The 55,727-nt window shown below is 69.2% G+C and carries 55 protein-coding genes and 1 tRNA gene (1 of these 56 running past the window's edge); 38 read left to right on the top strand and 18 right to left on the bottom strand.

Annotated elements, in window-relative coordinates; translation table 11 throughout:
- Both DW306_RS02795 and DW306_RS02790 read left to right on the top strand, forming a co-directional pair.
- Positions 1–849, top strand: partial view of a sugar phosphate isomerase/epimerase family protein gene (locus DW306_RS02795; protein WP_136054124.1) — the 3' portion only. 168 nt of this gene lie to the left of the window's left edge; 849 of the gene's 1,017 nt are visible here — the last part of the coding sequence; the start codon falls outside the window, past its left edge; it ends in the stop codon at positions 847–849.
- Complete coding sequence (locus DW306_RS02790) at positions 849–1,718, top strand: ThuA domain-containing protein (RefSeq protein ID WP_136054123.1); 870 nt, start codon at positions 849–851, stop codon at positions 1,716–1,718. The genes DW306_RS02795 and DW306_RS02790 overlap by 1 nt, the downstream gene beginning before the upstream one ends.
- A 43-nt stretch (positions 1,719–1,761) precedes the next feature.
- Here the strand turns inward: DW306_RS02790 and DW306_RS02785 are convergent, their stop codons facing one another.
- The 4 genes from DW306_RS02785 to DW306_RS02770 all read right to left on the bottom strand — a co-directional run bounded on the left by DW306_RS02785 (position 1,762) and on the right by DW306_RS02770 (position 5,005).
- Positions 1,762–2,145 (bottom strand): cupin domain-containing protein, encoded by a 384-nt coding sequence (locus DW306_RS02785; protein ID WP_136054122.1) that lies wholly within the window; start codon positions 2,143–2,145, stop codon positions 1,762–1,764.
- Between the two features lie 7 nt (positions 2,146–2,152).
- A complete protein-coding gene (locus DW306_RS02780; protein WP_136054121.1) occupies positions 2,153–3,169 on the bottom strand; it encodes a restriction endonuclease subunit R in 1,017 nt (338 codons plus the stop codon).
- 14 nt (positions 3,170–3,183) lie between these two features.
- Complete coding sequence (locus DW306_RS02775) at positions 3,184–3,594, bottom strand: hypothetical protein (protein ID WP_136054120.1); 411 nt, start codon at positions 3,592–3,594, stop codon at positions 3,184–3,186.
- 139 nt (positions 3,595–3,733) lie between these two features.
- A complete protein-coding gene (locus DW306_RS02770) occupies positions 3,734–5,005 on the bottom strand; it encodes an ROK family protein (protein ID WP_136054119.1) in 1,272 nt (423 codons plus the stop codon).
- Between the two features lie 131 nt (positions 5,006–5,136).
- Here DW306_RS02770 and DW306_RS02765 point away from each other — a divergent pair, with 131 nt between their 5' ends.
- The 10 genes from DW306_RS02765 (at position 5,137) to DW306_RS02720 (ending at position 16,493) form a co-directional block, all read left to right on the top strand.
- The gene (locus DW306_RS02765; protein WP_136054118.1) at positions 5,137–6,177 is read left to right on the top strand and encodes a Gfo/Idh/MocA family oxidoreductase; all 1,041 of its coding nucleotides are present in this window, start codon (positions 5,137–5,139) and stop codon (positions 6,175–6,177) included.
- A complete protein-coding gene (locus DW306_RS02760; RefSeq protein ID WP_136054117.1) occupies positions 6,174–6,938 on the top strand; it encodes a hypothetical protein in 765 nt (254 codons plus the stop codon). Before DW306_RS02765 ends, DW306_RS02760 begins: the two co-directional genes overlap by 4 nt.
- A gap of 105 nt (positions 6,939–7,043) precedes the next feature.
- Complete coding sequence (locus tag DW306_RS02755) at positions 7,044–8,063, top strand: VOC family protein (RefSeq protein ID WP_136054116.1); 1,020 nt, start codon at positions 7,044–7,046, stop codon at positions 8,061–8,063.
- A 77-nt stretch (positions 8,064–8,140) separates the two neighbouring features.
- On the top strand, positions 8,141–9,115 hold the full coding sequence (locus DW306_RS02750) for a fumarylacetoacetate hydrolase family protein (RefSeq protein ID WP_136054115.1): 975 nt from the start codon (positions 8,141–8,143) through the stop codon (positions 9,113–9,115).
- Positions 9,112–10,110, top strand: coding sequence for a cyclase family protein (locus DW306_RS02745; protein WP_136054114.1), 999 nt, complete (start codon positions 9,112–9,114; stop codon positions 10,108–10,110). The genes DW306_RS02750 and DW306_RS02745 overlap by 4 nt, the downstream gene beginning before the upstream one ends.
- A gap of 40 nt (positions 10,111–10,150) precedes the next feature.
- Positions 10,151–11,287, top strand: a complete 1,137-nt coding sequence (locus tag DW306_RS02740) for an FAD-dependent monooxygenase (protein ID WP_136054113.1) — start codon at positions 10,151–10,153, stop codon at positions 11,285–11,287.
- Positions 11,284–12,288 (top strand): amidohydrolase family protein, encoded by a 1,005-nt coding sequence (locus tag DW306_RS02735; RefSeq protein WP_136054112.1) that lies wholly within the window; start codon positions 11,284–11,286, stop codon positions 12,286–12,288. Before DW306_RS02740 ends, DW306_RS02735 begins: the two co-directional genes overlap by 4 nt.
- The gene (locus tag DW306_RS02730; RefSeq protein WP_136054111.1) at positions 12,285–13,262 is read left to right on the top strand and encodes a fumarylacetoacetate hydrolase family protein; all 978 of its coding nucleotides are present in this window, start codon (positions 12,285–12,287) and stop codon (positions 13,260–13,262) included. Before DW306_RS02735 ends, DW306_RS02730 begins: the two co-directional genes overlap by 4 nt.
- Before the next feature lie 129 nt (positions 13,263–13,391).
- The gene (locus DW306_RS02725; protein ID WP_136054110.1) at positions 13,392–14,882 is read left to right on the top strand and encodes an MFS transporter; all 1,491 of its coding nucleotides are present in this window, start codon (positions 13,392–13,394) and stop codon (positions 14,880–14,882) included.
- Positions 14,883–14,909: 27 nt separating this feature from the next.
- Entirely contained in the window at positions 14,910–16,493 is a 1,584-nt protein-coding gene (locus DW306_RS02720; RefSeq protein ID WP_136054109.1) for a GMC oxidoreductase, read from the top strand.
- 64 nt (positions 16,494–16,557) lie between these two features.
- On the opposite strand, the gene DW306_RS02715 is transcribed toward DW306_RS02720, so the two are convergent.
- From DW306_RS02715 to DW306_RS02705, 3 genes are all read right to left on the bottom strand, one after another.
- Positions 16,558–16,842 carry a hypothetical protein gene (locus DW306_RS02715; RefSeq protein ID WP_136054108.1) on the bottom strand — a complete coding sequence of 95 codons (285 nt, stop codon included), beginning with the start codon at positions 16,840–16,842 and terminating at the stop codon, positions 16,558–16,560.
- Between the two features lie 191 nt (positions 16,843–17,033).
- Positions 17,034–17,894, bottom strand: a complete 861-nt coding sequence (locus DW306_RS02710) for an ADP/ATP-dependent (S)-NAD(P)H-hydrate dehydratase (RefSeq protein ID WP_136054107.1) — start codon at positions 17,892–17,894, stop codon at positions 17,034–17,036.
- Positions 17,878–18,606: a histidine phosphatase family protein gene (locus DW306_RS02705; protein WP_136054106.1), complete on the bottom strand. Its 729-nt coding sequence runs from the start codon at positions 18,604–18,606 to the stop codon at positions 17,878–17,880. Before DW306_RS02705 ends, DW306_RS02710 begins: the two co-directional genes overlap by 17 nt.
- 136 nt (positions 18,607–18,742) lie before the next feature.
- On the opposite strand from DW306_RS02705, the gene DW306_RS02700 reads away from it, so the two are divergent.
- On the top strand, positions 18,743–19,639 hold the full coding sequence (locus tag DW306_RS02700; protein WP_136054105.1) for an alpha/beta hydrolase: 897 nt from the start codon (positions 18,743–18,745) through the stop codon (positions 19,637–19,639).
- A 139-nt stretch (positions 19,640–19,778) separates the two neighbouring features.
- On the top strand, positions 19,779–21,344 hold the full coding sequence (locus tag DW306_RS02695; protein ID WP_136054104.1) for a CoA-acylating methylmalonate-semialdehyde dehydrogenase: 1,566 nt from the start codon (positions 19,779–19,781) through the stop codon (positions 21,342–21,344).
- A gap of 115 nt (positions 21,345–21,459) precedes the next feature.
- Here the strand turns inward: DW306_RS02695 and DW306_RS02690 are convergent, their stop codons facing one another.
- Positions 21,460–22,986: a PucR family transcriptional regulator ligand-binding domain-containing protein gene (locus DW306_RS02690; RefSeq protein WP_136054103.1), complete on the bottom strand. Its 1,527-nt coding sequence runs from the start codon at positions 22,984–22,986 to the stop codon at positions 21,460–21,462.
- A gap of 126 nt (positions 22,987–23,112) precedes the next feature.
- On the opposite strand from DW306_RS02690, the gene DW306_RS02685 reads away from it, so the two are divergent.
- Entirely contained in the window at positions 23,113–24,444 is a 1,332-nt protein-coding gene (locus DW306_RS02685) for an aspartate aminotransferase family protein (RefSeq protein WP_136054102.1), read from the top strand.
- Positions 24,445–24,451: 7 nt separating this feature from the next.
- Here DW306_RS02685 and DW306_RS02680 read toward each other — a convergent pair whose 3' ends face one another.
- Positions 24,452–24,961: a hypothetical protein gene (locus DW306_RS02680; protein ID WP_136054101.1), complete on the bottom strand. Its 510-nt coding sequence runs from the start codon at positions 24,959–24,961 to the stop codon at positions 24,452–24,454.
- Positions 24,962–25,144: 183 nt separating this feature from the next.
- On the opposite strand from DW306_RS02680, the gene DW306_RS02675 reads away from it, so the two are divergent.
- The 3 genes from DW306_RS02675 to DW306_RS02665 all read left to right on the top strand — a co-directional run bounded on the left by DW306_RS02675 (position 25,145) and on the right by DW306_RS02665 (position 27,558).
- Entirely contained in the window at positions 25,145–26,008 is an 864-nt protein-coding gene (locus DW306_RS02675; RefSeq protein WP_136054142.1) for an AraC family transcriptional regulator, read from the top strand.
- A 92-nt stretch (positions 26,009–26,100) separates the two neighbouring features.
- Positions 26,101–26,748 (top strand): GyrI-like domain-containing protein, encoded by a 648-nt coding sequence (locus DW306_RS02670; RefSeq protein ID WP_136054100.1) that lies wholly within the window; start codon positions 26,101–26,103, stop codon positions 26,746–26,748.
- A gap of 9 nt (positions 26,749–26,757) precedes the next feature.
- Positions 26,758–27,558 (top strand): DUF1206 domain-containing protein, encoded by an 801-nt coding sequence (locus tag DW306_RS02665; RefSeq protein ID WP_136054099.1) that lies wholly within the window; start codon positions 26,758–26,760, stop codon positions 27,556–27,558.
- 22 nt (positions 27,559–27,580) lie between these two features.
- Here DW306_RS02665 and DW306_RS02660 read toward each other — a convergent pair whose 3' ends face one another.
- Positions 27,581–28,228: a LysE family translocator gene (locus DW306_RS02660; protein ID WP_136054098.1), complete on the bottom strand. Its 648-nt coding sequence runs from the start codon at positions 28,226–28,228 to the stop codon at positions 27,581–27,583.
- Positions 28,229–28,297: 69 nt separating this feature from the next.
- Here DW306_RS02660 and DW306_RS02655 point away from each other — a divergent pair, with 69 nt between their 5' ends.
- The 7 genes from DW306_RS02655 (at position 28,298) to DW306_RS02625 (ending at position 33,677) form a co-directional block, all read left to right on the top strand.
- Positions 28,298–29,605, top strand: coding sequence for a cysteine desulfurase (locus tag DW306_RS02655; RefSeq protein ID WP_136054097.1), 1,308 nt, complete (start codon positions 28,298–28,300; stop codon positions 29,603–29,605).
- Entirely contained in the window at positions 29,602–30,036 is a 435-nt protein-coding gene (sufU, locus tag DW306_RS02650) for a Fe-S cluster assembly sulfur transfer protein SufU (RefSeq protein WP_136054096.1), read from the top strand. The genes DW306_RS02655 and sufU overlap by 4 nt, the downstream gene beginning before the upstream one ends.
- Before the next feature lie 33 nt (positions 30,037–30,069).
- Entirely contained in the window at positions 30,070–31,008 is a 939-nt protein-coding gene (locus DW306_RS02645; protein ID WP_136054095.1) for a GNAT family N-acetyltransferase, read from the top strand.
- Between the two features lie 58 nt (positions 31,009–31,066).
- Complete coding sequence (locus tag DW306_RS02640) at positions 31,067–31,705, top strand: NAD(P)-binding domain-containing protein (protein ID WP_136054094.1); 639 nt, start codon at positions 31,067–31,069, stop codon at positions 31,703–31,705.
- Between the two features lie 91 nt (positions 31,706–31,796).
- Positions 31,797–32,456, top strand: coding sequence for a GntR family transcriptional regulator (locus DW306_RS02635; RefSeq protein WP_136054093.1), 660 nt, complete (start codon positions 31,797–31,799; stop codon positions 32,454–32,456).
- Positions 32,457–32,562: 106 nt separating this feature from the next.
- A complete protein-coding gene (locus tag DW306_RS02630; RefSeq protein ID WP_136054092.1) occupies positions 32,563–32,808 on the top strand; it encodes a hypothetical protein in 246 nt (81 codons plus the stop codon).
- Positions 32,805–33,677, top strand: a complete 873-nt coding sequence (locus DW306_RS02625) for a hypothetical protein (protein WP_240747026.1) — start codon at positions 32,805–32,807, stop codon at positions 33,675–33,677. Before DW306_RS02630 ends, DW306_RS02625 begins: the two co-directional genes overlap by 4 nt.
- 15 nt (positions 33,678–33,692) lie before the next feature.
- On the opposite strand, the gene DW306_RS02620 is transcribed toward DW306_RS02625, so the two are convergent.
- Positions 33,693–34,532 (bottom strand): SDR family oxidoreductase, encoded by an 840-nt coding sequence (locus DW306_RS02620; RefSeq protein WP_136054091.1) that lies wholly within the window; start codon positions 34,530–34,532, stop codon positions 33,693–33,695.
- 131 nt (positions 34,533–34,663) lie between these two features.
- Between DW306_RS02620 and DW306_RS02615 the strand changes: the two genes are divergently transcribed.
- Entirely contained in the window at positions 34,664–35,248 is a 585-nt protein-coding gene (locus tag DW306_RS02615) for an asparagine synthase (RefSeq protein ID WP_136054090.1), read from the top strand.
- Positions 35,249–35,324: 76 nt separating this feature from the next.
- Positions 35,325–35,397: transfer RNA gene (locus DW306_RS02610), tRNA-Arg, on the top strand.
- Between the two features lie 170 nt (positions 35,398–35,567).
- On the opposite strand, the gene DW306_RS02605 is transcribed toward DW306_RS02610, so the two are convergent.
- Positions 35,568–36,497 (bottom strand): LysR family transcriptional regulator, encoded by a 930-nt coding sequence (locus DW306_RS02605; protein WP_168429207.1) that lies wholly within the window; start codon positions 36,495–36,497, stop codon positions 35,568–35,570.
- Between the two features lie 77 nt (positions 36,498–36,574).
- Between DW306_RS02605 and DW306_RS02600 the strand changes: the two genes are divergently transcribed.
- On the top strand, positions 36,575–38,305 hold the full coding sequence (locus DW306_RS02600) for an FAD-binding protein (protein WP_136054088.1): 1,731 nt from the start codon (positions 36,575–36,577) through the stop codon (positions 38,303–38,305).
- A gap of 120 nt (positions 38,306–38,425) precedes the next feature.
- Here DW306_RS02600 and DW306_RS21460 read toward each other — a convergent pair whose 3' ends face one another.
- Positions 38,426–38,791 (bottom strand): hypothetical protein, encoded by a 366-nt coding sequence (locus DW306_RS21460; protein WP_205814083.1) that lies wholly within the window; start codon positions 38,789–38,791, stop codon positions 38,426–38,428.
- 149 nt (positions 38,792–38,940) lie between these two features.
- On the opposite strand from DW306_RS21460, the gene DW306_RS02590 reads away from it, so the two are divergent.
- Positions 38,941–40,446 (top strand): L-serine ammonia-lyase, iron-sulfur-dependent, subunit alpha, encoded by a 1,506-nt coding sequence (locus DW306_RS02590; protein ID WP_136054087.1) that lies wholly within the window; start codon positions 38,941–38,943, stop codon positions 40,444–40,446.
- A gap of 37 nt (positions 40,447–40,483) precedes the next feature.
- Here the strand turns inward: DW306_RS02590 and DW306_RS02585 are convergent, their stop codons facing one another.
- Positions 40,484–41,437, bottom strand: a complete 954-nt coding sequence (locus tag DW306_RS02585; RefSeq protein WP_136054086.1) for an L-lactate dehydrogenase — start codon at positions 41,435–41,437, stop codon at positions 40,484–40,486.
- Positions 41,438–41,552: 115 nt separating this feature from the next.
- Here DW306_RS02585 and DW306_RS02580 point away from each other — a divergent pair, with 115 nt between their 5' ends.
- Genes DW306_RS02580 through DW306_RS02565 form a run of 4 tightly spaced genes read left to right on the top strand, consistent with a single transcriptional unit; the run spans position 41,553 to position 44,502 of the window.
- Complete coding sequence (locus DW306_RS02580) at positions 41,553–42,311, top strand: AAA family ATPase (protein ID WP_136054085.1); 759 nt, start codon at positions 41,553–41,555, stop codon at positions 42,309–42,311.
- 23 nt (positions 42,312–42,334) lie between these two features.
- The gene (locus DW306_RS02575; RefSeq protein WP_136054084.1) at positions 42,335–42,931 is read left to right on the top strand and encodes a TetR family transcriptional regulator; all 597 of its coding nucleotides are present in this window, start codon (positions 42,335–42,337) and stop codon (positions 42,929–42,931) included.
- Positions 42,932–42,988: 57 nt separating this feature from the next.
- Entirely contained in the window at positions 42,989–43,771 is a 783-nt protein-coding gene (locus DW306_RS02570; protein WP_136054083.1) for an ABC transporter ATP-binding protein, read from the top strand.
- On the top strand, positions 43,768–44,502 hold the full coding sequence (locus tag DW306_RS02565; protein WP_136054082.1) for an ABC transporter permease: 735 nt from the start codon (positions 43,768–43,770) through the stop codon (positions 44,500–44,502). The genes DW306_RS02570 and DW306_RS02565 overlap by 4 nt, the downstream gene beginning before the upstream one ends.
- A 9-nt stretch (positions 44,503–44,511) precedes the next feature.
- Here DW306_RS02565 and hrpB read toward each other — a convergent pair whose 3' ends face one another.
- The 3 genes from hrpB to DW306_RS02550 form a co-directional block, all read right to left on the bottom strand.
- Positions 44,512–47,064, bottom strand: coding sequence for an ATP-dependent helicase HrpB (gene hrpB, locus DW306_RS02560; protein ID WP_136054081.1), 2,553 nt, complete (start codon positions 47,062–47,064; stop codon positions 44,512–44,514).
- 79 nt (positions 47,065–47,143) lie between these two features.
- Positions 47,144–48,739 carry an SPFH domain-containing protein gene (locus DW306_RS02555; RefSeq protein ID WP_136054080.1) on the bottom strand — a complete coding sequence of 532 codons (1,596 nt, stop codon included), beginning with the start codon at positions 48,737–48,739 and terminating at the stop codon, positions 47,144–47,146.
- A gap of 85 nt (positions 48,740–48,824) precedes the next feature.
- The gene (locus tag DW306_RS02550; RefSeq protein WP_136054079.1) at positions 48,825–49,253 is read right to left on the bottom strand and encodes a MarR family transcriptional regulator; all 429 of its coding nucleotides are present in this window, start codon (positions 49,251–49,253) and stop codon (positions 48,825–48,827) included.
- Positions 49,254–49,696: 443 nt separating this feature from the next.
- On the opposite strand from DW306_RS02550, the gene DW306_RS02545 reads away from it, so the two are divergent.
- The 5 genes from DW306_RS02545 (at position 49,697) to DW306_RS02525 (ending at position 55,437) form a co-directional block, all read left to right on the top strand.
- Positions 49,697–50,434 (top strand): TnsA-like heteromeric transposase endonuclease subunit, encoded by a 738-nt coding sequence (locus DW306_RS02545; RefSeq protein ID WP_136054078.1) that lies wholly within the window; start codon positions 49,697–49,699, stop codon positions 50,432–50,434.
- On the top strand, positions 50,434–52,437 hold the full coding sequence (locus DW306_RS02540) for a Mu transposase C-terminal domain-containing protein (protein WP_136054077.1): 2,004 nt from the start codon (positions 50,434–50,436) through the stop codon (positions 52,435–52,437). The genes DW306_RS02545 and DW306_RS02540 overlap by 1 nt, the downstream gene beginning before the upstream one ends.
- Entirely contained in the window at positions 52,434–53,462 is a 1,029-nt protein-coding gene (locus DW306_RS02535; RefSeq protein WP_136054076.1) for an ATP-binding protein, read from the top strand. The genes DW306_RS02540 and DW306_RS02535 overlap by 4 nt, the downstream gene beginning before the upstream one ends.
- Before the next feature lie 485 nt (positions 53,463–53,947).
- Positions 53,948–54,370, top strand: a complete 423-nt coding sequence (locus DW306_RS02530) for a hypothetical protein (protein ID WP_136054075.1) — start codon at positions 53,948–53,950, stop codon at positions 54,368–54,370.
- A 389-nt stretch (positions 54,371–54,759) separates the two neighbouring features.
- A complete protein-coding gene (locus DW306_RS02525; RefSeq protein WP_136054074.1) occupies positions 54,760–55,437 on the top strand; it encodes a hypothetical protein in 678 nt (225 codons plus the stop codon).
- Here the strand turns inward: DW306_RS02525 and DW306_RS02520 are convergent.
- Complete coding sequence (locus DW306_RS02520) at positions 55,387–55,671, bottom strand: helix-turn-helix transcriptional regulator (RefSeq protein ID WP_136054073.1); 285 nt, start codon at positions 55,669–55,671, stop codon at positions 55,387–55,389. The two genes, DW306_RS02525 and DW306_RS02520, sit on opposite strands and share 51 nt — an antisense overlap.
- Positions 55,672–55,727 lie beyond the last annotated feature (56 nt).

Raw genomic sequence — 55,727 nt, 5'->3', positions numbered from 1 at the left:
GACATCCTGGAGCGCAACGGCCTGCAGGTGTGGGCGATCTCGAACCACCTCACCGGGCAGGCGGTCTGTGACGATCCGATCGACGTGCGCCACCGCGACATCCTGTCGGACCGGGTGTGGGGCGACGGCGACCCCGAGGGCGTGCGTCAGCGGGCCGCGGAAGACCTGAAGGACACGGCGCGGTTCGCCGCGAAGCTCGGTGTCACGACGGTGAACGGGTTCACGGGCTCGAGCATCTGGAAGGCCGTGGCGATGTTCCCGCCGGCATCCGACGAGTTCATCGCCGCCGGCTATCAGGACTTCGCCGACCGGTGGAACCCGATCCTCGACGTGTTCGAGGAGGTCGGAGTGCGGTTCGCGCTCGAGGTGCATCCGTCCGAGATCGCCTACGACTACTGGACCGCGAAGGCCACGCTTGATGCGATCGGCCACCGCGAGAGCTTCGGATTCAACTTCGATCCCTCGCACTTCGTCTGGCAGCAGCTGGATTCGATCGCGTTCGTCCTCGACTTCGCGGACCACATCTTCCATGTGCACGTGAAGGAGTCGATCACGAACCTCGACGGCCGCAACGGGGTGCTCGGCTCGCACCTCCCGTGGGCGAATCCGCGTCGCGGGTGGACGTTCGTGTCGACCGGGCACGGAGCGGTGAAGTGGGAGCCGCTGTTCCGGGCTCTGAACGCGATCGGCTACGACGGTCCGACGAGTGTGGAGTGGGAGGACGCCGGCATGGATCGCCTGCACGGTGCACCCGAGGCCCTCGCCTTCGTGCGGAAGCTCGCCGCCATCACCCCGCCGGATGCCGCGTTCGATTCGGCCTTCTCCACCAAGACGGACGAGAGCGCCTGATGTCGGACCGGCTCGACGTGCTCATCCTCTCGGGACACATGACCATCGAGCACGACAACGAGCACCGCAGCTTCCGCGCCCACAACCAGTGGCTGACGACGCTGCTCGAGGACACTGGCCGCTTCCGCGTGCGCGTGATCGAGGATCCGCGCGGCCTCGGCGCCGAGATCATCGACAAGTACGACGTGATCATCGTCGTCTTCGAGGGGCGCGACGGCTATCACGACAAGGCGGTCGGGTTCGGAGCGGAGACGGATGCCGCGCTGCTGCGCTTCGTGCACGACGAGGGCAAAGGCATCGTGTGGTTCCACGGATCCGCCGTGCAGGAGGACGACTGGGGATACCCCGAGGAGTACAACGTCATGCGCGGCGCGAAGCTGAGCGTGCCCACCGGCGTCCGTCCCCGCCCGTGGGGCGAGGCGCTGCTGCGCACCGTCGAGCCGCGCCACGCGATCACCGAGGGCATCAACGAGACGTGGACCGTGACGGGTGACGACATCCTCGTCGGGGTCGAGCTCTACGACGGTGCGCAGGTGCTGCTGACGACCTTCGACGACCTCGAGTCGTACGAGAGGGCGCCGGTCTGGCCGATGTCGCACTACCCGGTCGCCATCCCGCCCGCGGGCATCGCCGCGCTGCCCGGCATGAACACGGATCAGCCGATCGCGTGGATCAACGAGTACGGCGCCGGCCGATCGTTCACGATCACCATCGGCCACGACATCGACACGTTCCGGCGCATCGAGTTCATCCGCCTGTTCCCGCGGGGCGTCGAGTGGGCGGCGACGGGGGAGATCACTCTGCACGGACCCGATCGACGCGGCGAGCGTCGCTTCCTGCCCTGGCCGTACTACAACCGCGAGGGCTGAGCGCCGGGCGACCTGCGGGGGGCGGCGGGCCGAGCCCCGCAGCTCAGCGGAAGTCGCCGACCTGCGTGTCGAGCGGCACGGTGCGCTCGGTGATCACATCGCCGGTGTGGGCGGTCGTGACAGTCTCGATCAGCACGATCTCGACCTCCTCCTCAGCGATCGGGTTGTGCTGCACGCCTCGCGGCACGACGTAGAACTGACCCGGGGTGAGCACCACCTCCTCATCGTCGGGGAGCTGGATGCGGAGACGGCCGGAGACGACCAGGAACATCTCGTCCTCGGCGTCGTGCGCGTGCCAGACCAGTTCGCCCAGCAGTCTGGCGACCTTGATGTACTGGTCGTTCACCCGCCCGACGACCCGCGGGGTCCAGTGCGCCGTGACCTGTCGAAGCTCGGCAGCGACGTCGATCCCGTGAAGAAGAGTCATGCATCCATCATGCGTGAAAGAGACGCTCCGGGCGTGCCGCGCCTGCCCCGAGCGCCCCACGCGCCAGCGCGAGATGCGCGCGCGTCATCTCGGCGGCATCGTCGTCGAGCCACTCGAGTCCGCCCCACTCGCTCGTGAACGTGCCGCGGAAGTCCGTCCCGGCGAGTTCAGCGGCCAGCGCGGCGATCGGAGCGGACACCCGGGAGTCGCTGTCGTCGAGGTCCCAGAACTTCAGGTGGAAGGCGCCGACCAGGGGCAGGATGCCGCGCAGCTCCGCGGCATCCGATCGTCCGAACCGCACCAGCATGTCCATGTACAGCGTGTGCACGGATCCGGGCACGCCTCCCGAGCGGAGGAGGGCCATCACCGCATCGTGCGTCGCCGGATCGCGCCACTCGTCGGTGAGTCGCGACAGGAGCTCGGGAGGGACGCCACCGGCCCGAAGCTGCTCGAGGTAGGTCGGCGGCAGGGCCGGCATGAGCATGCTGATGTCGATCAGCAGCCGCACGTGCGGGTCGTCGAGCTCGGCGATGGCGTCGTACTCCGCGGCCTGCGCGGTCGGGGTCTGACGCCCCTGCGCCTCTTCGAACAGCACGAGATCGAGGTCGTGCAGATGGGGGAGGAGGTCGTTCAGAAGCGCGGGCCCGGCCTGGCCGATCGGCAGACGCACTCCCGTCGCACCCAGCCGATGCGCGGCGTGCAACTGGGGCAGCAGGAACGCGAGTCGCTCCGCATCGTCGCGACGTCGCGCCGGGAGCTCCCAGTCGTCGATGCTCGCGCCGACGATGCTCACCCGTCCGCCGACGGCGGCGAGTGCCTCGCGCAGGGCCTCGGCCTCGGCATCCGTCGGCACCGGGAAGGAGCGCCACAGCTGGCCGAGCTCCACCTCGATGACCGAGGCGATGCCGTCGGCGACGATGCCCACGGCGATGTCGGGTGCGCTGCGCTCGGCGCGCACGATCTCGGAGGACCAGTTGAACGCGCTCGCCGAGAGGGTCCAGCCGGCGGGGATGTCGGTCGTCATGGATGCGCTCCGGATCAGGCGACGTCGCGCGTGATGCCCACGGCGGAGACCGGAGCGCCGGCGACGAGGTCGCGTTCGAAGAGGAAGGGAAGGATCAGGGGGCCGTCCGGACCGACCTGCAAGTAGGGGACGGCGAGGTGGAACGAGAGCCGCACGGCGTGGGAGTCGGCATCGACGGCGCGACCGAGCCGGAGGGCGAGCCGATCCTGCACGAACCACCAACCCGGCTCCACGCCGAGGTCGTCGACCGCGACCATACGGTCTCCGAGGATCGCGCGAGGCGAGGGGATCCGCGCTCCGTCGATCCACACCTCGACATCGCGCACCGCCGCGACGGGCAGGGAGCGGATCCAGGGGAGCGAGATGCGGAGGACCGCGTCGGCTCCGTCATCGACGAGGGCGTCAGCGCCCAGCGCGTCAAGCACGGCGGGGCTCTCCGGCTCGCGGACCGGCATGCAGTTCGGGCAGTGTCTCGCGCATCATCCTCGACGCCTCTCCTTCGACTTCAGTCCAGACAATACATTCTTATGTCTGATTTAGGAAGAAGGGGCGACGGTGTGCGGATCACTCCGTCGAACGGATGCGGGCCACGGTCGGCGCACCGTCGGCGAACCACCGCGGGAAGGTCTCGTCGAAGAGCTCTTCCCGAGCGAGGGCGGCGCCGCCGCGCAGCGGCTCGCGCTGATCGTTCAGGGAATTCACGATCGACAGGTCGCGGGTGGCGAGGGGGAGCGAGAGTTCGTAGACGCGTTGCCGGATCTCAGCGAGGAAGAGCTCACCCGCCGCGGCGACCGCGCCGCCGATGACGATGATGCTCGGGTTGAAGACGTTGACCAGAGTCGCGATCGATTCGCCGGCCACGCGCGCCGACTTCCGGATCAGCGAGATCGACAGCGCATCGCCGCCTTCCGCGGCCCGCGCGATCGCCTCGGGGGTGAGGGGTTCGCCGTCGGCCACGTGCTGCGCGAGGCGTCCCGCGCCTCCTTCGGACAGAGCACGTTCGGCGTCGCGCACGAGCGCCCAGCCGCCGGCCACCGCCTCGAGGCAGCCGACCTTGCCGCACCGGCACAGCTCCTCCGAATCGCGCACGCGTACGTGCCCGATATCGCCGGCCGCGCCGTTCGCACCGCGGTGCACGCGGCCGCGCGAGAGCAGGCCGGCGCCGATCCCCGAGCCGATCTTGCAGTAGATCAGATCGATGCCGTCGTTCTCGCGGCGCTCGCGCTCGCTGAACGCCAGGATGTTGACGTCATTGTCGACCCAGGTCGGCGCATCGAACCGCTCTTCGAAGCGGGTGCGGATGTCGAAGCCGTTCCATCCGGGCATGATCGGCGGCGCCACGGGGCGGCCCGAGGCGAAGTCCACAGGCCCCGGCACGCCGACGGTGATCGCCCAGACGGGGGTGTCGGGAACGTCGTCCTTCTCGAGGAGCCCGTCGATCATCGACATCGCCTCGTCGAGCGTCTCCTCCGGCCCGCGGGCGATGTCCCACGCGCGGTGCGAATCGGCCAGGATCACGCCGTCGAGGTCGGCGATGCCCACATGGATGTGCAGGGCGCCGAGCGCACAGATGATCACGCGGCCGCGTTCGGCGCGGAAGCGCAGGGTGCGCGGTGCGCGTCCTCCGGACGAGGGGGCGAACTCGCCGTCCTGGAGGAATCCGACCTCGATCGCGTGGTCGACGCGCTGCGCCACGACGCCGCGCCCGAGTCCGGTGAGGCGACCGATGTCGGGGCGCGTCACGGCTTCGCCTGTGCGGACGAGGTTGACGATGCGCAGCAGGCTCGTCATCTCATCGGTCTGCGCACCGAAACGGAGGGTGGACTCACTGGCCATACCCGATCTTCACACAGGAATCGGCGAAATCCGCGGACATCGCCCGATCTATTGTCGCAGCAGAGCGAACTTAGGTAGAGTTCCAACAAAAGCCGATGGGGGCTCCCTGCTTCCGCGAGAGGAGCAGACTCATGCCATACGGCGTCGGCGTGATCGGAGCCGGTCCAGGGGTGTCCGCGCTGCACCTGCCGACGCTCGACCGGATGCCTGAGCTGTTCCGTGTCGTGCACGTCGCCGACAGCGGGAGCGGGAGGGCCGAAGCCCTCGCCGCGCGGACGGACGCGCGCTGGTCGTCCGGGATCGACGAGCTGCTCGGCGATCCCGCCGTCGACATCGTGGCCATCTGCTCGCCGCCGGAGCGCCATGCCGCGCAGATCCTCGCCGCCGTCGAGGCGGGCGCGCGCACGATCATGTGCGAGAAGCCGATCGCGCTCACCCACGACGATGCGAGAGCCGTCATCGACGCCTGCCGGCGCTCGGGGGCGGCGCTCGTGGTGGGGACGAACCACCTCTTCGATCCGGCCTGGGGAAGGGCCCGGCACCACATCGCCGCAGAGCAGGCGCCGGTTCGCTCTGTGTCGGTCACGGTCTCGTTGCCTCCGAACGGGCGGTATCACGACGTGGTGACGGAGTCGCTGCCGGGTGCGGCGCCGGCCCGCCCGGCTCCGGACTGGAACGATCCCGACTTCTCCGCCGCCGTCGTCCGCCAGCTGATCCTCGGCCTCGGCATCCACGATCTCCCGCTGCTGCGCGACCTCGCGCCTCGTCTCGACAGAGTGCTGTTCGCCCGTCCGATCGCCCCGATCGGCTACGGCGTCGGATTCGTCGCCGGCGACGTCCTCATACGTCTCACCGCGGTGATGCTCCCGGCGGGGGCCGAGGCGCTGTGGCGTCTGTCGGTCTCGACCGGGCGCGACCTCGTCGACATCGAGTTCCCTCCGGCCTTCGTCCACGACGGCAGTGCGCGAGCGCGCGTCCGTCATGTCGACGGGCGCGTGTCGGAGTACCCGCCTCTTCCCGATGACGGATATCTGGCCGAATGGCGGGTGGTGGCGGCGCTCGCCGCCGGGGTCGAGACCGTGGAGTACGACGAGATCCTGGCCGACGCCTCCTACGCGATCGACCTGGCGGATGCCGCGGCTGCCGCGGTCCGTGACGGGATGCCGCGATGATCGGCGTCAACGGTGCAACGGGGCACTATCGGACGGCGGTCGCGGAGCTGCCGCTGCGCGCGCAAGCGGTCGAAGAGACTTTGGGCGCGATCGTCGTCGTCGATGGGTCGCGAGGATGGCCGCAGCGTTCTCTGGTCGCCGTGCGGGCGGGCGCCGCGGCGCTGCTCATCGCGGATCCGATCACGGTCGACGACGAGGAGATCGCTGCTCTCGAGACGGCGGGCGGTCGGACGCCGATCCTGCTCGATCGGCCGTGGCTTCGCGTCGACGTGGTGGCGGATGCCGCCGTGCCGGAGGATTCCCGGCATGTGATGGCGGATGCCGTCGCGACCCTCTCGGACCTGAACGCCGTGGTGCGCGACGCCGTCGGCTGGCTCCGCGTGCTGGCGGGAGGCGAACTGGAACTCCGTGCCGCGGCATCGCTCCCGCACGGGGTGCTCGCTCTGCTCGAGGAGCCGCACTCGCGGAGTGCCGCGACGGTGACGGCATCCGCTCTGATGGGCCGAGGGGGAGCGCGGCTGCGCGCGCATGCCCTCGGTGAGACGCGCGTCGAGGTCGATCTCGACGCCGCCACCGGTCTCCGGAGCGTGGAGGTGAGCACCGCCGAAGGCCGGCTGCTGCGCCCGCGTCGGCATGAGGCAGGCGAGCGGGTGGCTCTGCGGCGTGCGATCGATGCGGTCGAGGAGAGGGCCATTCCCTCTGATCTGGGAGCGTTCCGGCATGATTCGGCGCTCGCGACGAGGATGCTGGCGTCGAGATAAACGAGGCTGATCCCCCGCATAGCCACATCGGGATTCCTGAATAGTCAGGATCCGACCAAAGTAGAGCGCGGGGCAGTTCCCAGAGCCCCCACGAAAGGATCGAAGATGATCAAGCTGCTCTCCCACCTCTCCTACGTGGCGATCACCACCCCCGACGTCGAAGCGTCGGTGAAGTTCTACGAGGACCAGGTCGGACTCACCGTCGTGGACCGCGTGGACGGTGCCGTGTACCTGCGCTGCTGGGGCGACTACTACGCGTATTCGCTCGTGGTGATCCCGGGCGACGAGCCCTCCCTCGCCACGATGGCCTGGCGCACCTCCAGCGCCGAGGCGCTCGACGAAGCCGCCCAGCGCATCGAAGCCGCCGGCATCGACGGCGAGTGGCTCGACGACGTGCCGCACATCGGCCGCGCCTACCGCTTCACCGGACCCTGGGGGCACTCGATGACCCTGCACTGGGACGTCACGCGTCACCAGGCGAGCGGCGCCACGGCGTCGATCTACCCCGACCGCCCCGAGAAGCGCTCCAGTGTCGCCGGTGCGCCGCGCCAGCTCGACCACGTCACCATCGCGACCAGCAGCGTCGACGACTTCGCCGCCTGGTACAACGAGGTGCTCGGGTTCCGGATCATGGCCAAGACGATCCTCGACGAGGCGCCCATCTCGGTCTTCTCCGTGCTCACCACCAACGAGAAGTCGCACGACCTCGGTGTCGTGCTCGACGGCTCGACCCGCGCCGGGCGCATCAACCACTACGCGTTCTGGGTCGACACCCGTGAGGAGCTGCTGATCGCCGCCGACACCCTCATGGAAAACGGCATCCCGATCGAGTACGGCCCGAACATCCACGGCATCGGCGAGCAGACGTTCCTCTACTACCGCGAGCCGTCGTCGCTGCGCATCGAGCTGAACACCGGCGGCTACCGCAACTACGTGCCCGACTGGGAGCCGAACACCTGGAAGCCGTCGCTGGGCTCGAACAACTTCTACCGCAACGGCGCCATGCCGATGTCGATGACGGAATCGTTCCCCGCGGCGGACGGCCCCAGCGCGACCGAAGAGGGCGTGCCCGACGAGATCAAGGAAGCACTCTTCAACCCGTACGCCAAGCACGGCCAGGGTTGAGCACCTCTCCGGGGCGGACGCCGTCGTCCGCCCCGGAATCCACGAGGCCATACTGAACGACAGAGGATCGACCGACGATGACGACGACAGCACCCGACGCCCCCTTCGCCCTGGCGCGCTACCGCGAGGAGGGACGTGTGCGCCTCGGTCTCGCAGCGGGCGAGCGCATCCGCCCGCTCTCCTCCGAGGATCTGGGCGCGGACGGCTTGAACGCCTTCCTCGCCGCTCCTGACTGGGATCGTCTGCAGGCGCTCGCCGACGCGGACGGTCCGTGGGTCTCTCTCGCCGACGTCACCCTCACCGCTCCGGTCGAGCCGCGCCAGGTGCTGCAGACCGGCGCCAACTACCGTGAGCACGTGATCGAGCTCGTCGCGGCCGGCCTGACGCAGAACTCCGACCGCACACCGGAGCAGGCGCGGGAGTTCGCCGCCGCCATGATGGACGATCGCAAGGCGAACGGCGAGCCGTACTTCTTCATCGGATTGCCCGCGGCCGTGGTCGGCGACGACGTTCCGCTGGTGCTCCCGGCCTACAGCGAGGTGCACGACTGGGAGCTCGAGCTCGCCCTGGTCATCGGCCGCGAGGCCTTCCAGGTCTCCCGTGAGGACGCTTGGGAGCACATCGCCGGCTACACGATCGTCAACGACGTCACGACCCGCGACCTCGTGTTCCGCAAGGACATGAAGGAGATCGGCACCGACTGGTACCGCGCCAAGAACGCGCCCGGCTTCCTGCCGACCGGTCCGTTCCTGGTCCCGGCGCCCTTCGTCTCGGCGGAGGAGGCCGCGGTGCGCCTCGACCTCAACGGGCAGACGATGCAGGACGCCTCGACGAGCGACCTGCTCTTCGACATCCCCGCTCTCCTCTCCGCCGCATCGCAGACGCACCCGCTCTATCCCGGTGATCTGCTGCTCACGGGCAGCCCGGCCGGCAACGGTCAGCACTGGCGGCGCTTCCTCCGCGACGGCGACGTGATGACCGGCACGATCGCGAATCTCGGCACGCAGGTCGTGCGCTGCGTCTCGCCGGCCTCGGACGGAGCGTCTTCATGACGACCCCGTCGGAGAACCCGGCGGACCTGGACCGCAGCGACCCGGAGTCCGAGATCGCGGCGCGCGCCACGGCGTTCCGCAACTGGGGTCGCTGGGGCGAGGACGACGTGCTCGGAACCCTGAACTTCATCGACGATGCCACGCGTGCCACGGCGGCGACGCTCGTCTCGACCGGTCGGGTCGTGTCGCTGTCGCAGCGCTTCGACACCGACGGGCCGCAGAAGGGGTGGCGCCGCCGCACCAACCCCGTGCACACGATGACCGACACCGGCGTCGACGCCGAACGCGGCAATCAGGGCTTCCCGCACGGCATCGGCGGCGCCGACGACGTGATCGCGATGCCGCTGCAGTGCTCCACGCAGTGGGACGGCCTCGGTCACATCTTCGACCACGGCAACGCCTGGAACGGGCGACGGGCAGGAGACGTCGTCACCAGCGATGGCGATCTCGTCACGGGCATCGAGCACGCGGCATCCGTCATCGTCTCGCGCGGCGTCCTTCTCGACGTCGGACGCCACCTGTTCCCCGAGACCGGCGAGCTGCCCGACGGCCACGCCATCACGGTCGCCGATCTCGAGGCCACGATCGCCGCACAGGGACCGTCGAGCACGGTCGGTCGTGGCGACATCGTGGTCGTGCGCACCGGTCAGTACGCCCGCACGCGCCGCGAGGGCTGGGGCGACTACGCCGGCGGACCCGCACCCGGACTGTCGCTGACGACGGCCGGCTGGCTGCACCGCACCGAGATCGCGGCGATCGCGACCGACACGTGGGGATTCGAGGTGCGACCGAACGAGTTCGACGTGCCGGCATTCCAGCCGCTGCACCAGGTCGTCATCCCCAACCTCGGCCTGACGATCGGCGAGATGTGGAACCTCGACGAGCTCGCCGAGGCGTGCGCGGAACGCGGCCGGTGGGACTTCCTGCTGTCCGCTCCGCCGCTGCCGATCACGGGCGCGGTCGGCTCGCCGGTGAATCCGGTCGCCATCCTCTAGACAAGAAACATCGCTCACTCAGAACAGGGAGGTTCTGCACATGACCGCAGTACGAAAGGTCGCGATCGCCGGCACCGGGGTCGCCGGGCTCGCCGCCGCCATCCAGCTGGCCAAGGCGGGCGTGGAGGTCGTCGTCTTCGAGGCGAAGGACGCCCCGTCGACCCTCGGCTCCGGCATCTCGCTGCAGGGCAACGCCCTGCGCGTCTTCGATGCGCTCGGCGCATGGGACGACATCCGCGCGGCGGGCTTCCCGTTCGAAGGGCTCAACCTGCGCGCTCCCGGCCCCGGTGCCCCCGTGGTCGCCGCGCTCCCCGACGTGAAGACGGGCGGTCCGGACTACCCGGCCGCGATGGGGATGCCGCGCGCCGAACTCACGCGCATCCTGCTGGAGCACGCGCGCGCAGCGGGTGCCGAGGTGCGTTTCGGAGCGAAGGTGACGGGGCTGCAAGCCCACGGCGCGGAAGCGGTCGAGGTGTTCGTGAACGAGGAATCGACGGGGGAGTACGACCTGCTCATCGGGGCAGACGGCCTGCACTCGGCGGTGCGCGAGCTCGTCGGCATCGAGACCAAGCCCGAGCCGACCGGCATGGGCATCTGGCGCGCGTTCGTCTCCCGCCCCGCCGACGTCGACCGCTCGGAGCTGTATTACGGGGGTCCGATGTACATCGCGGGCTACACGCCCACCGGCGACGACACCATGTACGCGTTCCTCGTCGAAGACGCCCAGGATCGCTTCGGGGTCACGGGCGAGGAGGCCACACAGATCATGCTCGAGGCGTCGCGCGCGTACGACGGGCCGTGGAACTCGATCCGCGCCGATCTCGAGGCCGGCGCTGTCGCGAACTACACCTGGTTCACGCAGCACGTCGTGCCGGCTCCCTGGAACCGCGGCCGCGTGATCGTGATCGGCGACGCCGCGCATTCCTGCCCTCCGACGATCGCGCAGGGCGCAGCGCAGGGGCTCGAGGACGCGTTCGTGCTCACCGAGCTGCTGACCGGACGGGATGCCGTCGACGACGCGCTCTTCGACGAGTTCCATGCGCGACGGCTGCCTCGCGCCCAGGCGGTGGTCGATGCCTCGGTGCAGCTCGGCCGCTGGCAGCTCGAGCACAACCGCGAGGCCGACGCCGGCGGACTCATCTTCGGCATCGCGCAGCAGATGGCGGCGCCGGTATGACCACGGACGTGCACGCCCACGTGCTGCTGCCGTCGCTGCAGCAGGAGGTCGAGCGCCGGGTGCCCGACCTCGTGCGCGAGGCCGCGGCGCTCGAACTCACCAGGAACGGGGCGGAGAGCCTCGCCGTCTCGGGCCCGATGGTGGGCGCACGCATCCCGAAGCTCACGTCGGTGCCGGTGCGCCTGGCCGACATGGACGCCCAGGGCGTCGACGTGCAGTGGGTCAGCGCGTCTCCGAACCACTTCTATCCGTGGGCGCCCGAGGGGCTGGCGGTGTGGGCGGCGAACGAGGCGAACCGCCTGGTGGCCGAGCATGTGGCAGAGGCCCCCGAGCGCCTCGTCGGACTGGGACTCGTTCCCCTGCAGCATCCGGAGCGGATCGTCGAATGCCTCGACGACGCAGTGCTCGGCCGCGGACTCGCGGGGGTCGAGATCTCGTCGTTCGCGGGCGACGTGGAGCTCTCCGACGAGCGTCTGGAGCCGTTCTGGGCGCGGGCCGCCGAGCTCGGTGCGGTGGTCTTCCTGCACCCGTTCGGATGCTCGCTCGACGAGCGCCTCGATCGCTTCTACCTGTCGAACACGGTCGGACAGCCGGTGGAGAATGCGGTGGCGCTGTCGCACCTGATCTTCGCGGGCGTGCTCGATCGGCATCCGGACCTGACGATCGTCGCGGCCCATGGCGGGGGCTACCTGCCCTTCGCGATCGGGCGCTCCGATCGTGCCTGGCGGGTGCGGCCCGAGGCGCAGCGCTGCGCGCACGCGCCGTCGACGTATCTTCCGAAGATCTGGTTCGACACCGTCGTGCACGATCCGGAGGCGCTGCGGCGCCTCGTCGAGGTCGCGGGCGAGTCGCGCGTGCTGCTCGGCAGCGACTACCCGTTCGACATGGGTCTCGACAGCCCGGTCGAGTTCATCGAGGAGGCAGGCCTGGATGCGGGTGTCGTCGACGGGATCCTCGGGGGGAACGCCGAAGCGCTGCTCCGGCGTCGGGTGCGGGCATGAGGATCGCCCGCTGGCTCGCGGGGAGCGAGGTGGGTGAGGGGTTCGTGGAGGGCGATCAGGTGCTCGCCTTCCCCCGCGGGCTGGGCGTCGCCGACGTGCTCGCCGCTGGTCTGGATGCCGCGCGCGAGCTGCATGGCGAGCTCGAGGGAGCGACTGGTCCGGCACTCGCCGAGGTGACCCTGCTCGCCCCTCTCGTGCCGGCATCCGTCCGCGACTTCGTGGCGTTCGAGGAGCACGTCGAGGGCGTCAGCGCCGGTGTCGAGGGCAAGAGCGACGTGGCGCCGGAGTGGTACGACGCTCCGACGTTCTATTTCGGGAACCCGCATACGATCCTGGGACCGGCCGATGTGCTGCATCCGCCGGTGACCGAGCGCCTGGACTTCGAATTGGAGCTGGCCGTCGTGATCGGCGGAGGGCCGGGCGCCGGAGAGTCCAACCTCGATCCCGAGGCCGCCGCATCCGTCATCTTCGGGTACACCATCATGAACGACTGGTCGGCGCGCGATCTGCAGGCCAGGGAGATGAAGGTGCGGCTCGGGCCCGCCAAGGGCAAGGACTTCGGAATGAGCCTCGGACCGTGGATCGTCACGGCGGATGAGCTCGATCCCTACCTCGACGACGAGGGCTTCCTCGCGATCCGCGCCGAGGTCTTCGTGAACGACGAGCTCATCGGCGAGGACCTGGTCTCGAACGCGGGCTGGCCGTTCCCGGAGTTCGTCGCCTACGCGTCGCGCAATTCGCGGGTCGTGCCCGGCGATGTGCTCGGCAGCGGCACGGTCGGCAACGGCGGTTGTCTCGGCGAGCTCTGGGGGCGCAACGGCAGCCTCACGCCGCCTCCCCTCGTCGAGGGCGACGTGGTGCGCATGGTGGTCGAGGGAGTGGGTGAGCTCGTCGGACGCGTCGGGAGCGCGGTCTCCGCGCCGGCCCTGCCGCGCGCGCGGGTCCGCTCGCGCGCGCGCCGTCGCCCGCTTTAGTTGAAAAGCGACCAAAGTGGGAGTAGACTCGACATGGCGCCGGGGTTCCTCGAACCCGTTCCCGCTCGTGACGTTGCGAGCGGGGCACACGAAGTCGCGTCGACTGCCCGATCGATCGGGCCATCGGTCATGCCCCCACTCTCGACGCTGCGTCTGCGTCTTCTCGTCGTCTCCCTGCTCACGGTGTCGTTCCTCGGCGCCCTCGACCACACGATCGTCTCCACCTCGCTCGCCACCATCGCCGGCGAGCTCGGCGCCCTCGAGCACATGGGCTGGGTGGTCGTCGGCTACACGCTGGCCAGCACCGTGCTGCTCCCGGTGCTCGGCAAGCTCGGCGACGTGGTCGGGCCGCGCGCCGTGTTCCTCACCTCGCTCGTCGTGTTCCTCGCCGCGTCACTCGCCTGCGGATTCGCGCAGACCATGCCCTGGCTCATCGTGGCCAGGGTGCTGCAGGGGATGAGCTCCGCAGGTCTGCAGCTCATGTCGCAGACGATCATCGCGCAGGTCACCTCGCCCCGGGAACGCCCGAAACACATGGCCGTCATCGGCGCCGCTTTCCCGATCGCGATCCTCGTCGGTCCCGTGCTCGGCGGGCTCATCACCGACTTCTGGGGTTGGCAGTGGGTGTTCTGGGTGAACATCCCGATCGGCGTCGCCGCCCTCGCCCTCGCCGTGGTCGCCGTGCCGCACATCCCGCCCGGCGGGAGGCGCCGCTTCGACGTCGCCGGCGCCATGACGTTCACCGCCGCGCTCGTCGCCCTGGTGCTGGCGGTGTCCTGGATGGCGGATCCCGGCCTGCGCACCGCCACCGTCGTCGCCTTCGCCGCCGCGATCATCGCCTTCGCCGCCTTCGTGCTCGCCGAGATGCGGGCGCCGGAGCCGATCGTGCCGCTGCGGTTCTTCGCGAACCGCACCATCGCCGTCGGCACCGCCCTGTCGGCGATCATCGGCATCGGACTCTTCTCGATCACCGCCTACCTGCCGACCTACGTGCAGATGGCCTATCAGACGTCGGCGACCGTGTCGGGGCTCGTGCCGATCGCGACGGTGTTCGGGATGCTGCTGAGCAACCTCAGCACCGGTTTCCTCGCCAGCCGTACCGGGAGCTACCGGATCTACCCCATCATCGGGACGGCTCTGGGGGCGGTCGGTCTGGGCGCCATGGCGTTCCTGCCCGTCGGACTGCCGCTCTGGGCGCCGATGATCGTCATGTTCGTGGTCGGCGTCGGAACCGGTGCCTTCATGAGCCTCATCGTCGCCGTGGTGCAGAGCGCCGCACCGCGGAGCTCGACGGGAGCGATCACGGCCACGGTGAACATCGTGCGCCAGGTCGGCGCGACCGTCACGACCGCCGTGATCGGCGGGGTCGTCGGATTCGGTGTCGCCGCGCTGCTGCCGGCAGGCCTCGATGCGACCGCCCTGACACCGCAGCTCGTGCAGGCGTCCGACGCCGCTGTCCAGGCCGAGGTCGCCGGTATCTACCGCGATGTCTTCGCACCGGTGTTCGCGGCGCTCGCGGTCGCCTACGTCGTCGGGTTCGTCGTCGCGCTCCTCATGCCCGCCGGCCGGCTCTCCGACGAGCACGACGCCGTCCCGTCCGCCGAACCCGTCACCGCCTGAATCCGCCTGCATCCGGGAGAAGAATCCATGTCCGAGAACTTGACCCCCACCGAGAACCCGACGATCGCGATCGTCGGCAGCGGACCCGTCGGATCCGCGTACGCCCGCGTGATCCTGCAGAGCCACCCGACCGCGCGGGTCGTCATGTTCGAGGCGGGACCGCAGATCACCGAGCGCCCCGGCGCCAGCGTGCGCAACATCGCCGATCCGGACGAGAAGGCCCGCGCCAGGGAGATGGCGCAGGGCCCGCAGGCCGGCGCCTTCCGCGAATCGCTGGGCATCCCCGCCGGCGTCGTCGTGGAGGGGATGTTCACCGCGCGCCAGGGAACGCACCTGCTCGACTTCGGCGGCGAGGGCTCCGCGCACGCACCGACGTTCCCGGCAGCGGCGGCGGCGACCAACGTCGGCGGCCAGGGTTCGCACTGGACCTGTGCGATCCCGCGGCCGGCGTTCAGCGAGAAGCTCCCGTTCATCGACGACGAGGAGTGGGAGGAGCTCATCGAGACCGCCGAAGGGCTGCTCCACCATCAGGGCGCGGCCTTCGCGGACTCGCCGATCGGCGGGGCCATCCGCACCCTGCTCGAAGGGGAGTTCGCCGCAGAGCTGCCGGAGGGCTACGGCGTGAGCACGCTCCCCATCGCGGGCGACCCGCAGCCGGACGGCACCATGGTGTGGGCCGGCGCGGACATGGTGCTCGGACCTCTCATCGACGAGGGCACCGACGAGAACGCTCGGTTCGAGCTGCGCGACCTCTCTCTGGTCCGTCGGGTCGAGCACGAGGGCGGACGGGCCACCGGGGTGACGGTCGAAGACCTGCGCACGAAGGAGGCGTCGTTCGTGCCCGCCGACCTCGTCGTGGTCGCGGCCGACGCGTTCCGCTCGCCGCAGCTGCTGTGGGCCTCCGGCATCCGTCCCGCGGCTCTCGGTCGCTACCTGACCGAGCATCACGTGGTGATCTCGACGGTGTCGCTCGAGGGCGACCGGATGGCCGAACTCGTCAGCGACGACGAGTTGCAGCGCGAACTCGCCCGGCGCGCGCAGAACCCGGCCGACCCGGTCGCCGCGGTGAACCGCATCCCGTTCTCCGAGCCCGATCACCCGTTCTCGCTGCAGGTGATGTACGCCGAGAACCCGCCGTTCCCCCTCGATCCGTCGCACCCCCACGCGGGCAACCGCTGGGGCTACGTGAACATGGGGTACGGCGTCCGCAAGCACCCTCGCGCCGAGGACGGCGTGCGCTTCGACGACGACGAGCTCGACTACCGCGGCCTGCCGAACATGACGATCGAGTACGCCCTCACCGAGGTGGAGGAGGCGGAGATCGCAGACGCCACCGCGCACCTGCGCCGCGCCGGCGCCGCGCTCGGAACGTTCATCGCCGAGCCGCGACTGCTGCCCAACGGTTCGAGCCTGCACTACATGGGCACGATGCGCGCGGGGGCGGTGGACGACGGCACGAGTGTCGCCGACCCGTACTCGCGGGTCTGGGGCTTCGAGAACCTCGTCGTCGGCGGCAACGCGCTCATCCCGACGGCGAACACGATGAACCCGACCCTGACCAGCGTCGCCATCGCGGTGCGCGGTGCGCGGGAGGCGGCGGCGCGGCTCTGAGAGCCGTCGACCGCTCGCGAAGGAGGTCAGCAGCAGCAGCGCTGCGGCGCGGGCGCGGCTTCCCTCACGAGGCGATCAGCGGCGGCAGGTGCGGGATCGTGATCGGCCTCGTCGACCGATCGCGCTCCTCGAACCGTCGCACCTCTTCGAGGGCGTCGATCGGTTCCATGTACCGTGTCGCCGCGGGGATCTCGCGCATCCACATGACCTCGACCTCGTACTCATCGACCTTGTACACGCAGCCCACGGTTCGACGCGGATCGTTCACCTCGTATCGGTGATCGAGAATCAGCCATTCGTGCTCAGCGACTTTCCGGAGCTCGAACCGCGGGGCGGCCAGTCCAGTCATCTCAACCTCCTGTCGGACAGATCTGATGTCGGTCGGACGGGGGCGCGGAGAAGTCCTTCGTTCCGGCAGCGCACGCCGAAGCGAGAGCTACCGGTGGCGGACTCGCACGCGGTCGAGGTGGTGGACGCCGCTCGGCAAGCAATGCCCACCCGATCGACAGGTGCCGCGACCCGTCAGACGTCACCAATATTCTACGAATCGGCCGAGGGCGCTTCAAGTGCGTCGAGGACGGCAGCCGGCAGTTCACGGACGAGGTCGCGGGCGAGGAAGCCCAGGCCCATCCTCTCGGTCAGGCGGTCCCCGGCCCGGGCGTGGCACCAGGCGCCCCAGACCGCCGCGCGCTCGGGTTCGAGACCGCGAGCGGCGAAGCCGGTGAGGGCGCCGGCCGCGGTGTCTCCCGACCCGGCGGTGCCCAGGCCGGGACCACCTGCGTCGATCCTCCAGACGGCTCCGGACGGCGCCGCGACGGCGGAGTAGCAGTGCACCACCGCGTCGAGGTCGCGAGAGATGCGTGCGACGTCGTGGAGCAGATCATCGATCGGACGGCCGAGGAGCACCTCCGCCTCTTCGAGGTTGGCGTTGACGATCAGCGCCCGGGGAAGCGTCGAGCGCGGCACGTCGCGGAGCACCCCGACGGCGAAGGCATCGACCACGAGGCACGCGATCTCGAGCCCGTCCAGGCGCTTCAGCCACTCCTCGGCGTGCGCGAGGTCGTCGAGCCCGGGACCGACGAGCACCGCGTCGGAGGCCTCGCAGGCGGCGCGCCATGCGTCATCGATCGGCCGGCCCGCGCTCGGCGCTTCGTGCACGCCGGCTTCGGGCAGGGCGAGGCGCACGACATCGGCGACGGCCGCGTCTGTCGTCACGGCGACCTTCCCCGCACCGACCCGCAGCGCCGCCTCGCCGGCCAGCACCGCAGCGCCGGTCGACAGGCGCGATCCGCCGATGATCATCGCCGTGCCCCGAGAGTTCTTGGAATCGCCCGGGTCCGGCAGCCCCCACGCGCGCAATAGCGCGGGGGTGACGCGCGTCGGCTCAGCCGGGCTGGACATCGGGGCTCCCGGGGTGCACGGTGATCTCGGCCCCGAGCTGTTCGAGGTGGCGCACGTCGGAGAAGTCGACGAGGTGCCATCGGGTTCCGTCGAAGCGCAGTCGCGTCACGGAGGCGTTGAGGACGGTGTGGGCTGCGGCGAACTCCACCAGGTGCGGCTCGTCCATTCCGGTGAGCAGCGAGACGAGCAGCATGACGACCGCGTCGTGCGCCACCACCAGGCCCACGCGTGCGTCGGCGTCGAGTGCGTCGCGGAGGAACGACCTCAGGCGCAGCGCCACATCCGCCCAGGACTCGCCACCCGGTGGCCGGTGGTAGTACTTGCCCAGTCGCGCGCGGCGCTCCGCTTCCTCCGGATGCCGAGCCGCGACGCCCCGCCACGTCAGAAGGTCGAGGATGCCGAGCTCCCTGTCCCGAAGGCGCTCGTCGGTGAGGACCCGATCGACGGCGGCGCCGTGCTCGACACTGAGCGCGAATGTCTGCTGAGCACGGAGATACGGCGACAGCCAGGCGATCTGAGGCAGCTCGTCCGCCTCGCGAAGCGCCGCGCCGAGCGCTCTCGCCTGCTCGACGCCCGTGTCGGAGAGAGGAACGTCCGCATCGCGCATCGCCAGCGCGATCACCTCTTCACCCGCGACCTCGGCCCCGGTGGCCGCGACATTCCCCACGCTTTCACCGTGACGCACCAGCCACAGCTCCTTCAACGACACCATGCGCGTCTTCCCTCCCTCGGACTCCTCGAGGTTCGCATGACTCGCGGCGCCGCGGCACGGGGTTGACCGGGCGTCGCCCTGCGGGTACCTCGACGGCTAGGGTGGAGTCCGCCTGAGGGAGCAGAGAAGGAGCGCCATGGCCGACGCCGTCGTCCTCGTGTCCGGCGGAGCCGCCGTCACGCCTTTCACCGATCCTGAGCGCGCCGCCCGGACGGGGCTCGCCGCGGGCAACACCCTCACGGCGCTCCGGGCGCATCTTCTCGCTCGGGGCGTGTCCGTGTTCACCGCTCCCGCGCGGATGGGCGTCGGAGAGGTGCGCGAGGATGCCGGATGGCAGGGGTTCGCCGATGTCCCCGTGGTCCTGCCCGCAGCGCTGACCGTCAACGCGGTCGGGGAGATCGATGCGGCAGGAACCGCCCTCGCGGCTTTCCTCCGCTGGCTGGCAGAGGAGCGCGGTCTCACGAGCGTCGACCTCGTCGGGCATTCGATGGGTGGTCTCTTCTCCCGTGCCGCCATCCGCGAGCTCCGTGCGGGAGGGCCGACGGTGAGTCGACTGGTGACGCTCGGCACTCCCTGGGACGGCTCGCTCCTCGGGGATGTGCTCAGCGACGAGATCTCGGTCGCGGACGCCCACGGTGATCCCGCGACGACACAGATCCTCGAGCAGTCGCGCGCCTACGCGGCCGAGAACTCTCAGGGGGCGGCCGACCAGGTGTCGCGACATTTCCTGCGTCGCTGGAACGCGGCGCAGGAAGGGGTGCTCGATGGGGTGCGCGTCACGGCCGTCGCTGCCGGTCGCTTCCGGTCCGCAGAGCGACCGCGCCAGCTCTGGCCGCATGACGGCCTCGTCTCTCAGCAGAGTGCGCGGGCGGACGAGGTGCCGCCGGCCGTGCTGCCGAACGTCTCCCGCCGCACCTTCGCAGATGACGTGCACAGCATCTTCTTCGCCGATGCGTTCGATCTTCCGTGGGAGCGAGCGATCACGTGGGATCCCGAGGTGTTCGACGTCGTCGACGACGCCATCGGCGTCTGAGCGCGCGACTCCGGAAGGGTCACATCTGCCTGATCGTCGAGCTGTCGTGTGATCGGAGGACGTACTGGCACGCTGCGGTCGGTACGCATCCTGCTTCACTGGTCTCACCCGCCCCGCTCGACGACCCCTGAGGTGAAGAATGACCATCACTGCCACGTCCGCCGCCTCGACGACGGACTCCTCCGTCCCGGTGATCGCCCACTGGATCGACGGCGCGCTGCGCGCGACGGAGTCGGGTCGCACGGCTCCGGTCTTCAATCCCGCCACCGGCGCGGTGCAGGCGCGGGTCGCCCTCGCCGACCAGGCCGAGATCGACGCCGCGATCGCCTCGGCGGAGTCCGGATTCCGGATGTGGTCGGGCTACTCGATCGCCAAGCGCCAGTCGGTGCTCTTCGCGTTCCGCGAGATCCTGAACGCCCGCAAGCGCGAGCTCGCCGAGATCATCACGTCGGAGCACGGCAAGGTCGTCTCCGATGCGATGGGCGAGATCCTCCGCGGTCAGGAGGTCGTCGAGCTCGCGACCGGCTTCCCGCACCTCATCAAGGGCGCGTTCAGCGAGAACGCCTCCTCGGGCATCGACGTTTACTCCCTCAAGCAGCCTCTCGGCGTGGTGGGCGTGATCTCTCCGTTCAACTTCCCCGTCATGGTGCCGCTGTGGTTCGTGCCGATCGCGATCGCGGCCGGCAACGCCGTGGTCCTGAAGCCCTCCGAGAAGGACCCGTCCGCGGCGCTGTGGCTGGCGCGCGTCTGGCAGGAGGCCGGTCTGCCCGACGGCGTCTTCACCGTGCTGCAGGGCGACAAGCTCGCGGTCGACGGACTCCTCACCTCTCCCGTCGTGCAGTCGATCAGCTTCGTCGGCTCGACCCCGATCGCGCAGTACATCTACGAGACGGCATCGAAGAACGGCAAGCGCGTGCAGGCGCTGGGCGGGGCGAAGAACCACATGCTGGTGCTGCCGGATGCCGACCTCGACCTCGTCGCCGACAATGCCGTGAACGCCGGGTTCGGCGCCGCCGGTGAGCGCTGCATGGCGATCAGCGTGGTCCTCGCCGTCGAGCCCGTCGCCGATGACCTGATCGAGAAGATCACCGCGCGCATCGCCGCCCTGAAGATCGGCAACGGCGCCGGCGTCGACGGCGTCGAGCCCGACATGGGGCCGCTGATCACCGATGTGCACCGCGACAAGGTCTCGTCCTACGTCGACATCGCCGAGGCCGACGGAGCGACGATCGTCGTCGACGGCCGCGGCTTCACGGTCGACGGGCACGAGGACGGCTTCTTCTTCGGACCCACCCTGATCGACGGCCTGCCGACGACGTCGCGCGCGTACACCGAGGAGATCTTCGGGCCGGTGCTCTCGGTCGTGCGGGTCGCGTCGTACGACGAGGGCCTCGCCCTGATCAACTCGGGCGAGTTCGGCAACGGCACCGCGATCTTCACCAACGACGGAGGAGCCGCCCGCCGGTTCCAGAACGAGGTGCAGGTCGGCATGATCGGCATCAACGTGCCGATCCCCGTGCCGGTCGCGTACCACTCGTTCGGCGGGTGGAAGAAGAGCCTCTTCGGTGACGCCAAGGCGTACGGCGTGCACGGCTTCGACTTCTTCACGCGCGAGAAGGCCGTCACCAGCCGGTGGATCGACCCCGCGACGCGCACGGACTCCTCGCACGGCGGCATCAACCTCGGGTTCCCGCAGAACAGCTGAGCTCCCGCCCCGCCGACCCGGCCCTTTTCGATCGACCCGGCCCCGTGCGAACGCTCGCACGGGGCAGGGTCGTGCACGAAGGGGCCGTTCGGCGAGGGCTGCGTCAGGGCCCGCGTCAGGGGCGAGTGAGCTGCAGCGCGCCCCAGAGCTCCGCCCGAGCGGCGAAGGTATCGAGATCGAGGTCCAGCAGCACGGCCGCGGCATCGACCCTGGCACGCAGGGTGTGGCGATGGATGCCGAGGGCCTTGGCCGCGGGATCCCATGCGCCGTTGTGCTCCAGCCACACCTCGAGGGTGCGGCGCAGGTCGGCCGGAGCGTTCGTGTGCTGCAGCGGCAGCAGCATCCGCCGGGCGATGTCGTGCGCCTGCGTGTGCTCGAGGTGCCCGAGGAGCCCGACCCGCGCCATGTCGTCGAAGTCGCTGAGGGGTTGGGTCGGCGTCGCCCGCGCGAGCGCCCGCTCGGACTCGCTCATCGCCTCGGTGAAGCGGTCCCAGGCGGTCGGTGCCGAGAAGCCGGCGACGGCGCCGTGGCGATGCAGCAGCGCGAGCAGGTCGGCTCTGCCGTCGTCGGCGGTGATCGTCACGATGCGCCCGTCGCGCTCCGCGAAGAACAGGGCGCCCTCGCTCTCGACCGCGAGCAGCTCCATCCCGGACCGCAGGCTCTGAGCGCCGCCGTCCTCGCCGTCCGGCAGGGCGATGCAGCCGACGCGGAGGGGGCCGTCGGGGAGCGGACCCCACAGGTGCGACACGGTGCGCTGGGCGACCGCGGTGATCCCCGCCGTCAACAGCTCGAGCACTCCGGATCGCAGCCGACGACGCGCCTCGTCGAGCGTGCGACTCTGCTCGAGAGCGATGCTGGCGAGGGCGATGACCGCGTCGACGAGGTCGGCGCGTGCGCGATCGAGGGCGCCGGTTCCGGTGCCGACGGCGAGGATGCCGCGAAGGTCTCCGCGCTGTCCGAGCGTCTGCAGTGTGACCTCGCCCGCTCCGGCGATGCTGAGCCGCACGGCCGCGGTGCGGCCGCGTGACAGCGTGTCGGCCACGGCATCCTCGATCTCCGACGCCAGCGACGGCGGGATCTGGTGCCGTGTCGGCACCTTCACACGTGAGCCGGCGGCGTCGAACAGCGCCACCCAGCAGCCCAGTTCGCGCTCGAGCTCGCGCAGGATCTCGGCGAGCCCGTCGGGGCGCAGGGCCGCGCGGGCGACGGACCGCTGCGCGCGCAGCGACCTCTCCAGCATCTGCCGGTCATCGTCGGCCACGGCGTCGGAGACGAACCGGATGATGCCCATGAACGGGGTGTCCCGTGGAACCTCGAACAGCGGCAGCCCCTCCGCCGACGCCGCTTCCGCCAGGTCGTCCGGGATGCGCTCGTGCACGATCCCCGTCGAGAAGGCCAGAGCGAGCACGCCGCGTTCGACGAGCCGCCGCACGTACGGCCGCACCGGGGTGGGGTCCGGGGCGCTGAACTGCAGGCCGTCGGTCAGCAGCAGTCCGCCCGAGTCGAGCCACGGCGTGGGGTCGGGGAGGTCGGAGTTGTGCGCCCAGAGGATGGCCCGGGTGAGCAGGGCGTCGTCGACGCCGCCGACGGCGCGGAGGTCGAATCGCGCTTCGTCGAGCAGGGCGCGGAGAGTGGCAGGCACCTCCGCATCCTGTCCGATGCCGTTCTGTCCGTCAAGCCAGCGTTCGATAGACGGATTGGCGATTCGCGGTGTCGTCGGCGACTGAGATGATCAGAAGCCGCTCCCGCACGGATCCGAAGGACACCCATGTCGAACCCCTCGCCCTCTGCCGTCTCGTCCTCGACCAACGCCGAGGTGTCGGATGCCGACCGCTCGCGCGTCTTCCACTCGTGGTCGGCGCAGGGCGCGCTCGCACCGCTGCCGCTCGCCGGCGGCTCCGGGACGACGGTGTGGGATGCCGACGGCAACCGGTACCTCGACTTCTCCAGCCAGCTCGTCAACGTGAACATCGGGCACCAGCATCCGAAGGTCGTCGCGGCGATCCAGGCGCAGGCCGACATCCTCACCACGGTCGCTCCCGCGCACGCCAACGCCGTGCGCGCCGAGGCCGCGCGGCTGATCGTCGACATCGCGCCCGAGGGCTTCGAGAAGGTGTTCTTCACCAACGGCGGCGCCGACGCGAACGAGAACGCGATCCGCATGGCCCGTCTGTTCACCGGACGCGACAAGGTGCTCTCGGCCTACCGCTCGTACCACGGCAACACCGGAGCAGCGGTCGTCGCGACCGGCGACTGGCGCCGCATCCCGAACGAGTACTCCCGCGGTCACGTGCACTTCTTCGGGCCGTACCTGTACCGCTCGGAGTTCTGGGCGACGACGCCCGAAGAGGAGTCCGCCCGCGCGCTGCACCACCTCGAGCGCGTCGTGCAGGCCGAGGGCCCCGAGAGCATCGCCGCGATCCTCATCGAGACCGTTCCCGGCACGGCCGGCATCCTCACCCCGCCTCCCGGCTACCTCGAGGGCGTGCGTGCGATCGCCGACCGCTACGGCATCCTGCTGATCCTCGACGAGGTGATGGCGGGCTTCGGCCGCACCGGCGAGTGGCTCGCGCTCGACGCGTTCGGCGTGCGTCCCGACCTCATCACCTTCGCGAAGGGCGTCAACTCCGGCTACGTGCCGATCGGCGGAGTCATCATCCCCGGCGAGATCGCGCACCACTTCGACGAGAGGGTCTTCCCCGGAGGACTGACCTACTCGGGCCACCCGCTGGCGGCCGCGAGCGTCGTCGCGACCATCGAGGCCATGCGCGAGGAGGGCATCGTCGACAACGCGAAGCGCATCGGCGCCGAGGTCATCGGACCGCGCCTCGAGCAGCTCGCCGAGCAGCACGAGCTCATCGGTGAGGTCCGCGGCAGCGGGGTGTTCTGGGCCGTCGAGCTGGTGGAGGACCGCGAGACGCGGGCGCCGCTCGCCGCCGCATCGATCGGCGCGCTCAAGAGCGACCTGCTCGGCCGCGGGCTGCTGCCGTTCTTCGCCGACAACCGCATCCACGTGGTGCCGCCGTGCGTGATCACCGCAGACGACGCGACCCGCGGCCTCGACATCATCGACGCGGCGCTCGCGGCGTTCCGCGGCTGATCGGGCGTCAGACCCTCTCGGTCTGCGCCGAGCGGGCGACCCCCACTGCTTCGCACTCGGTGTTCCCGTCGGCGACCCCGAACCGGATCAGCTCCCTGGGGTCGTTGAGGTAATCCGGGGGAGCGGTCGCGAGGGTGGCGGCCTCGAGCAGGACGAACTCCGCGGCCGACCCCACGACGCGCAGCGCGCCGGCCGGAAGGCACTGGGCGACGAACTGGAACTCGCCCGGACGCTGATGCATCGTCGCGCCCGTGATCGACCAGGCGGTGAACTCGTTGGCCGTCGCCGTGCAGATCCAGTTCTGCTGCGCCACCCCTGTCACGCGCAGCAGGGCGGTGTTCGCCGGCAGGTGATCCACGTGCCGGAGTTCGAGCAGGATGCCGACGGTGCCCGCCATCACATCGACGAGGATGCGGGTCACCTGGGCGTGCACGAACAGCTCGGTGTGCAGGAACGGATTCTCGGCGTCGGGCAGCTCGGGTGCCGCAAAGGGGACGCCGGAGAGAACATCGTTCACTCTCATCTTTTGCTTCGCCTTCGCCGTTTTCCCCAGGACTATCAAGCCTAGCTGCACCCCGTTCACATATGTCTCGTCGGGTGTGATGGGCTCGCTGTGAAAGGGAGCCGATCGGATCCGGCAAGAATGATCGGGCGGTCGGGTGCGCTCTGCGCACACGATGGTGGGGAAATGGAGGACCTCATGATCGGCACGCTCAACGCCCTGATCGATCTCGTCGAGACGACGACGGCGGAGGAGATCGATGTCGCCGGATTCGCGCGCGAGCACGGCACGACCGAGTACCACCTGCGCCGGATGTTCTCGGCTCTGGCAGAGATGCCGCTGTCCGAGTACGTGCGACGCCGGCGGATGACACGGGCCGCGGCCGAGCTGGTCGCGGGTGCCGGGAACGTGCTGGATGTCGCCGTGCGCCACGGCTACGGCTCGGTCGAGGCGTTCGGCCGGGCGTTCCGCGCGGTGCACGGCATCGGCCCGGTCGATGCGCGTCGAGACGGGGGTCCTCTCCGCACACAACCCACGCTCCGGTTCCGCCTGAGCGTCGAAGGGAGCACTCCGATGGATGTCACCATCACCCCACTTCCCGAGCTCGTCCTCGTCGGCCATGCGGTCGAGGTCCCGCTCATCCACCAAGGCGTCAACCCGCAGATCCAGCAGCACATCGCCGCCATCCCGGTGGCCGAGCACGCGCGGCTCAAGGAGCTCGGCGATGCCGAGCCCGGCGGCATCCTCGCTGTCACGGCCGACATCGAGCCCGACGCACCGGAGGGCACCCTGCTCACCTACCTGCACGGCGTCGCCCTGCAGGCGTCGTCGCCGGTGCCGGACGACCTCGATGTCCTGCGGATCGAGGAAGGGTCCTGGGCGGTCTTCGCCGCCCGCGGGCCGTTCCCCGCGACGCTGCAGAACCTCTGGGCGGCGACCGCGACCGAATGGTTCCCGTCGAACCCGTGGCGCCTGCGTCCGGGACCCTCGATCGTGCGCTACCTCGAGTTCACGGGCGACTTCGCCTCGTGCGAGCTCTGGCTGCCGGTCGAACAGGGCTGAGGCGATCGATCGGGCCGGGGAGCGGCATCCGCCCTCCGGCCCGATGTCGGCGGCCGATGCCACACTGAGGGCACGAGACACGGAGGCGTGCCATGGCGATCGATCCCAAGAAGACCCTCGACGCGTATCAGGCGAAGCGCGGCGAGATCCGGTTGGTCGAGGTGCCGCCCCTGCAGTACCTCATGGTCGACGGAGCCGGCGATCCCAACACGTCGCAGGTCTATCAGGATGCCGTGACCGCGCTCTTCCCTCTCGCCTACACCCTGAAGTTCGCGAGCCGGAAGGAGCTGGGCATCGACACCGTCGTGATGCCGCTCGAAGGGCTCTGGCACGCCGACGACATGAACGCCTTCACGGCGCAGCGCGACAAGTCGGCCTGGTTGTGGACGCTCATGATCATGGTGCCCGAGCACGTGACGGTTGAGATGTTCGCGGACGCCGTCGAGAGCGTCGCGGCGAAGGCGGTCAAGAAGAAGGAGTCGCCCTCGCCGGCGCTCTCCGCGGTGCGCCTCGAGACCCTCGACGAGGGGCTGAGCGTGCAGACGCTGCACGTCGGAGCATTCGACGACGAGGGGCCGGTCCTCGACGACATCCACCACCGCTTCATCCCCGAGAACGGCCTGCAGATGAACGCGCGACACCACGAGATCTACCTGAGCGACATGCGGCGCGTCGAACCCGCGAGGCTGCGGACCATCCTGCGTCAGCCGGTGTCGAGAATCACCGCGCCGTCCGCGTAGTCTTCGACGATGAGCACCGCCAAAGACGCTGCGCGCGCCACGAAGGGGTCCGACGGATTCCGCTGGGTCGCCCGCGCCGGTTTCGTCGTCGTCGGCATCATCCACATCATCATCGGCAGCCTCGCGGTCTCGATCGCCCTCGGCGGCGGCGGTGACGCCGATCAGGACGGCGCCATGCAGCAGGTCCGGTTCAGCCCTGTCGGAGGACTGCTGCTGGCCGTGATCGCCGCGGGTCTCATCGCGCTCGCCGTCTGGCAGATCGCCAGCGCCTTCCTCGCCGCGAACCCGGAGGAGACGAAGAAGTGGGGGCGCCGGGTCAAGTTCTTCGGCATCGCGCTCTCGTACCTCGTGATCGCCGGGATGGCGATCATCTTCGCGTTCGGCGGCGAGGCCGACTCCGAGAAGGCGTCCCAGACGCTCAGCGCCGTGCTGCTCGCCGCGCCCGCCGGCGTCGTGCTGCTGGTCATCATCGGTCTCACGGTGTTCGGCGTCGGCATCGGATTCGTCGTCAGCGGCTTCACCCGGGGGTTCAAGAAGCTCCTCGACCTGCCGTCGGGCGTCGAGCGCGGAGGCATCGTGACCTTCGGCGTGGTCGGCTACATCGCCAAGGGCATCGCCGTCGCCGTGACCGGCGTGCTGTTCGTCGTCGCGGCCTTCACGAACGACCCCGACACGTCGTCCGGGCTCGACGGGGCTCTGCACAGCCTCGTGGCGCTGCCCCTCGGACCGGTGATCCTCTGCGCGGTGGGCGCGGGTCTCGCCGTCTACGGCCTGTTCTGCATCGCGCGTTCGCGATACGCGCGCATGTGATCGCGCGTCGGCCGAGTCCCGTTCACGTGGCGGCCGGCTTCTCGCTCCAGACCAGCAGGAACGCGCCGAGCCCGATCATGAGTCCGCCGCCGGTCGCGCTCATCGCCTCGATCCGGCGCGGGGAGCGGCCGAACCAGTCGCGCGCAGCACTGGCGAGCAGCACCCAGATGGCGTCGCACGCGACGCCGATCGTCACGACGATCGCACCGAGCACGAAGAGCTGCGCGGCGACCGAGCCCGCATGCAGATCGACGAACTGGGGGAGGATCGCCAGGAAGAACGCGATCGACTTCGGGTTCGTGACGCCGACGACGAAACCCTCCAGGAGAAGCCTCGGTCCCGAGCGTCGCGGCTGCACGCCGGCCATCGCCTGGGCGGCATCCTTCCGATGCCGGATCGCCTGGATGCCGAGGAAGATCAGGTAGCCGGCGCCGAGGATCCTGACGATCGTGAACAGCACGACCGACTGGGCGACGATCGTCCCGACGCCGAGAGCCACCGCGACGACCAGCACGATCGAACCGGCGGCCGTGCCGAGGATGCTGAGGAACCCGCCCAGACGCCCCAGTGCCATCGCCCGTCCGATCGTGAAGAGCACCGTGGGACCGGGGATGACGACCATGACGAAGGCGGCGACGATGAAGGTCGCGAGGGTGTCGGGGCGGAACATGCTGCGAGCCTAACTGTCACGGATCGCGACACCGCCCCTTCCGCGAGCGCGAGATGAGAAACTGGAACGATGAGCATTTCGCCCGAAGCCTCTGTCCTCGCCCCGTTGAGCGACGCCGAGGTGCGGCGCATCCGGGACGACTTCCCCATCCTGCAGACCGAGGTGCACGGGCATCCGCTCACCTATCTCGATTCGGGCGCGACGTCGCAGCGGCCGTTCGCGGTGCTCGACGCCGAGCGGGAGTTCGCCACGACGCTGAACGCCGCCGTGCATCGCGGGGCGCACACTCTCGCCGCCGAGGCGACCGAGCTCTTCGAAGACGCCAGGAGCACGCTCGCCCGATTCGTGGGCGCCGGTGACGACGAGATCGTGTGGACGTCGAACGCGACCGAGGCCATCAACCTCGTGGCGTACTCGCTGTCGAACGCCTCGGTCGGACGCGGGGGAGCAGCCGCCGATCGACTCCGGATCGGCGAGGGCGACGAGATCGTCACGACCGAGATGGAGCACCACGCGAACCTCATCCCGTGGCAGGAGCTCGCCGCCCGCACCGGTGCGACCCTGCGCGTCATCCCGCTCGACGACGACGGCGCCCTCCGGCTCGATGTCGCGGCGGACCTCATCACCGAGCGCACGAAGCTCGTGGCCTTCACGCACGTCTCGAACGTCCTCGGAGTGATCAACCCGGTCGTCCAGCTGGTCGCGCTCGCCCGCGAGGTCGGAGCCCTGACGCTGCTCGATGCCTGCCAGTCGGCCCCCCACCTTCCGCTCGACGTGCGCGCCCTCGGTGTGGACTTCGCGGTTCTCTCGGGTCACAAGATGCTCGGACCGACCGGTATCGGCGCGCTGTACGGCCGCCATGAGCTGCTCGAGGCCATGCCGCCGTTCCTCACCGGCGGGTCGATGATCACCACGGTCACGACGACAGAGGCCGAATACCTTCCGCCGCCTCAGCGCTTCGAGGCGGGCACGCAGCGGGTCTCGCAGGCGATCGCGCTCGCCGCGGCCGTGGACTACCTGACCGCGGTGGGGATGCCGCGTATCGCGGAGCACGAGGCGGCCTTCGGCCGGAGGCTCGTCGAGGGTCTCGGCGCGATCGACGGTGTGCGCGTGCTGGGAGCGGGCATCGACCTTCCACGCGTGGGGCTCGCGAGCTTCGACGTCGCCGGCATCCACTCCCACGACGTCGGCCAGTTCCTCGACGATCTCGGCATCGCCGTGCGGGTCGGCCATCACTGCGCCCAGCCGCTGCACCGTCGCCTCGGCGTCACGTCGTCGACGCGGGCGAGCACGTATCTCTACACGACGGATGCCGAGGTCGACGCCGTGATCGACGGCGTCGCCGGCGCGATCGAGTTCTTCCGGAGGGGCGTATGAGCGACCTGCAGAATCTGTACCAGGAGCTGATCCTCGATCACTCCCGCACCCCGCACGGCTACGGGCTCCGCGACGAGATCGCCGCGCAGTCGCATCAGGTCAATCCCACCTGCGGCGACGAGGTCACCCTGCAGGTGCACCGTGCCGCCGACGGCAGCGTCGAGGCGATCGCCTGGGAGGGGCACGGCTGCGCGATCTCGCAGGCATCGGCGTCGCTTCTCGCCGGGCTCGCCGAAGGTCTCAGCGTCGAGCAGCTCGAGGTCCGCATCGCGGCCTTCCGCGAGGCGATGCGCTCGCGCGGGAAGATCGAGCCCGACGAGGAGCTGCTCGGCGATGCGGCGGCGCTGGGCGGGGTCTCGAAGTACGTGGCCCGCGTCAAGTGCGCGATGCTCGCCTGGGTCGCGGCCGAAGACGCGCTGACCCGCAGCTGACACGGGCGCGGGTCATGACGGCAGGATGGGAGCATGTCGCTCCGCCTGCTGCCGCTTCCTGCCGATCGATTCGAGGACTGGCGGACCGCGGCCCGGCAGCGGTTGATCGACGGGAACCAGACGTCGGGCATGCGCGTCGGTGAGGATGCCGTCTCCTATGCCGACCGCATCCTCGGCGAGGTCCCGGAGGAGCCGTCGTCGCCCACGATGCGGGTCCTCCGCATCGTCGACGACGAGCACGGTGACCTCGGCACCGCCTGGGCCGTGCTCCGCGATCAGAAGCTGTTCCTGTTCGATCTCGCGGTGACGGTCGAGCCGACCGGCGCTCAGCGAGACGAGCTGTTCGCGCAGACACTCGCCCTCGCCGCCGAGATGGGGGCGACGCAGCTCGGCATCCCGCTGTTCCCGCAGGACGACGCCGCGCGGGCGCTCGCCGACGGGCGCGGCTTCACCCTCGCCTCCATCCAGATGGTGCTCGAGCCGCTGCGCGATCGGCCGGTCGAGGCACATGTCGAGGTGTCGCCCATGACGGCAGAGCGCTACCCGCGCTTCGCCGCCCAGTCCGAGGCGGGGTTCGCGCAGGATCTCGCCGCGTCCGGGCGCTACTCACCCGAGGAGGCGGCAGCGGAGTCGCATCGGCAGATGCTTCTCGAGCTGCCCGACGGGCTCGCCACCGAGGGGCAGGAGCTCTTCACGGCTTCCGTCGACGGCGTCGAGGTCGGCATCCTCTGGCTCGGCATGCGGGTACGCGACGGTCGACCGCACGCTTTCATCCTCGACATCGAGGTCGCCGCCGAGCAGCGGCGCAAGGGGTACGGGCGGGCGCTGATGCACGCGGCCGAGCGGGAGGCGCGTCGCCTCGGCGCGGACTCGATCGGCCTGCATGTGTTCGGCTTCAACACCGGCGCGATCGCCCTGTACGAAGAGCTCGGCTATCGCCGCGTGGAGGAAGGCCTGCTGCTCGACCTCTGACCCGGACACAGGCCGTCACATGCGGGAATAGCGCGGCCGCCCCGGCGTTGGGGCGAGCATGACAACTCTCGGAATCATCGGTGCAGGACACATCGGCAGCCAGGTCGCGCGGGTCGCGGTGGCGAACGGCTATGACGTCGTGATCGCCAACTCGCGCGGACCGGAGACGCTCGCCGACCTCGTCGCGGAGCTCGGACCGCAGGCCACGGCGGCCACCGCAGCGGATGCCGCCGCCGCGGGCGATGCGGTCGTCGTGACGGTGCCGCTGCACGCGATCGACCGCCTCCCCGTCGAACAGCTCGCCGGCAAGATCGTGCTCGACACGAACAACTACTACCACGAGCGCGACGGGCACATCGAGGAGCTCGACAAGGGGGAGACCACCACGTCGGAGCTGCTGCAGCGTCAGCTTCCGACGTCGAAGATCGCCAAGGCGTTCAACCACATCTACGCCTCCGCGATCACGACCGACGGCACCCCCGCAGGCACCCCGGATCGCCGCGCCCTCGCCACGGCGGGCGACGCCGAGGCCGTCGCCTTCGTCACGCGCTTCTACGACGAGGCGGGGTTCGACACGGTCGACATCGGACCGCTGAGCGAGTCCTGGCGCGTCGAGCGCGACCGGCCGGCGTACGTGACCCGGCAGAACGCCGAAGAGCTCGAGGCCAACCTCGCGATCGCGAACCGCCTGCCCTGAGAAGTCGCCCCCGTCATGCGGATCTCCTCGGTCGGGAGCGATTGGGATACCAAAACTTGGTGAACCGCCGTTCTGGTGAGAGAATGCGGGCATGACGGGGGCGGGGGCTACCGGCGAACTCGAGTCGGTCAGGGTGACGCGCATTCTGCGCGACGACATCGTCGTGGGCCGGCGCGTGCCGGGATCCCGGCTCGTCGAGCGCGATATCGCCGCCGAACTGGACGTTTCGCGCCTCCCCGTGCGCGAGGCCATCCGCACTCTCGTCTCCGAGGGTGTCGTCGTCGCCCGCCCGCGCAGCTGGGCGGTGGTGCGCGAATTCACGCAGCGCGACATCAGGGACTTCGCCGAGGTGCGGGAGTCGATCGAGACGCTCATCTTCGTCTTCGCGGCCGAGCGGCACGATGCGGCCGGGATCGCCCGACTCCGCGACGTCTACGAACGCGAACTCGCCGCCGCCCGGGCGGGAAGGCCCGAGGAGGCCCGCATGGCCGCGGGAGAGTTCCACGAGGTCGCCGCCGTGCTCGCGGGCAACGACATGCTGTGCGAGCTTATCGACGTGTTCGCGACGCGGCTGCGCTGGCTGTTCGGCCAGCACGACGACCTCCTCGCCATGGCGGAGGAGCACCGGATCATCCTCGAGGCGATCGCCGCTCGTGACGTGGAGGCGCTGCGTCGCATCGTGCCGGAGCATCTCGCCAGCGGTCAGCTGGCCGCCGAAAGTCGGCTGGCGAGCAGCGAGATCGCGATCTGACCTCGGCCGCCCGCACCGGCAGGCCGCCGGGGTCGGTGCGCCCCCAGTTGTATATTGGGCACATCGGAGTGGTTCCGGAGCTGTCGCGATTGTCCTGGGGAGCGAGATGCGAAGTCTTGCTGTCGTCGTCGGAGGTCTGCTGCTGGTGGGCGGATTCACCCTCGTCGTGGTCGCCGATCAGGAGCGCGCATCCGCCCTCGCCGCGGTGAGGGCCGAGATCGATCGGGTCGAGCAGCAGCTCGACGCCTCGCACGGCGAGAACCTCGAGCTCGCGGAGAAGCTGACGGCGCTGCGGTCGCAGATCGCCGAGCAGGACGCCGAGCTGGCCGACACGACGGGCTTCCTGAAGTGATCCGCCGCATGCTGGCGGTCACGGTCGCCTCGGCGGTCCTCCTCTGCGCCGGGATCGTCGCCCGCGCCGACGGCCTCGACCAGCAGCGAGCGGATGCCGTCACCGAACTGCGCGCTCTGGCATCCCAGTCGCATTCCGCCGCACAGCGCACCGACTACCTGGCGGGCGCGATCGAGCGCGCCGAGCAGGACACGGCGGACCGGGCGGCCGTGCTGGAGGTCCGTCCCGGGTTCGTCGCCGAGCTCACCGCCTTGAGCGCGGCGATCGAGGGCGCCAAGGGCAAGGTCGACACCTCCACGCATCTCGCATCGGCGCTCTCCACGCAGCAGACCGTGCTCGCCGAGAACAAGAACCCCGACACGGTGACGGCCGCGACGGCGACCATCCATGCGATCACCGAGAAGATCGGCTCCGAGGTGACGAGCTGGGAGGCGATCCAGTCCGCGCGCAGCGCCGGACCCGGCGGGCCGCTGTGGTCGACCAGCGGCCCCGACGGGTACTCCCGGGTGCGGGCGGCGCTCGATCGCGTCGGGGGCGGGGGAGTCGGGCTGTACGAGTCGTCGTCGTGCGCGGGCGGCAACGCTCCGGCCTGTGCGAACAGCAACGGCTACATCAAGTACCGGGCCGACATCGCCGACTGGAGCACCGGGCGCCTCAACTGGGCGATGGCGCATGAACTCGCGCACATCTATCAGTTCCGGGTGTGGGGCGCCCTCACCTCTTCCGCGGGCTACGGGTCGCTGTTCGGCAACGACCCCGAGTTCCTGGCGAACTGCATGGCGGTCGTCCGCGGGTATCCGGGCTCGGTCGGCTGCAACGGCGACCAGCAGGCATGGGCCTCGGGGATCTGGGTCGGCGCGGTGCGCTGACGCCCTCCCCGTCGGTCAGGCGATGGGCGTCGTCGTGTCGATCGCCGCGCGCAGAGGACGGCGCATCGCCCGCCAGTAGTGCGCCGGGGTCGCGCGTACCAGCACGTCGATGAGCCGTGCCTCGCGCCCGACCATCGTGCGCACCGCACGGCGCTCCGTGGCGCGGATGATCTGCGCCGCGGCATCCGCCGGTTCGGTGTGGTACATCGCGGCCTGCGCGGAGGCGGCGCGGGCCGCGACATCGGGGTCGATCGCGGCGGCGTAGCGTCCGTGCAGGATGATTCCCGTGCGCACACCCGCCGGATACACGGCGCCGACCGTGACGGCCGTGCCCTCGAGCTCGTGCCGCAGCGCCTCGGAGAACGCCCGCACGGCGAACTTGCTGATCGCGTAGGGGATCCGTCCGGCGGGCGCCGCGAGGGCGTACACGCTGGCGAGGTGCGTGATGTGCGCGGCGGGTGCGGCGCGCAATGCGGGGAGCAGAGCCTTGGTGACCGAGACCGTCCCCCAGAGGTTGACGTCGGTCAGCCAGCGCATCTCCTCCATCGTGAGCTGATCGAGGGTGCCCAGCATGGACGAGCCGGCGCAGGTGATCAGCGCGTTGATGCGCGGGTGCGCGGCCATGATGTCGGCGACCCCCGCGAACACGGCGTCGTCGTCGCGGAGGTCGATCACATGCGTCGTCACGGGGGATCCCTGCAGGCCCGCGGCGAGATCCGCCAGCGCCGCCGCATCGTGATCGATGAGCGCGAGATGCACACCGCGTGCCGCGAGGAGCCGCGCGATGTCGGCGCCCATGCCGTTCGCCGCCCCTGTGATGACCGTCGTGCTGCCGACGAGATCGAGATGCTTCATGCGTCCTCCTGCGGGCGCATCCGGGTGCGCGTCGGGCGAATGTCGGACCGATGGGGGATGCTGATCCGGAACCCATTCTCACCCACACCGCTTCGGCGGCATACCGGTACGCTCAAGGAGAGGAGGTCGCGGTGGGACGAACAGCGGATGCCATCGCCGAAGGCGTTGCGATCGCGACCGCCGCGGCGCGCCTCGCCGTGAAGAACCACATCCTCGTGGGCACCATCGCCGAGGACGGCGTCTTCGACACCGACAAGTACATCGCCGACGCCCGTGAGGCGCTCGGAGCGATGGCCGCAGAGGCCGAAGAGGCCGCCGCGAACGTGACCGCCCTGCGCAAGCGGGCGCGCGGACGCCATTCCGATCCGCACGGCACCCACGACTACCGTGACCGCGATGTGCGCAACCTCCGCCGGCGGGCCAAGCAGTCCACCGGCGTCGCCGTGAAGCTGCGCGAGATCATGCAGGATCGTGAGCGGCTCGGCGTGATCGTCGAAGAGGCGCGCGAGGCCGCCTGGGCAGACGTGCGGCACAACCTCGACCGTCGGCTGCGGGTGGAGGGCATGCGACCCGACCACGATCCGGAGTACGGCAAGATGCGCGAGGCGCGCATGCAGGCGCTGCGTCTCGTCGACCTCCAGGCCCTGTCGTCCGAGCAGCGCGCGAAGGCCAAGCGGCGCAAGAAGCAGGAGCTCGCGGAGGCCGTCGAGGACTGAGGCCTCGTTTCGCTTTCGCGTCGGGACTGTTGTAGGCTTATCGTCGGCCCGCTGAGCGTGAAAGTTCGCGGATCATGCGCCCGTAGCTCAATGGATAGAGCATCTGACTACGGATCAGAAGGTTAGGGGTTCGAGTCCCTTCGGGCGCACACTGTGTTGAGACAGTGACAGAGACCCCGTCGTGAAAGCGACGGGGTCTCTGCTTTGTCCGGGGATTCTCGGCATCCGTTCCGGTCGCAGTTTCTGCCGTCGGGAGGCGTCGGAAGCGGCAAGAACTGCGACCGGAAGCAATGCGGGCGACGTCAACTGCGACCGGAAGCTACAGCAGGCTCGTGATCGCCGGGTCGCGCCGGGCGACCTCGGCAGCCGTCGCTAGGATCACCTGCCGCATCGCCGAGACCGCGACGGCGGGGGTGACGTCGGAGCGATGCGCGAGGCTCACGATGCGCGTCATCATCGGATGCGTCAGCCGCACGGATCGCAGCGCCGGCTGGTCGAGCAGCACCATCGCCGGCACGACGGCCACACCGAGTCCGCGCTCGACGAAGCGCAGCACGGCATCCATCTCGGCGCCCTCGAGCACATGCGTCGGCGTGAGACCCGCGGAGCGGAAGGCGGCATCGGTCGTGGCGCGGAGCTCATACGTCTCGTCGAGCGCGATCAGCGGGAGCGTGGCGAGATGATCGAGCCCGATCGCGGGCGTCACCGCCACCGGGGGACGGGATGCCGCGGAGACGACGACGAGCTCCTCCGTGAGCAGCGGCGTGCGGGTGAGGCTGAAGCCCGATGGCGGCGGTCCGTCCGACTCGGTGATCAGCGCGATGTCGACGGCGCCGACGGCGAGCTGATCGACGAGCAGACGCGAGCCGCTCTCGATGAGGTGCAGGTCGACGTCGGGATGCGCGGAGTGGAAGACGCTGATCGCCTCCGCCACGAGACTGATGCACAGCGTCGGAGGGGCGCCCAGGCGCACGCGCCCGCGGCGCAGCCCCTGCAGCTCATCCATCTCCTCGCGGATGGCCTCGGCCTCGGCGAGCATCCGCTGCGCGCGGGGGAGGAGCGTCTCACCTGCCGAGGTGAGGGCGATGTGGCCGCGCGCGCGATGGAACAGCTCGGCGCCGAGCTCGCGCTCCAGAGTGGAGATCTGTCGGCTCAGTGACGGCTGCGCGAGATGGAGATGCTCTGAGGCGCGGGTGAAGTGGCCGAGCCGGGCGACCTCGACGAACCCGCGCAGTTGCTCCAGGTTCATGGCCATAGCCTACCTGCATGGTTCGAAGTCGAACTATGCATTGGAGTTATTAGGATCGCCTAACTAGCGTGAAATGCATGAGTACACGCGAACGTCAGATCTCCACCACCGTCCTGGTCATCGGGACCGGCGGTTCCGGGCTGCGGGCGGCGATCGAGGTCGCCGAACACGGCATCGACGTCCTCGCCGTCGGCAAACGCCCCCGACAGGATGCCCACACCTCCCTCGCCGCCGGCGGCATCAACGCCGCGCTCGGCACCATGGACGCCGACGACAGCTGGCAGCAGCATGCCGCCGACACGATCAAGGAGAGCTACCTGCTCGCCAACCCGCACACGGTCGAGATCGTGACGCAGGGCGCCGAGCGCGGCATCCGCGATCTCGAGCGCTGGGGCATGGACTTCGCGCGCGAGGACGACGGCCGCATCTCGCAGCGGTTCTTCGGGGCCCACACCTTCCGGCGCACCGCCTTCGCAGGCGACTACACGGGTCTCGAGATCCAGCGCACCCTCGTGCGCAAGGCCGAGCAGCTCGAGGTGCCGATCCTCGACCACGTCTACATCACCCGCCTGCTCGTGCGCGACAACGTCGTGTTCGGCGCCTACGGCTTCGACCAGGCCGACGGCACCCGCTACCTGATCCACGCGGATGCCGTGATCCTCGCCGCCGGCGGACACAACCGCATCTGGCGCCGCACGTCGTCCCGCCGTGACGAGAACACGGGTGACTCCTTCCGTCTCGCGGTCGACGCCGGAGCCCGGCTGCGCGACCCGGAGCTCGTGCAGTTCCACCCGTCCGGCATCATCGAGCCGGAGAACGCCGCCGGCACGCTCATCTCCGAGGCGGCACGCGGTGAGGGCGGCATCCTGCGCAATGCGCTCGGCGAGCGTTTCATGCAGAAGTACGACCCCGAGCGCATGGAGCTGTCGACGCGCGACCGCGTCGCCCTCGCCGCGTACACCGAGATCGCCGAAGGGCGCGGCACCGAGAACGGCGGCGTCTGGCTCGACGTGTCGCACCTGCCGCGCGAGACGATCATGACCCGTCTGCCCCGTGTCTACCAGACGATGATGGAGCTGCAGATGCTCGACATCACGACCGACCCGATCGAGATCGCCCCCACGGCGCACTACTCGATGGGCGGGGTGTGGGTGCGTCCGGAGGACCACCAGACCGACGTCGAGGGGCTGTACGCGATCGGTGAGGCGTCGAGCGGACTGCACGGTGCCAACCGCCTCGGCGGCAACTCGCTCATCGAGCTGCTGGTCTACGGGCGCATCGTCGGGCAGGCCGCGATGGAGCACGCCGCCGGACTCGACGCGCAGCGCCGTTCGGCCGAGGCCGTCGCCGAGGCGCGTGCCGAGATCGATGATCTGCTCTCCGCGGACGGGCGTGAGAACGTCCGTGCCCTGCAGCGCGCGATCCGGAACCTCATGACCGAGTACGCCGGCGTCGTGCGCTCGGAGGAGGGGCTGCTCGCCGGTCTCGCCGACCTCGACATGATCGAGGGACGCATGGAAGACGTCGGCATTCATCCCGACATCGCCGGGTTCCAGGACCTGGCGCATGCGTTCGACCTCAAGGCCTCCGCGCTTGCGGCTCGCGCCACGCTCGAGGCGGCGCTGGAGCGCCGGGAGACCCGCGGATGCCACAACCGCAGCGATTTCCCCGACACCGACCCCACCCTGCAGGTGAACCTCGTCTGGAGTCCCCGCGACGGCGTGACCCGCGAGGCGATTCCCGAGATCCCGGCCGAGATCGTCGAGCTCATGCGCGAGGTCGACACCGAGGGCAAGCTGGTCGAGTAGCCGGTCAGGCGCGGCACGTTCCGGTCGCGCTTTCTGTCGCCTCGACGTCGTTCCAGCGGCAGGATTCGCGACCGGAACGGAGCGCGGCGGCAGGAATCGCGACCGGAACGACCGCGTGGCTCAGTCGGCCTGGGGCTCTTCCGTCTCGACGACCCCGATGCCGACGGCCTCGTGGTCGGGCTCGGGCTCCTCGCGCTTCGGCGCCTTCGGCTCCTCGCCCGGGTCCTTCTCGGTGCTCGGCTCCTCGAGCTCGTCGTTGCTCGGGATCTCCTCCGGGTCGGCCTGCTCGGGGGAGTCGGCCTCGGCCGGGGCCGATGCCTGGCCCGGGTTCTGCACCTGTCCCTCGGCGGGGACCTCGTCCGCACCCTGCGCCGCGCCCGAATCGTCGGCGTCACCCGTGGTGTGGACCTGCTCCGGGGTCAGCGCGTTCACTTCGCCCGCGTCGTCGGCTGGTGCGGACTCCTGGTTCGGCGTGCTGTCGGTCATGATCGCCCCTTTCGTGATGTCGTCACGATCAGCATGCCGCCGCGGCGAGCCGTCCTGAAGGGGATTGACGAACACGCAGTCGGGCATCAGCGCGCGAGTCAGGTTAACGTCGATGAACCGGATCCCCGAATGCGGCGTAGCCTGGAGGCGTGACAGCGTACGTCTCGGCCTTCGACCTCTTCTCCATCGGAGTGGGGCCTTCGAGCTCCCATACGGTCGGACCGATGCGGGCGGCGCTCGCCTTCGCGCAGCGGCTCAGCGCGAGCGGCTCGCTCGATCGCATCGCGCGCGTCGGCAGCACCCTCTACGGCTCGCTCGGCGCGACCGGGATCGGTCATGGCACTCCGGATGCCGTCGTCGCCGGGCTGCGCGGACTCTCGCCGGAGACCTGCGACCCCTCCGAGGTCCGTTCGGCGTGGACTGCGTACGTCGCGGGCGAACCGCTGCGGCTGAACGGCGTGCACGCCGTGGCGTTCGCGAAGGAGGACATCGTCTTCGCCCCGCGCACGCGTCTGCCGGGGCATCCGAACGCGATGACCCTCACCGCCTGGGATGCCGATGGCGCCGTCGTCACCGAGGACACCTACTACTCGATCGGCGGAGGCTTCATCCGCCGCGATGGCGAGGAGGCCCGGATCGCGACCGGCAGCTTCCCTTACGCCTACGCGGATGCCGCGTCGCTGCTCGCGCTGTGCGATGAGAACGGGCTGTCGATCGCCGAGCTCGCGCGTCTCAACGAGGCCTCGCTGCGCAGCGAGGAGGAGGTCGCCGCGGGCCTCGATGCGATCTGGAACGCGATGTCGGCCTGCGTCGACGCAGGCCTGCATTCCGACGGGGTCCTGCCCGGCATGCTGAAGGTGAAGCGTCGCGCCGGCACGATCCGCGCGCAGCTGGAGGAATCGGAGGCCGGTGGACACCGTGAGCTCCCGGGCGAGTGGCTCGGGGCGTTCGCGCTGGCCGTCAATGAGGAGAACGCCGCCGGCGGCCGCGTCGTCACCGCGCCGACCAATGGGGCCGCGGGCATCCTCCCGGCTGTCGGCATGTACTGGTGGCGCTTCATGGCCGACTCCGGCCTCGGCGCCGGCAACGCCGTCACGCCCTACGGCGAGCTGGTGGGCAGCGCCCTGCTCGGCTTCGACGGTGCGCACGCTCCGGCAGACGAGCACGGCGAGGCCACGAGTCTCGACGACGACCTCGTCGCGGAGGCGAACCGTCGCCGCGGCATCCGTCGTTTCCTCCTCACGGCCACCGCGCTCGGGTCCCTGTTCAAGGCGAACGCCTCGATCTCGGGAGCCGAAGGCGGATGCCAGGCCGAGATCGGGTCCGCGTGCGCGATGGCGGCCGGCGGGCTCACCGCCGTGATGGGCGGCACCAACCGGCAGATCGAGAACGCGGCCGAGATCGCGATGGAGCATCACCTCGGACTCACCTGCGACCCGATCGGCGGTCTCGTGCAGATCCCCTGCATCGAGCGGAATGCGATCGCCGCCTCGACGGCCGTCACCGCCGCCCGGCTCGCGCTGCGGGGCGACGGCAGCCACTACGTCTCGCTGGATGCCGTGGTCGAGACGATGCGGCAGACCGGCGTCGACATGTCGACGAAGTACAAGGAGACCAGCGAAGGCGGCCTCGCGGTCAACGTCATCGAGTGCTGACTCCTGTTCGTCGGCTGAGGGTCCCTCTGTTCCTCACTCAGGTCCCGAGAGACGCGCGGACCTCGCGGAGAGCATCGGCGGAGCGGCGCAGCAGGCCGAGCTCGTTGGCCGAGTACGGCGTCGCATGGATCGGCGTGGCGCCGGCGGCGCTGACGATCGACGGAACCGAGAGAGCCACGCCGTCGAGGCCGTGATAGCCGTCGAGCACCGTGCTGACGGGCATCACGGCGTGCTCGTCGCGAAGGATCGCTTCCACGATGCGCGCGCTGGAGAGACCGATGGCGTAGTTGGTCGCTCCCTTGCCCTGGATGACCTTGTACGCGGCATCGCGCACGTCCACCGCGATCGTGTCGAGTTCGTCGACGGTCATCTTCGGGTGACCGGGCGCCTCCCAGTCGAGGATCGGAACGGTGCCGATCGTCGCCGTCGACCAGAGCGGGAACTCCGTGTCGCCGTGCTCGCCGACGATGTGCGCGTGCACGCTGCCGGTCGAGACGCCGGCGCGTCGGGCGAGCTTCCATCGCAGGCGCGAGGTGTCGAGGACGGTGCCCGACGCGAAGATGCGTTCACGAGGCAGGTTCGTCGCCTCCTGCGCCAGAACGGTGAGAACATCGCAGGGATTGGTCACGATGACGTAGATCGCATCAGGGGCCGCCTCGAGCAGCTTCGGCATCATCGAGCTGAGGATGCCGGCATTGACGCCCGCCAGCTCGATGCGCGTCTGGCCCGGCTTCTGCTTCGCGCCCGCGGTGATCACCACGACATGCGAACCTTCGACGACGGCGAGGTCGCTGCCGCCGATGATGTCGCTGGAGCCGGTGAACTGGGTGCCGTGGGCGAGGTCCAGGACCTCTGCTTCGACCTTCTCCGCGGCAATGTCGTACAGGGCGATGTGTCGTGCCGATCCGCGGATGAGCGAGGCGTACGCGACGCTCGATCCGACGCTGCCGGCGCCGACGACGGTGAGTTTGGAATTCTCGATGACGGCCATGCGGCCAGTCTGGCAGGGCGACGCGCCCACGACCACCGCCGGCCGGGGCCGGCGATCCGTGCTGTCGGACGCTTCCGCTAGTCTCCCCGGAGGATCGGATGCCGAGGGAGTGCGAATGTCGAGTGATTTCTGGGCGCCGACGTCTCGCCGCCGGAAGCAGCAGCCGGTGGTGTCGGTGCAGCCCTCCGACGACGCACCGGCGGCGGGCGCGGAATGGCCGACGAACATCCCGGCGGTCGCCCAGGTGCTGCGGGAGGGGCTCGAGCTCGACCCCGGCGTGACCTTCCTGGTGGGAGAGAATGGCAGCGGCAAGTCGACCATCGTCGAGGGCGTCGCGATCGCCTACGGGCTGTCGCCGGAGGGCGGATCGCGGCAGGCCCGACATCGCACGCGCCCGACCGAATCGCCGCTGTCGGAGTGGTTGCGGCTGCAGCGCGGCGTCGGCGCGAACCGCTGGGGCTTCTTCCTGCGCGCCGAGACGATGCACTCGTTCTACACCTACCTCGAGGAGAACCCTTCGACGAGCGGGCCCGACGTCCCCTTCCACGAGATGAGCCACGGGGAGTCCTTCCTCGCCCTGCTCGAGAGCCGCTTCGACGACCCCGGCTTCTACTGCCTCGACGAGCCCGAGGCGGCGCTGTCGTTCAACTCGACGCTGGCTCTGATCGCCGTGCTCCGACGCATCGCCGACGAGGGCGGCCAGGTGCTCTGCGCGACGCATTCGCCGGTGCTCGCCGCGCTTCCCGGTGCCCGCATCCTCGAGGTGGGCGACTGGGGCGTGCGGCCGACGCAGTGGAACGATCTCGAGATCGTGAACCACTGGCGCTCGTTCCTCGACAGCCCCGATCGCTATCTGCGGCACCTGCTCGACTAGCGCGAAGTCGTAGGCTGGCGGGCATGACCGAGCAGAAGGCGCCGCGCCGCCGCGGACGTCCGCGCGGCGGCACCGATTCGCGGGAGCGCATCATCGCGGCGGCCGTCGACGAGTTCGGCGAGCAAGGGTACGACGGCACGACCGTGCGCTCGATCGCGGCGCGGGCCGGAGTGGATTCGGCGCTCGTGCACCACTATTTCGGTACGAAGGCCGACCTGTTCGCGGAGGCCGTGGGCATTCCGCTCCGCCCCGACATCGACGTGCCAGGCATCCTCGCCGGATCGCACGACGAGGTGGGCGAACGACTCGTCCGGTACGTGCTCGATGCGTTCGAGCAGCCCGACATCCGTCGGCGCGGAGTGATGCTGATGCGCACCGCGATCGGCAGCCGCCTGACGACGCCGCTGCTCGCCGGCTTCCTGTCGAGGGAGCTGATCGGCCGGATCGCGAAGACCCTCGGTGTGGAGGATGCCGAGCTGCGCGCGACGCTCGTCGCCTCGCAGATGGCCGGGCTCCTGCTCACCCGCTACGTGCTGAAGATCGCGCCGATCGCCACGGCATCCGTCGACGAGCTGGTCGCCCGCATCGGCCCGAACGTGCAGCGGTACCTCTTCGGCTGACGCCGCCCCGCTCGGCATCCGTTGACGCGATCGACGGCGAGGCGCATAATTCATCACATGATGAATAACTCGGCCGTCGAGATCGCGCAGCTGCGGGTGCGCCGGGGGAGCGTGCACGTCTTCGACGGCATCGACTTGACGATCCCGCGAGGTCAGATCACCGGTCTGCTCGGGCCGTCCGGCTGCGGCAAGACCACGCTGATGCGCTCGATCGTCGGCGTGCAGAAGATCGCCTCGGGTGACGTGACGGTGCTCGGCGAACCGGGCGGATCGCGCCAGCTGCGCCACCGTGTCGCGTACGGCACGCAGGGTGCAGCGGTCTACGGCGACCTCAGCGTGCGACAGAACCTCGCGTACTTCGCGGCGCTGCTCAAGGCGCCGATGAACGATGTCGACCGGGTCATCGACGAGGTCGGCCTGAGGGCTCAGAGCGGTCAGCGGGTCGACTCGCTCAGCGGCGGCCAGGAGACCCGGGTCTCGCTCGCGATGGCGCTCATCGGCTCGCCGGAGCTGGTCGTGCTGGATGAGCCGACCGTCGGGCTCGACCCGGTGCTGCGCGCCGAGCTGTGGGAGCTCTTCCGGGGGCTCGCCGAACGCGGCGTGACGCTGATCGTGTCGAGTCATGTCATGGACGAGGCGCTCCGCTGCGACCGACTGCTGCTGATGCGCGAGGGGCGGATCATCGCCGACACGACGCCGTCGGCGCTGCTCGCGGACACCGGTGCGGCCGACCCGGAGGACGCGTTCCTCGCGCTGATCGAGCGCGACCGCACAGCGCACGACGACACCCGCCGCTCTCGCCGAGAAGCACGCGATCCGCGAGGGGAGGCCGCGGAATGAACGGCCGTCGGATGTTCGCCACCGCGGGGAGGGTGCTGGCGCAGTTGCGGCACGACCCTCGCTCGATCGCGCTGATGGTGATCGCCCCGAGCCTGCTCGTCGGACTCTTCGCATGGCTCTTCAGTGACCAGGACGGGGTCTTCGACCAGTTCGGCGGAGCGATCCTCGCCCTCTTCCCGTTCGTGGTGATGTTCCTCGTCACCTCGATCACCACGCTGCGGGAGCGCAGGTCCGGCACACTCGAGCGCCTCATGACGACCCCGCTCGGCAAGGCCGACTTCATCCTCGGCTACGCGCTCGCCTTCGGACTGATGGCGCTGCTGCAGGCCGTGATCACCGTGTCGTTCGCGGTCGGAGTGTGCGGGCTCGACGTCGACGGACCGCTCTGGCAGCTCGGACTCGTGGCCGTCGTCGACGCACTGCTCGGCACCGCACTCGGCCTGCTCGCGAGCGCCTTCGCACAGACGGAGTTCCAGGCCGTGCAGTTCATGCCCGTGCTGGTGTTCCCGCAGATCATCCTCGGCGGGCTGTTCATGCCCCGCGATCGAATGCCCGACGTGCTGCACGCGATCTCGGACTGGCTGCCGTTGAGCTACGCGATCGACACGATCAACGCCGTCGCGGCAGGCGACGAGGGGTGGGACGTGTTCGGCCCGCTGCTCATCGTGGTGGCATTCGCGGTCGGCGCGCTCGCCCTTGCCTCGCTCACCCTGCGTCGCCGCACGCGCTGAGGATCTGCCTCAGCGGGCGGCCCGGCCCTTGGTGTGCCGGGTCGGCACGGCGGCCCACGGGTCCTCGGGCCACGGATGCTTCGGGTAGCGGCCCCGCATCTCGGCGCGCACCTGAGAGTAGGGGCCCGACCAGAACGAGGTGAGGTCGTCGGTGACCGCGAGCGGACGCCCGGCGGGGGAGAGCAGGTGGAAGAGGACGGGCACGCGGCCGTCGACCAGCCGGGGAGTCTCGGCCCAGCCGAAGCACTCCTGCAGCTTCACGGCGACGACGGGCCGGGCGTCCGCGTCGTCGGGGGCGGGATACGCGATGCGGATGCGCGATCCGCTCGGCACCTCGAGCCGCTCCGGCGCGAGCTCGTCGAGGCGACGCGCCTCCGGCCACGGCAGCAGCCGACGGAGGGCAGACGTCAGGTCCAAGCGCGCCACCGTGGTGCCGCCTGCCAGGGCATCGAGTTCCGGCGCCAGCCAGGCATCGAGGGCGGCGAGCAGTCCGGCATCCGACACGTCCGGCCACGGCGATCCGAGCTCGCGGTGCAGCAGCGCCAGACGCGATCGCAGTTCGACGGCCGAGGATGGCCAGGCGAACATGCTCAGCCCCTCGCGCCGCAGGGCCCGGCGCACGGCATCCCGCCCCTCGTCGACCGACGCTCGCACCGGCGCCGAGGAACGCAGGATCGCGCCCACACGGCGCTCGCGGCGGGCCTGGACGCGACCTCCGACGAACTCCGCCTCGACCCGGTCGGTGAGCAGGTGGCTCGCCGCCTGTTCCATCTGCTGCTCGGTGAGCACCGCCGCAGCCCGCACGATCGCACCGGAGCCGGCAGCCGCCCGCCCGGACGCTCGGGCGACGTCGGCGATGGCCAGCCACTCGCTCGCGGCGAGCGGGCCGCTCACCCCCGCGCGGGTTCCGGATGCGAGTAGGAAGGTCGCGCCGCCGGCCGTGCGGTCCACGCGGCGGGCGACGCGCTCGGGGAACGCGAGCGCGATCACGAGACCGGTGCCGTCGAGATCCGAGCGCACGCCGGGCGACGGCACCGTCAGGCGTTCCAGCCGGTCTGCATCGCTGCGCCACCGTCGTGCCTCCGGGGTCCGTCCGCCGCGGAGGGCGACGAGCGTCTGCGCCACATCGGAATCCGTCGTGCGCACGTCGCCGCCCAGCAGTGCGACGACCTCGGCGGCGAGCCGCGTGCCCACCACCGGGCTGCCGTCGCGCAGCGCGCGGGCGAGCCGCGGATCGGTCGGGATGCGTGCCAGGGCGCGACCCTCGGAGGTCGCGCGGCCGTCGTCGTCGATCGCGCCGAGGTCGTGCAGCACCGTGATGGCGTCGGCCAGGCTGTCGGACGGCAGCGGATCGATCAGTCGCAGCCCCGCCCCGCCCGGCGCACCCCAGCACGCGAGCAGCAGGGCGGCGTCCGCGAGGTCGCTCGAGGCGATCTCCGGAGTGGGGCGAGCGGGAGCCGCCGCGTAGGTGCGTTCATCGACACAGCGCACGACGATTCCCGGCCCTTGACGGGTGGCGCGGCCGGCGCGCTGCCTGCAGGACGAGCGCGAGGCGGCGGTGGTCACGAGTCCCGTCATCCCGCGTGCCGCATCGCGCTGCGGCGACCGGGCCAGGCAGGTATCGACGACCAGTCGCACGCCGGGCACGGTGAGCGAGGACTCGGCGAGCGAGGTCGTGACGATGATGCGGGCCTGCTCACCGGGGCGACGGCCGCGGATCACGGCATCCTGCTCGGCAGCGGGCATCCGACCGTGCAGCTCCCGCACGTCGAACGCAGCGGTCGCGTCGCGGACGCGGCGCGCGATCTCCGACACCTCACGCGCACCGGGTGCGAAGACCAGCACGTCGGCCGCAGGATCATCGCGGATCAGACCGAGGGCGGCGGATGCCGTGGTCCGGGCGACATGATCAAGGAAGTCCCAGGTCACTCCACGCTCGTCGAGGCGTGGAGCGGAGCTCGGCGCCCAGCGCTCGGTGAGCGGGAAGGCGGGAACCTCGTGGTCGATGATCGGAGCGGGCTGGTCGTCGGTGCCGATCACGGCGGCGATCCGCGCGGCGTCGAGGGTCGCCGACATGGCGACGAGCACGAGGTCGTCCCGCAGCTCGCGCACCTCCGAGAGCAGACCGATCAGCAGGTCGGTCTCGAGCGCGCGCTCGTGCACTTCGTCGATGATGACCGCATCGACGCCGGCGAGGCCCGGATCGTCGAGCAGTCGCCGGAGCAGCACGCCGGCCGTGACGAACTCGACCCGTGTCTCCCGCGACACCATGCGCTCGCCGCGGACGGTGAACCCGACCCGCGTGCCGAGGGGCGAGCCGTCGAGCTGCGCCAGTCGGCGCGCTGCTGCCCGGGCGGCGACGCGACGCGGCTGGGTCACGATCACGCGACCGGAAGACCGCGATGCCAGCAGCGGAGGGACGAGCGTGGTCTTGCCCGTGCCGGGAGGTGCGCTCACCACGGTCGACGTGCTCGTGTCGAGCGTCGTCGACAGCTCGGCGACAGCCGCCGCGAACGACAGACCCGCGCCGATCGTCGCGAGGTCGAAAGCGGCGGACGTCATCGTCCCAGTCTGCCTCGTCGGCCCGGACACGGCGGATGCCGCGACCGAATCGGCCGCGGCATCCGCTCTGTCCTGTCTGCTACTCCGCGGCAGGAGCCGGCGGGGCCGGCGGCGGCGGAGTGGTGGGCTTGGCCGTGCGCTTCGCGGGAGGCGTGGCTGCGGCCACACCCTCGCCGATGCCGCGACCGACGGCCTGACCCTGGATGATGCCCGCGAGGTCGAGCCCGGTGGCCGACTGCACGCTGTCGAACACCGATCGGAGGGCCTTGGCGCTGTCGGCGCCGACCACGCTGGAGGCACCGTCCTCGCCGGAGCCGCCGATGATCGACACGTTGCCGATCGCGGAGTAGCCCTTGGCGAACTCGGCCATGATCGACGGCAGCACCTCGAGCACGCGCTGCGAGAGGAAGGCGTCCTGGTTGGAGGCGATGGCCTTGGCCTCGGCCTCGAGGGCGGCGGCGCGGGCATCACCGGTGGCGCGGATCGCCTCGGCTTCGGCCGCAGCCTGCAGGCGTCGGGCGTGCGCTTCGGCCTCGGCCTTCGAGCGCAGCGCGTCGGCCTCACCGGTGGCGCTCGCGACGGCCGCCGCAGCCTCACCGTCGGCGCGAGCCTTGTCGGCCTGGGCCTGCTGCTCCGCGATGCGGGTGCGGGCCTCGGCCTGCTTGACCTGCTCGATCGCCGCAGCCTCCGCCGCACGCTCCCGGGTGTAGAGCTCGGCCTGGGCGCGGGTCTCGGCCTCGTACCGCTGGGCGTCGGCGACGCGCTTGACGTCGGCGTCGAGCTGCGCCTGCCGGTTCTCGGCCTGCTGCTGCAGAACGGCCTGCTGCGCCTGCTCGCGGGCGAGGTTCTCGGCCTGCTCGGCCTCGGCGCGCGCACGGCCGATGCCGGCGTTCGCGTTGGCGGTGTTGGTGTCGAGAGCGGTCTGCTCGACGAGGTTGGCTTCCTGGTTGGCGATGTTCTTCTGGTTGATCGCGCGGTCGGCGTTGGTCTGCGAGATCTCGGCCGACTGACGCTTCGCCTGGATCTCGGGGGCGCCGAGGGACTGGATGTAGCCGACCTTGTCGGTGATGCCCTTGATCTGGAACGAGTCGAGGATCAGGCCCTGCTCGGCGAGCTCCTGCGAGACGTCGGCGGCGATCTGATCCGAGAACTTCTTCCGCTCGCGCATGAGCTCGACCACCGAGAGCGTGGCGACGATGCCGCGGAGCGCACCCTCGAGCTGCTCGGTGGTGAACTGCTCGATGGCCGTGTCCTGCGAGGCGAAGCGCTCGGCCGCGCGGCGCACCAGGAGGGGATCGGAGCCGATCTTCACTATGGCCACCCCGTCGACGTTCAGCGTGACGCTGTCGAGCGACTGCGCTTCGGCATTGAGGGAGACCTGCCGCGAGCGCAGCGAGATGATCTCGTGACGCTGGGTGATCGGGTTGACGACCGCTTTGCCGTTGACGATGACGGTGACGGGCGACTCCGACATCTCGTCGCGGCTCGAGCCGTCGGCGCTGAGGACGGCGAGCTGCACCTTCTGCTTGCGTCCTGAGATGACGAGAGCCTCGTCGGCTCGGGCGACCTTGATCCAGCTGCGTGCGAACAGCAGCAGGATGAGCAGCAGAACGACGACGACGACGGCGGCGATGCCGACGATGACGAGGATGCCGATGATTCCGGCGATCTCCATGATGAGCTTCCTTTCCCCCCGGCGCGCCGTGCTGCGCGCCTTCAGGCTCCACCCTGCCAGATCGGAGGGAGCGGGGTGGAAAGGGTCAACCGCGACGGAGCTTTTCCGCCAGGTCGCGCAGGGTGCGGAGTTCGGCGTCGTCGAGACGGGACATGCGCTCGGCGATCGAGCGGCCGTGGATCGTGGCGAGGGCACGGAACGTGCGGGCCCCGGCATCCGTCGCGCGGATCAGTGCGCCGCGACCGTCTTCCGGGTCGGGGCACTTCGAGACGAGGCCGCGCGAGACCATGCGGTCGACCAGGCGCGAGACGCTCGGCTGGCTGATCAGCATGTTGGTCGTGACATCGCGGAGCCGCGCGGTCATATCGGGGGAGCGCGTCACCGTCAGGAGGACGTCGTATTCGGCCTGCGCGAGATCGCCGTGCTCAAAGTCTTCCAGCATCTCGTTGAACAGTTCGTGCTGCGCGCGGAACAGGCTCTCCCAGGCCTCCAGGGCGAGCTTGCGATCGGTCATCCTCACAGAATAGTGGGAACAGTAAAGGGCCGGTCGGAGAGGCTCCCGACCGGCCCTTGTCCCTTGCACCAAGAGTGTCCTGCAATCACATGCGGTGGATGCCACAGCAAACATTCACCGTGTGATCACTGTATAACGGCAAGGTAACGAATGCAACGGTTTGGTCACGGAATGTTTCGCCGACCGGCGGTGTCCGATCTCACCAAAAGTGTCGGAGTCTCACGAAAGGTGTCAGAGCGTCTCACGAAGCTGTCGGAATCTCACGAGACGTGTCGGAAGCGCGGCGTGTCGACGAGACCCGTCGAGCAGCGGACATAGTCTGCCCGTGAGCAGATCCCCAGTCGGGCATCTTTGTCAGGGCTCAGAACATAGGCCAGTACCGCTCCCCAGGAGAGAGGCTGACTGCCAAATAGGAAGCATCCGTCGACGTCGATTGGATCCCTATGGACCTGACTCAGCAGTGGCCTGTCCCTCCGTCGCCTGAAATGGGCAGGAGGCGAGCTCGCGTTGAGTATCGTCTCGATGGCGTGCAATTGGAGCTTGACGCCGTCGACTGCGACGACGTCCCCTTCGAACGAGGCGACCCTGCTCGGAGCTTTCCCAGTTGGCGCCTCAAACGGCACTACGACGGCTACCACTGGATGGGAACGCTTGGTGCGTCGATCGGATTCGAGTCGCTGACCGAGCGGGGCTGCCTCATCGAGTTGGACCGCACCCCCGGCGTAGTTGCGGTCGCCAGCCAGCCGATGTGGATTCGGTGGACCGCGTCCGACGGCCCGCGCGAGCACTACCCGGACTACTTCGTGCGTCTGGACGACGGGCACGCCGTGCTGATGGATGTCAAGCCGGCGGCTCAGATCAAAGACAACGTCAGAAGACAGTTCGACATGACGGCGGTGTTCGCCGCTGAGCGCGGCTGGCGGTATGTCGTCTATGACGCGGAATCGCCAATCCGCGAAGCCAACCTCCGATTCCTGGGCCCGTTCCGAGACTGGGCGACCAGCAAGGAACTGCCGATGCTCCCAGAAGATGGGCTGCCGCTGGCTGAGGTAGCTGCGCTATTCGGCGTCGGATCCGAGGGCTTCGCGCACTGCTACGCGCACCTCTGGTCAGGGGCGCTCGAGGCAGATCTCGATCAGCCCCTCAGCATCAGAACGATCGTGTGGGAAAGGAGCGCGTGATGCGCGTTGTGGTTGGCGGGTCGCTTGTGTGGCGTCAACGCAGATTCGCCGTTTTGTTCATTGAGAACGACTCGGCGATGCTCCGAGATGAGGACGGAAGTGAGGTCGAAGTCGCTCTCGACGAGCTTGGACATGATGCAACACCGGTGCCTAGCGACACTTCGGGTCTGCTGAACCTCTCTCTGCAGGTGCAGGACATCGAGCCCGACATGGATCCCTGGCTGCAGTCGTGCATACGCATTGAGGCGACCCGAGAAGAAATCGGGGTCGGGAAGGCTGTCGAAACGGAGCGCGAGTGGCTGGAGACGCGCCTAAGTAAAACCGTCTCCACGCGCGCTGTGGAGCGTCGGCTCAAAGCGTTCCGAGAGCAGGGGACGACCACTGCAGGGAAGTGCTCCCCACGCAAGAGCACCTGGGATCCGCGCCTCGTCGAGGCCATCAACCACGTACTCGGAGGAAAGAGCCGCGCCTCGACTGTCAGCCGAACTACAGCGATCGAACAGATCACGAGGCGCGTCGAACGTCTCCATGGCGATGCGGTGAAGCTGCCGAGCCGAGCAACGTTCTTCCGACTTCTCGAAGCAGACGAGCACGGGCAATTCACCTTCGGTTCGGCCAAGACTCGTGAGTCGCTTGCGCTGCAACCCGACGGCAAATTCGGCACCCGCACCGCACTGCGTCCCGGCGAATTGGTCGAGATGGACTCCACGCGGATCGATGTCATGTTGCGGATCGATGAGGAAACGGTCGGTCGGCCCGAGCTGACCATTCTCCTAGACGTCGCGACGCGCTCGATCCTGGCGGCGATGCTGCGCCCGGAGGGGACCAAGAGCGTCGATCTGGTGGCTGTGCTCGCACGGGCCCTGGTGCCCTATGGGCGGCGTATGGAAGGCGTTCGCGAGACTCGACAGCTGATCTCGACGGCATGGGCTGATGATCAACTGATCGATCAGGAGCGATTTGAGCGATTGCGTCTCGCGCAGCCGTACGTGTTTCCCGACACGATCACCACCGACCGCGGACGAAACTACTTGTCGCGGCATTTCCGGGCTGCGTGCGAAACCTTGAATATTTCACTGATCACCTCGGCGCCGCACACGCCAACGGACAAACCGCACGTAGAGCGAGCGTTCGGGGCCATCAACTCGATGCTGCTGCAACATGTGAAGGGATATGTAGGACGCAGCGTCGAACATCGCGGTCGCGACACAGACGTGGAATCCGACGAACTACTGACGATTGCGCAGGCCCAGGAGCTCCTCGAGGACTGGATCGCGGTGGAGTGGCAGAGCCGTCCGCATGACGGACTGCGCGACCCGTTGCATCCGCGTATCAAGTTGTCGCCGAACGAGATGTGTCGAGCGTTCCGTGCTTACGTGCCGGAGCTTCACGTACCGCTGACGCGAGACGACTACACTGCGCTGCTGCCCGTCCAGTATCGAGTGCTCAATCGCTACGGCGTGCGCATCGACCATCGCATTTACAACTCAGAGCGGCTCAAAGGCCTGTGGCGACGTAAGTCTGACGACAAGGCGAGAAACGGACGATGGCCGATCCGTGTGGACCCCTACAACCTGCACGTCGTTTGGCTTGAACATGATGGCGAGTTCATCCCGCTCCGATGGTCGAATCAGGTTCATGAACTCCCGATGCTGGGTGATGTGTGGCGGTACGCCCGTGCTGAGCACGCCCTCCGTGACGTTGAGCTCGACACGGAACGTCGTGAGCTAACGATCGCGATCAAGGCGTTCGCCGGGCAAGGAAATCGCGGGGCCAAGGATGTGAAGCCGGCTCGAAACGCGCGGCAGCGTGCGCGAGTGGCGGCGATCGCCGACGATCCAATGAACTTCACGAGCCTCAAGAGCATCGAGCTGGAGGAAACACCCGCCGATGAGGGCGAATTGTTGACCGATGGCACATCAGTCGACGAGTGGCCGAACACGGGCGGCTTCCCGTTCATCGGGGACGCACTCGATGAGGCGCGACGGAGGATCGACGAATGATCGAGATCGCAACCAAAGCCGGTTGGCGTGAGTACGTGGAAGCCACCTACGATCGACCCGCGCCGATCACTTCACAGGAACTTCGAGCGCTTAGCTTCGGCGACCGTGCTTTGTACAATCAGGGTCGCGCACAGTACGCGCAAGCAGGAGCATTCGTGCAGACTCCGCGGTTCAAGGCGTTTCAGCACGCTGTGCGAGACCGCGTAATGCTCAATACCTACCGACGAGTTGGAAAACTGGGCTTGATCTTGTCCGGGGAACCGGGTCATGGAAAAACGACTTCGCTGGTCGAGGTGGGTAGGTCACACGAACTCCGTCGGCGAGAGATCGGCCATCCTGCGGCAGGGCCGGGAAAGCTCCCTGTCGTTTACGTCGCGGTGCCGGCGCAGTGCTCTGCCAAGGCTTTGATGCATGAGTTTGCTAGGTTCTTGGGCCTGCCCCTCGTCGGACGAAAGACATACGGGGACCTGCTCGACATGGTGGCCAACGCACTTCGAGGATGCTCCACCGAACTCATATTGATCGACGACGTTCACCATCTCGACCTCAAGTACCGGCAGAACATCGAGGCTTCCGACATGCTCAAGCAACTGTCAGAGAGATGCGGGGGAACCTTCGTCTACGCAGGAATCGCGGTCGAAGGCACTGGACTGCTCGACGGTGAGCGCGGTGGGCAGATCGGGAAGCGGTTCGAAGTTCATGTCGCCGCACCGTTCAGCCTGGGCTCGAAAGCCGACGACTCCTGCTGGGGCGACCTGCTCCTGGCTATGGAGAACTCGTTGTGCCTCACGGAGCAAAAACTGGGGTCCATACTGTCCGTGGCAGAGGTTCTTCACGCGCTGACTGGTGGCGAGATCGGCTTGCTCAAAGATCTACTGCAGTTCGCTTCGCTCAAAGCCATGGACGACGGAACCGAAAAGCTCGACCTAGCGGCGTTTGATCACGACTTACAGCGGAGGCAGGAAGTCGCCAAGCTCCTCAATCCGAAGCCACCTCGCTCTCGAGTTGCGGCGCATTCGAGATGAGAAGCGTTACAGCTCTCCCTATTGCGGTTCAGCCCTTTCGCGACGAGACAGCAACGAGCTACTGGGTACGCCTGTGCCGCGCCAATGCCATCGCTCAGGCCGATCTCTGGCTCGCGTTAAGGCACCTCGATCGCGCGCTCCCAATCGGCGTCACGCCTAGGAACGCGATCAGGCATATCGAACTCCTGGGCGGACTCACCGAAGGGCTCTTGCAGCACCCAATGCGCAGAATCTCCTGCAAACACGGTGGATCCACGCGGCGGGTGGACTGTGCAGTTTGTCGGATGCTCCCCGCCGCGATCAGCCTGTGCAGGCGGTGCACTCGAGGCGAACTGGTGACCGCAGCACGTCGGAGTGGGCCGATCTGTGTGCGCCACCGCCGGTGGCACCTTGACAACCGTGACCTCGATGTCGGAGGCAAAACGAGGCACTTGAGAGCGCAGCGTCTGCTCAACGGGACGATGGCATTGCGCGGAGTGTCGTACATGTCGAGCGAAGTCGAGGCGGCGACCTTGCTGCTACAGCTGCGAGCGGGCGAGAACGATCCTGAGCCGCGCGACCGGGAGCATAACCAAGTCTCCTTGTTTCCACTGCACATCAACATCGCCCTGGTGCTTACGGATGACCGGATGGCGGGCGTGCTAATGTCCCGTCGGATCGGGCCTCACGCGACCGCAGTGGCGATCGATTGGGTCCTCAGTGCTCATTTCATTGGTCGCCGCGTCGGGAATGACGCGCTCAACGAAATCAGGATCGAAGGGCGCGAGCTCTGGCTTGGTAGAACCGCCGTCCGGCTTCAGGGCGGATGTGCTCTCACGTCATCCGCGCTGCGGCTCCTCCCGCACGTGAGAACGCTGAGGGTGCAACTCCTTCAGCATCGTTCCAAACTAGTCGGCGACCACTCATGATTCCCCTCCCTTGCCGAGTTCGACCGTTGACGGGGGAGACGCCAGACGGGTTCCTGGGACGACTCGCGGCGACGAACGCCATCGGTCTCACGAGTCTCCAGCGCTATATCTGGCAGGAGCTGGGTCTGACGACAGCGAACTCAACCAACGCTCGCTATGTCGCGGCAATTGAGCAGGCCGGGGGATTGGAGCCAGGGCACTTCGCCGGTCAACACGCTAGGTCTGGTCTGTTCCGCCGCTGCCATCACCACCACTGGCTTCTCACGCCCTGCCGCAAGTGTGGTGTGTTGGACCGCCCACGCGCGGCATGTTCAGTCTGCAGCGACGGGATCCTGACCGAGGTTGTCAGTCGAGGTGGGGGATTCTGCGTCCGGCACCGACGATGGCACATGTTCGGGCAGGACGAGTTGATTCGTCCCCCCGACGTCAACCGTCACGCCGAGCAGGTGCTGTCGGGACGGCTCTGGAACCGCGGCGTGACGATGCACACCGGCGAGATCGCGCTCGCGATCACCCTGATTCAAGACAGCCGAAGTGAGACATCCTGCAGCAGCGATGCCGCGCTCTCGCTTGTATATGGGCCTGCCGTTGAGCTGGCATTGACACTGACCGATGCCAGTGTGGCTCTCAGTTTGAGTGCTCTCTCAGAAGGCGAAGCACGCCAAGTCGAGGGACTCATCGGGCTGACGATCGGAGCAGGCCGAGGCTCTCGAACACCGGAGCTGGAGAGGACTGCGGCTCTGGTTGTCGCCGCGCATCGCACCGCGTTGGACGAGGCGGTACATATGCCGAACTCGCCCGCTACACGCGTGCGGATCGTGAGGTTTGAGAAAGGAATCGCCGAGGCGTCCTTTCGGAGCAAGGCCGTCCTGCTGCGACACGTCACACGCCCTGGGCGTCGAGTGAACGGCGCGAAGCTCCTGGTGCGAGGTGCTCCCAGTTCGCGGGTGGTTTCTCGCCGTATCGTTCCGGGGTGGGCTGATGACGCGCCGTGGATCCGAGATGTCGTCGTTCCGTCAACGGCTTCGAAGGTCGGGGACGTCGTCCGGAATCAAGTCGTGCAGTGAGATCCCCAGCACCTGCACCAGCGCGAGAACGGTGCGAATGGTCGGGTTGGCTGGATGGCCCGGACGGGACTCCCCTTTTTCGTACTTCTGGTACGTGTAACGCGTCAGGCCCGAGCGGTACGCGACGTCCTCTTGCGTCAGCCCCGCGCGCTCGCGCGCGGAACGAAGCGAGGTCGCGAGGCGGCGCGCATACGCGTTCCATTCCGCGTCGATGTCATCGTTCCGTCGGGGCACCTACCAAGCGTCGCGACGGGCAACTCCTCGTATGGCCTAATCGGTATGGCATAATT

Source organism: Microbacterium sp. K24, assembly GCF_004794465.1.
Lineage (GTDB): Bacteria > Actinomycetota > Actinomycetes > Actinomycetales > Microbacteriaceae > Microbacterium.
Note: the sequence above shows the minus strand (reverse complement) of the source record. Positions and strands in the feature narration are given on the sequence as shown.

Coding starts and splice junctions, on each gene's coding strand:
- DW306_RS02535 (WP_136054076.1), top strand. CDS start 52,434: ATGATCGAGATCGCAACCAAAGCCGGTTGGCGTGAGTACGTGGAAGCC.
- DW306_RS02635 (WP_136054093.1), top strand. CDS start 31,797: ATGACGGGGGCGGGGGCTACCGGCGAACTCGAGTCGGTCAGGGTGACG.
- DW306_RS02780 (WP_136054121.1), bottom strand. CDS start 3,169: ATGACGACCGACATCCCCGCCGGCTGGACCCTCTCGGCGAGCGCGTTC.
- DW306_RS02720 (WP_136054109.1), top strand. CDS start 14,910: ATGTCCGAGAACTTGACCCCCACCGAGAACCCGACGATCGCGATCGTC.
- DW306_RS02740 (WP_136054113.1), top strand. CDS start 10,151: ATGACCGCAGTACGAAAGGTCGCGATCGCCGGCACCGGGGTCGCCGGG.
- DW306_RS02605 (WP_168429207.1), bottom strand. CDS start 36,497: ATGAACCTGGAGCAACTGCGCGGGTTCGTCGAGGTCGCCCGGCTCGGC.
- DW306_RS02565 (WP_136054082.1), top strand. CDS start 43,768: ATGAACGGCCGTCGGATGTTCGCCACCGCGGGGAGGGTGCTGGCGCAG.
- DW306_RS02755 (WP_136054116.1), top strand. CDS start 7,044: ATGATCAAGCTGCTCTCCCACCTCTCCTACGTGGCGATCACCACCCCC.
- DW306_RS02600 (WP_136054088.1), top strand. CDS start 36,575: ATGAGTACACGCGAACGTCAGATCTCCACCACCGTCCTGGTCATCGGG.
- hrpB (WP_136054081.1), bottom strand. CDS start 47,064: ATGACGTCCGCCGCTTTCGACCTCGCGACGATCGGCGCGGGTCTGTCG.
- DW306_RS02540 (WP_136054077.1), top strand. CDS start 50,434: ATGCGCGTTGTGGTTGGCGGGTCGCTTGTGTGGCGTCAACGCAGATTC.
- DW306_RS02545 (WP_136054078.1), top strand. CDS start 49,697: ATGGACCTGACTCAGCAGTGGCCTGTCCCTCCGTCGCCTGAAATGGGC.
- DW306_RS02770 (WP_136054119.1), bottom strand. CDS start 5,005: ATGGCCAGTGAGTCCACCCTCCGTTTCGGTGCGCAGACCGATGAGATG.
- DW306_RS02665 (WP_136054099.1), top strand. CDS start 26,758: ATGAGCACCGCCAAAGACGCTGCGCGCGCCACGAAGGGGTCCGACGGA.
- DW306_RS02745 (WP_136054114.1), top strand. CDS start 9,112: ATGACGACCCCGTCGGAGAACCCGGCGGACCTGGACCGCAGCGACCCG.
- DW306_RS02550 (WP_136054079.1), bottom strand. CDS start 49,253: ATGACCGATCGCAAGCTCGCCCTGGAGGCCTGGGAGAGCCTGTTCCGC.
- DW306_RS02530 (WP_136054075.1), top strand. CDS start 53,948: ATGTCGAGCGAAGTCGAGGCGGCGACCTTGCTGCTACAGCTGCGAGCG.
- DW306_RS02645 (WP_136054095.1), top strand. CDS start 30,070: ATGTCGCTCCGCCTGCTGCCGCTTCCTGCCGATCGATTCGAGGACTGG.
- DW306_RS02525 (WP_136054074.1), top strand. CDS start 54,760: ATGTTCGGGCAGGACGAGTTGATTCGTCCCCCCGACGTCAACCGTCAC.
- DW306_RS02730 (WP_136054111.1), top strand. CDS start 12,285: ATGAGGATCGCCCGCTGGCTCGCGGGGAGCGAGGTGGGTGAGGGGTTC.
- DW306_RS02735 (WP_136054112.1), top strand. CDS start 11,284: ATGACCACGGACGTGCACGCCCACGTGCTGCTGCCGTCGCTGCAGCAG.
- DW306_RS02715 (WP_136054108.1), bottom strand. CDS start 16,842: ATGACTGGACTGGCCGCCCCGCGGTTCGAGCTCCGGAAAGTCGCTGAG.
- DW306_RS02575 (WP_136054084.1), top strand. CDS start 42,335: ATGACCGAGCAGAAGGCGCCGCGCCGCCGCGGACGTCCGCGCGGCGGC.
- DW306_RS02695 (WP_136054104.1), top strand. CDS start 19,779: ATGACCATCACTGCCACGTCCGCCGCCTCGACGACGGACTCCTCCGTC.
- DW306_RS02705 (WP_136054106.1), bottom strand. CDS start 18,606: ATGGTGTCGTTGAAGGAGCTGTGGCTGGTGCGTCACGGTGAAAGCGTG.
- DW306_RS02710 (WP_136054107.1), bottom strand. CDS start 17,894: ATGTCCAGCCCGGCTGAGCCGACGCGCGTCACCCCCGCGCTATTGCGC.
- DW306_RS02685 (WP_136054102.1), top strand. CDS start 23,113: ATGTCGAACCCCTCGCCCTCTGCCGTCTCGTCCTCGACCAACGCCGAG.
- DW306_RS02640 (WP_136054094.1), top strand. CDS start 31,067: ATGACAACTCTCGGAATCATCGGTGCAGGACACATCGGCAGCCAGGTC.
- DW306_RS02660 (WP_136054098.1), bottom strand. CDS start 28,228: ATGTTCCGCCCCGACACCCTCGCGACCTTCATCGTCGCCGCCTTCGTC.
- DW306_RS21460 (WP_205814083.1), bottom strand. CDS start 38,791: ATGACCGACAGCACGCCGAACCAGGAGTCCGCACCAGCCGACGACGCG.
- DW306_RS02620 (WP_136054091.1), bottom strand. CDS start 34,532: ATGAAGCATCTCGATCTCGTCGGCAGCACGACGGTCATCACAGGGGCG.
- DW306_RS02655 (WP_136054097.1), top strand. CDS start 28,298: ATGAGCATTTCGCCCGAAGCCTCTGTCCTCGCCCCGTTGAGCGACGCC.
- DW306_RS02630 (WP_136054092.1), top strand. CDS start 32,563: ATGCGAAGTCTTGCTGTCGTCGTCGGAGGTCTGCTGCTGGTGGGCGGA.
- DW306_RS02765 (WP_136054118.1), top strand. CDS start 5,137: ATGCCATACGGCGTCGGCGTGATCGGAGCCGGTCCAGGGGTGTCCGCG.
- DW306_RS02725 (WP_136054110.1), top strand. CDS start 13,392: ATGCCCCCACTCTCGACGCTGCGTCTGCGTCTTCTCGTCGTCTCCCTG.
- DW306_RS02785 (WP_136054122.1), bottom strand. CDS start 2,145: ATGACTCTTCTTCACGGGATCGACGTCGCTGCCGAGCTTCGACAGGTC.
- DW306_RS02570 (WP_136054083.1), top strand. CDS start 42,989: ATGATGAATAACTCGGCCGTCGAGATCGCGCAGCTGCGGGTGCGCCGG.
- DW306_RS02760 (WP_136054117.1), top strand. CDS start 6,174: ATGATCGGCGTCAACGGTGCAACGGGGCACTATCGGACGGCGGTCGCG.
- DW306_RS02750 (WP_136054115.1), top strand. CDS start 8,141: ATGACGACGACAGCACCCGACGCCCCCTTCGCCCTGGCGCGCTACCGC.
- DW306_RS02700 (WP_136054105.1), top strand. CDS start 18,743: ATGGCCGACGCCGTCGTCCTCGTGTCCGGCGGAGCCGCCGTCACGCCT.
- DW306_RS02790 (WP_136054123.1), top strand. CDS start 849: ATGTCGGACCGGCTCGACGTGCTCATCCTCTCGGGACACATGACCATC.
- DW306_RS02585 (WP_136054086.1), bottom strand. CDS start 41,437: ATGGCCGTCATCGAGAATTCCAAACTCACCGTCGTCGGCGCCGGCAGC.
- DW306_RS02580 (WP_136054085.1), top strand. CDS start 41,553: ATGTCGAGTGATTTCTGGGCGCCGACGTCTCGCCGCCGGAAGCAGCAG.
- DW306_RS02555 (WP_136054080.1), bottom strand. CDS start 48,739: ATGGAGATCGCCGGAATCATCGGCATCCTCGTCATCGTCGGCATCGCC.
- DW306_RS02670 (WP_136054100.1), top strand. CDS start 26,101: ATGGCGATCGATCCCAAGAAGACCCTCGACGCGTATCAGGCGAAGCGC.
- DW306_RS02675 (WP_136054142.1), top strand. CDS start 25,145: ATGATCGGCACGCTCAACGCCCTGATCGATCTCGTCGAGACGACGACG.
- sufU (WP_136054096.1), top strand. CDS start 29,602: ATGAGCGACCTGCAGAATCTGTACCAGGAGCTGATCCTCGATCACTCC.